We start from the raw sequence: 57671 nt of genomic DNA on the forward strand, positions 1-57671 counted from the left end.
TGTATTACGTGACCGTGGTTTTATGCGTAATGCTTTGGAACGTGCAAAAGCGGCGGGCTGCTCAACACTTGTGTTTACTGTAGATATGCCTGTGCCGGGTGCGCGTTACCGTGATGCTCATTCGGGAATGAGTGGACCAAATGCTGCAATGCGTCGTTATATGCAGTCTATGTTCCATCCACATTGGTCGTGGAATGTCGGCTTAATGGGCCGTCCGCACGACTTGGGCAATATATCTAAATATTTAGGTAAACCGACTGGTCTTGAAGACTATATTGGTTGGTTAGGCTCGAACTTCGACCCATCGATTTCATGGAAAGATCTTGAGTGGATTCGTGAGTTTTGGGATGGCCCAATGGTAATTAAGGGTATTTTAGACCCTGAAGATGCCAAAGATGCTGTGCGGTTCGGTGCAGATGGTATTGTGGTTTCGAATCACGGTGGTCGTCAGTTAGATGGTGTGATGTCGTCTGCTCGTGCATTGCCTGCAATTGCTGATGCGGTAAAAGGTGATTTGGCGATTTTGGCTGACTCAGGCATCCGCAATGGTCTAGATGTGGTGCGGATGTTGGCGCTCGGTGCCGATACCGTATTACTTGGCCGTGCATTTGTTTATGCCTTGGCAGCAGCAGGTGGGCAAGGTGTGTCGAACTTACTTGATTTGATTGATAAGGAAATGCGTGTTGCGATGACCTTAACGGGTGCTAAGTCGATTTCGGATATTAATGCGGATTGTTTAGTACAGGCGATGAAGCTCTAATATTTTCGCATTAACTTGGATGATATTGGCACGACGGAGTCTTATCGGGAAAAGTTCAATATAAGTAGCTAATTGACGTTACTTTTTAAAAAAGTAACCAAAAACCTTTGTTTCGATGACGGTACGTCCTTGCTACCGCATCGAAACGGCTGCATCCCTGCCGCCAACGCGTAGCCAATTGAGTTAAGAAATTAGCTGCTGGTGCTAAGCGTCACTTACAGCCTGCGTGGTATGAGCAAGGATTTGTTTTTGCAATGTAAATTGAAAAATGGATACAGCGAACAGGTTCTGTAAGTGACAGTGCCTTTGGTTACTTTGGGCAAAACCAAAGTAACAGAATGAGCTGCTTACATTGAAGTTTTACCTGTAAGACTCCGTCGTGTTGCTCTAAATTTAAAAAAACTATGTGGTATGGATGACCAAAAGGAAACCATCATGCAAACATTTTCTCCTCAAGCAGTGATTGAACGCTTACAAAACATTGTAGGGCGTTCGCATGTTTTGACCGATGATCAAAGCACGCGTCAGTATCGTCAAGGTCGTCGTTTTGGTGAGGGGAAAGTGCTTGCTGTGGTTGTGCCGGGCACTTTACTAGAGCAATGGCAGGTGCTCCAGGCTGCAATTGATGAAGACTGTATTGTGATTATGCAGGCAGCAAATACAGGACTCACTGGTGGTTCAACCCCGTATGGCGATGATTATGACCGTCCTGTTTTGGTCATGAGTACGCGCAGGTTAAAGGGTATCCAAGTTATTCATGACGGTAAGCAAGTGATTTGTTTACCGGGCGCGACTTTAGATAATTTAGAGCAAATTTTAAAAGGCTATGACCGTGAGCCGCATTCAGTGATTGGTTCATCTTGTATTGGGGCATCAGTACTTGGTGGTGTATGTAATAACTCTGGCGGTGCTTTGGTACGCCGTGGTCCTGCGTATACTGAACTGGCGTTATATGCTCAGGTGAATGCTGCTGGTCAATTAGAGCTGGTGAACCATTTAGGGGTGAATTTAGGCTCGACTCCCGAAGAAATTTTGACACGTTTAGAGAAGCAGAAATATCAAGCCATAGATATTTTAGATGATGGTGAAAAGCAGGCATCTGACCATCGTTATGCTCACGATGTGACGCAAGTTGATGAAGATACACCTGCTCGTTTTAATGCAGATCCGTCACGATTGTTTGAAGCCTCAGGTTCGGCAGGTAAAGTCTGTGTGTTTGCGGTACGCCTTGATACCTATGAAAAAGTAGAGAGTAATGTCTTTTATATTGGTACTAATGATGCCGATGATTTAACTGCCATTCGTCGTTATTTACTGACTTCACTACCAAGCTTGCCGATTGCGGGCGAATATATTCACCGAGATGCTTATTTAATTGGTGAGAAGTATGGAAAAGACACGTTCTTATTTATTGAGAAATTTGGTACAGCCAATGTTCCAAAAGCTTTTGCGATGAAAGATAAAGTCGATGGCTTTTTAGAAAGATTTAAAATTAAAGGCTTAACGGATCATATTTTACAGACGATTACCTTCTTTTTACCGAGTCATTTGCCTAAGCGTATGACCGAGTATCGAGATCGTTATGAGCATCATTTAGTGTTACGTGTTGAAAATAATTCAAAAGCACAGACCGAGCAGTTTTTAAAAGAATATTTTGCAGTACATCAGTCAGGTAACTATTTCGTATGTAGTGAAGAAGAAGGCCGAAAGGCGTTCTTACACCGTTTTGCGATTGCAGGGGCGGCAATTCGTTATCGTGATACCCACCGTAGTGAAGTTGAAGATATTGTGGCGCTTGATATTGCGTTACGTCGTAATGACCGCGAGTGGGTAGAGCAACTGCCAGCCGAGATGGAAAATAAAATCCTCCATAAACTCTATTATGGGCATTTCTTTTGTCATGTATTCCATCAGGACTATATTCTTAAAAAGGGTCATGACCCTTTAGAAATGGAACATCAAATGTGGAAGTTACTTGATGCGCGCCGTGCTGAATATCCAGCAGAGCATAATGTCGGGCATCTTTATGTTGCCAAGCCTGCCTTAGCGAACTTCTATCAAAAACTCGACCCAACCAATAGCTTTAATGTGGGGATTGGTCATACCTCAAAACTGAAGTATTGGGGCAAAACTAAACCTTAATATAAAGACATTAAAAAAGGCGCCGAAGCGCCTTTTTTAATAGATGTATTATGCCGCTTCTGTTGATTTAGCAAGCACTTCTGCAACTGCTTTAGCAACAGTATAAACATTGTTCATGTTTAAACCAGCAACACAAATACGACCACTACGTACTAAGTAGATTGCATATTCTTCACGCAAGATATCAACTTGCTCAGCAGTTAAACCTGTGTAACTGAACATACCTTTTTGGTTTACAAGGTAGCTAAAGTCACGGTCTGGTAATGCTTTAGTAAGTTCGTCTTTCAAGATACTACGCATTTTAATAATACGCTCACGCATCTCTTTTACTTCACCTTGCCATTGTTGGTTAAGTTCAGCGTCATTTAACACTTCATCAACTAACCACGCACCTGTTGTAGGTGGGCTAGAGTAAATACGACGTACAGTCGCTTTTAACTGACCGAATGTGCACTGAGCAGCTTCTGCATCGTCACAAACGAAAGTTAAACCGCCAACACGCTCGCCATATAAAGAGAAGATTTTAGAGAATGAGTTGCTCACAATGAAGTTTAGACCCGCTTGGTCTAAAGCACGGATTGCATACGCATCTTCTTCCATACCGTCACCGAAACCTTGGTAAGCGATGTCTAGGAATGGAATAAGGTTACGATCTTTTAATACTACAATCACTTGGTCCCATTGTGCTGGATTTAAGTCAGCACCCGTTGGGTTGTGGCAGCATGGGTGCAATAACACAATGCTTTGCTCAGGCAAAGTTTTAAGTGTAGAAAGCATACCGTCAAAATCTACACCACGTGTTTCGTTATCGAAATATGGGTAAAAATGAGTTTTGATGCCAGCGCCATTGAAAATCGCAACGTGGTTATCCCAAGTTGGTTGGCTTACCCAAACGTCTGAATTTGGGAAATAATTTTTTAAGAAGTCGGCACCAACTTTCAACGCACCTGAACCACCAAGCGTTTGGATGGTCACAGCACGGCCAGCTTTCACTGCTGGGCTGTTTGCACCAAATAAAAGTGCTTGAATTGCTTCGCGGTAAGGTTTGAAGCCTTCCATTGGCAAATAAAGTTTGGTTTTACCGTTCTTAGGCTCAATACGCTTTTGCGCCTCGATAATGGTCTCTAACTGAGGAACAATACTGTCTTCGTTATAGTAAAGACCAATACTCAAGTTTACTTTTTCAGAACGAGTATCAGCATTGAACTGTTCCATTAAAGAGAGAATTGGGTCGCCTGCGTATGGGGGGATATGTTGAAACATCAAAAAAGTCCTTTCATTCAACAATATGCATAGAGTTAAGCTTTTTCTGTCTCGAAAAATGCATTACTTCTATGTCGATGCTCAATAATGTATCAATAAAGCTACCGTGAAGCACCTGATAATTTCACTAATATCGATATTTCCAAGAAGAAACGATAAAAAAGATGTAAAAGAAATTACGGTAAATAGATACTAATTTATAACTCCTGATTTCATTTAAATAGATTGTCTACAATCTTGCTGTAATACAGGCCTTGTAGACTAAAGTTTGAAACAAAAAATTAGCTATCAAAAACTAATACCAGAAAAGCCATAAAACGATAGATAAATTTACATTAAACCTTTGTTTTATAAATACTAAAGTGTAGGTGGTGTAATGCTTTAAATATAAGGTGAAATGTCAGGTCTAACGATAAAAATTGACCTGATGCGTTCTGTAAAGTGTCAACAATCACCTTGATTTTTTTCATTCATACCGCTATAAAAGCCATAATTGATTAAAAATTGTTGACAATATGCAAGATTTGACCTTCGCAACAGAGCCATTACAAAGTCAGGGAAGAACACTGACCGAGAATGTATTTAAACAAATACAGACGGCGATTGTTTTGGGTCAAATTCCGGCAGGTAGCAAAATTTCTGAGCCTGAACTGGCGCGGACTTATGGCATTAGTCGTGGGCCTTTGCGTGAAGCAATTCATCGCCTTGAAGGTCAACGTTTGGTTGAGCGCACAGCTCATGTGGGCGCGCGCGTGGTTTCGCTTTCACTGCAACAGTTTAAAGAGCTTTACCAAATTCGTGCGTCTTTAGAAGGTTTAGCCTGCAAACTTGCTGCACAGCATATTGATAAAAAGCAAATTTTGGCGCTACGTGATGTTTTGCGTATGCATGCTGAAGATGAAAACTTTAAAGCAGGTAAAGGATATTACTTGCAAGAAGGGCAGGATGATTTTCACTACTGCATTATCAAAAGTAGTGGCAATAAAACCCTAGAAAAAATGCTATGCGATGAGCTCTATCATCTCATCCGCATGTACCGAATTCAGTTTTCAAACACACCTGATCGACCGAGCAAAGCTTGGGACGAACACATCCGTATTTTAGATGCAATTGCAGAAGGCGATGGTGAACTTGCCGAGCTGCTCATGCATCGACATATCAATGCTTCTTACAAAATTATTGAGCAAACACTGCTACAAGCACAAGGAGAACATAACAATGGCTAAACAATCCGCAGGTCAGCTATTTCGCGATGCAGTAGCCCAAGAAAAGCCATTACAAGTGGTTGGAACCATTAACGCCAATCATGCACTTTTGGCAAAACGTGCAGGTTATAAAGCGATTTACTTATCAGGTGGTGGTGTAGCCGCTGGTTCTTTAGGCTTACCTGATTTGGGAATTAGTAACCTTGATGATGTGTTGACAGACGTACGCCGTATTACCGATGTATGCGATCTTCCATTATTGGTGGATGCTGACACCGGTTTTGGTGCTTCTGCATTTAACATTGCCCGTACTACAAAAGCACTCATCAAGTTTGGTGCTGCCGCAATGCACATTGAAGACCAAGTAGGCGCAAAACGTTGTGGTCACCGTCCGAACAAAGCCATTGTGACTCAAGAAGAAATGGTTGACCGTATTAAAGCTGCGGTCGATGCGCGTGGTGATGACAGCTTCGTAATTATGGCGCGTACCGATGCATTGGCTGTAGATGGTTTACAAGCTGCAATTGACCGTGCGGGTGCTTACATTGAAGCGGGTGCAGACATGTTGTTCCCTGAAGCAATTACCGAGCTTGATATGTACAAGCAATTTGCTCAGAAGACAGGCGCACCAATTTTGGCAAATATTACCGAGTTCGGTTCTACACCACTGTTTACTACTGAAGAGTTAGCATCTGCCGATGTAAGCCTTGCGCTTTATCCGCTTTCTGCTTTCCGTGCCATGAACAAAGCAGCCGAAACTGTGTATGAAACCTTGCGTAAAGAAGGCACGCAAAAGAACGTGGTTGATATTATGCAAACGCGTAAAGAGTTATATGAACGCATTAACTACTATGCGTTTGAAGACTACCTAGACAACGCATTTGCTAAAAAGAAATAAACAAGTCCTCTTTTTATAAGAAGAGGAAGCGATGGTCTTGGCTATCGTGAGGGCGGCATGGATGCCGCTACGTTGGACTGCGATATATGGATATATCGTCAGACCAACAAGGATTTTTGCTTACTTTTCATCCGTGAAAAGTAAGGCGAACGGCAGGTTAATCCAAAAAATGGATGAGAACTCGGCAAGACGCTGTCGTGTTTTACCCAAGTAAAAATTGAACAAACAACAAATTCTGGTTGATATAAAGGATGATTCTATGAGCTCAAATGAAACAACAACAGGCTTCAAACCAAAAAAATCAGTTGCACTTAGCGGACAAGTTGCAGGCAACACAGCACTTTGTACCGTAGGACGTAGCGGTAACGATTTGCACTACCGTGGTTATGACATTCTTGATCTTGCAGTCGGTAGCCAGTTTGAAGAAGTTGCTCACTTGCTCGTACATGGCAAACTACCGAACAAAGCTGAACTCAAAGCGTATAAAGCAAAATTAAAAGCACTTCGTGGCTTACCAGCAGCACTTAAAACTGCACTTGAACAACTTCCTCCGTCTGCACACCCAATGGATGTAATGCGTACAGGTGTTTCAGTTCTTGGTTGCTTAACTCCAGAACACGAAGACCACAACGAAGCGGGCGCAAAAGATATTGCTGATAAATTAATGGCGAGCCTAGGCTCAATGCTGCTTTATTGGTACCACTTCAGCAACAACGGTCGTCGTATTGAAGTTGAAACGGATGACGACTCAATTGCAGCGCATTTCTTACACTTACTTCATGGTGAAAAACCATCTGAAGAGTGGATTGAAGCAATGCATACATCTCTCATTTTGTATGCTGAGCATGAGTTCAACGCATCTACATTTACTTCACGCGTGGTTGCAGGTACAGGCTCTGACATGTACTCGGCAATTACTGGCGGTATTGGTGCACTTCGCGGACCTAAACATGGTGGTGCAAACGAAGTTGCATTCGTAATTCAACAACGTTACGACAATGCAGACGAAGCAGAAGCAGACATCCGTAGCCGTGTTGAGAAGAAAGAAGTTGTGATCGGTTTTGGTCACCCAGTCTATACAATCTCTGATCCACGTAACGAAGTCATCAAGAAAGTTGCACATGATTTGGCACAAGCGCAAGAGAACACCAAAATGTACCTCATTGCTGAGCGCTTAGAAGCAGTGATGAAAGATGCGAAAAACATGTTCCCGAACCTCGACTGGTTCAGTGCGGTGAGCTATCACTTAATGGGTGTTCCAACTGCAATGTTCACGCCATTGTTCGTGATTGCACGTACAGCGGGTTGGTCAGCGCACGTGATTGAACAACGCCAAGACGGCAAAATCATTCGTCCAAGCGCGAACTACACAGGCCCTGAAAATCTCAAATTCAAACCATTGGCGGAGCGTGGTTAATGAACACAAAATACCGTAAACCGCTGGCAGGTACCCAGCTTGAATATTACGACGTGCGTCAAGCCGTTGAAGATATTCAGCCAGGTGCATACGAAAAACTGCCTTACACCTCAAAAGTACTCGCAGAGCAATTGGTACGTCGTGCCGATGCCGAGAACTTAACTGCCTATTTAACGCAGTTAATTGAAAGCCGTCAGGACTTGGACTTTCCTTGGTATCCTGCGCGCGTGGTGTGTCATGACATTCTAGGTCAAACAGCTTTGGTTGACCTTGCAGGCTTACGTGATGCGATTGCAGACAAAGGCGGCGACCCATCTAAAGTTAACCCAGTTGTGCCGACTCAGCTCATTGTCGACCACTCTTTAGCAGTGGAATACGGTGGTGCTGACCCAGACGCTTTTGCAAAAAACCGTGCTGTTGAAGACCGCCGTAACGAAGACCGTTTCCACTTTATTGAGTGGACTAAAACAGCATTTAAAAATGTTGATGTGATCCCTGCGGGGAACGGCATTATGCACCAGATTAATCTAGAGAAAATGTCTCCGGTTATTCAGGCGCGTGATGGCGTAGCATTCCCAGACACATGCGTAGGTACAGACTCACATACACCACATACAGACGCTTTGGGCGTAATTTCTGTGGGTGTCGGTGGGTTAGAAGCTGAAAACGTAATGTTGGGCCGTGCATCTTGGATGCGTCTGCCAGACATTATTGGTGTTGAGTTTGTAGGTCAGCGTCAGGCAGGCATTACCGCAACAGATATCGTGTTGGCTCTAACTGAGTTCTTGCGTAAAGAGCGCGTGGTTGGTGCTTACCTTGAGTTCTTTGGTGAAGGTGCTGACAGCATGTCTGTGGGCGACCGTGCAACTATTTCGAACATGACACCAGAATATGGCGCTACGGCTGCAATGTTCTACATCGACCAAAACACAATCGACTACTTACGCCTAACAGGCCGTGAAGATGCTCAAGTGGCATTGGTTGAACAGTACGCAAAAGAAATCGGCCTTTGGGCATCTGACATGACCAAAGCAGAGTACCCACGTGTACTTCGTTTTGATCTATCAAAAGTAACCCGTAACATTGCTGGGCCATCAAACCCACATGCACGTGTTTCAACTGCGGACCTAAAAGAAAAAGGTATTGCGGGTGTTGTTGAAAACCGTTCTGATGGCTTAATGCCTGATGGCGCAATCATTATTGCTGCAATTACTTCATGTACCAACACCTCTAACCCACGTAACACCGTGGCGGCAGGTTTGTTGGCACGTAAGGCAAATGAGCTTGGCTTAGTTCGTAAACCTTGGGTGAAATCATCATTTGCACCAGGTTCAAAAGCAGCTGCTCTTTACCTCGAAGAAGCGGGTGTTCTAAAAGACTTAGAGCAACTTGGTTTTGGTATTGTGGCTTACGCTTGTACGACTTGTAATGGTATGTCGGGTGCGTTAGATCCAGTCATTCAACAAGAAATTATTGACCGTGACTTGTACGCAACAGCAGTACTGTCTGGTAACCGTAACTTCGATGGTCGTATCCATCCATATGCAAAACAGGCGTTCTTGGCATCTCCACCGCTTGTCGTAGCTTATGCAATTGCAGGTACGATTCGTTTTGACATCGAAAAAGATGCTTTGGGTCATGACAAAGACGGTAGCCCGATTTACCTGAAAGACATTTGGCCATCTGACGCTGAAATTGATGCCTTAGTAAAAGAAGCTGTGAAGCCTGAACAGTTCCGTAAAGTCTACATTCCAATGTTTGACTTAGGCGTAACCGTAGAGGCTGAAAGTCCGCTTTATGACTGGCGTCCACAAAGTACTTACATCCGCCGTCCGCCATATTGGGAAGGGGCGTTGGCTGCACCACGTACTTTAGCGAACATGCGTCCGCTTGCAATTTTGGGTGACAACATCACCACCGATCATTTGTCGCCTTCAAACGCGATTTTGATGGACTCGGCTGCGGGTGAATACCTTCATAAAATGGGCTTACCAGAAGAAGACTTCAACTCATATGCAACGCACCGTGGTGACCATTTGACTGCACAACGTGCAACATTTGCTAACCCGAAACTCTATAACGAAATGGTAGTTCGTTCAGACGGTACCATTAAGCAAGGTTCAAAAGCGCGTGTAGAGCCAGAAGGCGAAGTCATGCGTATGTGGGAAGCGATTGAAACCTACATGAACCGTAAACAGCCATTAATTATTGTTGCGGGTGCTGACTACGGTCAGGGTTCGAGCCGTGACTGGGCTGCGAAAGGTGTACGCCTTGCAGGTGTTGAAGCGATTGTGGCAGAAGGTTTTGAGCGTATTCACCGTACGAACTTGGTGGGTATGGGCGTGTTGCCACTTGAGTTTAAAGCAGGTGTAAACCGCAAGACTTTAAAGCTAGATGGTACAGAGCTTTATAGCGTGATTGGTAATATTGCGCCGCGTTCGACTTTAACTTTAGTGATTGAGCGTGCCACAGCAGATGGTAAAGAAGAGATTGTTGAAGTGCCTGTGACTTGCCGTTTAGATACAGAAGAAGAAGTTTCTGTATATGAAGCGGGCGGTGTATTACAGCGTTTTGCGCAAGACTTTTTAGAAGGCCAAGTGGCTTGATACTTTAGTTAAACATTATTGATATTGTTAAAAAAAATCCCTATCTTAATGATGGGGTTTTTACTTTAGGGTAATCGGATGTTAAATGGTCAACGAGCAGCAATTTTTTTGCAAAACATGGAGCAAAGAGTTAAGCCATCTTATAAAAAGGATAATACCGATAAAGTACGTTGTTATGTAATAACTAAAGCTCAAAGCAAAGTCCAAATTTTTTTTGATGCCAAAACTAGCAAGAAATGCCTTTTTAAATTTGACCATGAAATACCTAACAGTATTCATGGAGTAACTGATATCCAAGTTATAAGCGAATATTCAACTGCTATAGAAAGAACAGCAATTACTCCTATTACTCTTCTTTACCAATGTTATTTGTATGATGAAAATACTTTGAATGAGCTATTAGAATATTTTGAAAATACGGTAACGATAATATAAAAAAAGCCCGACATCCTGTCGGGCTTTTTTCGTATTTGGTTGCTAGATATGACTCCTGTCGTATCTCACGCTCCTGGTGTATGAACCTATTATTGTTGTTTTATGTTCCGGAACATCCTGTTCCTGTATGAACTCATCATAGGAAAAAAGTGGGATGTCGCCAATCCGCAAAATCCCTAAAATCTTGTAGGTTAAAGCGTACAAAATGAAATTTTGGAAGAATTTTTAGAAGGCCAAATGGCTTGATACTTTAGTTAGACATTATTGATATTGTTTAAAAAAAGCCCTATCTTGATGATGGGGTTTTTGTTGAGAATAAGAATGGAAAGATATTTAGATTTAGATGGTGATTCAGGAGTAATCGCTTATGAAATTGGTGATACATATATAAGAGTAAAGTTTGATAAAACCTTTAAAATTTATCAGTACAGCTATTATAAAGCAGGCCAACTTCATGTCGAAAAAATGAAAATATTGGCTAAGAGTGGTAACGGATTAAACTCTTATATCATGAAAAATGTAAAAAATTTATACGATTAAGTGGGGAGAATATGGATAAAAATTTAGTTACATTATGCGATGCTTTAGATGAGCTAGCTCAAGTTGTTTTAAATTCATCAAATGAAGATCGGACGTTACAAGAAGTTTATGGTTGGCATCATCCAGCAGTAACCAGACATGATTTAGCCAATATTCCTAAAAACCTATCAATGAATATTCAAAAATTAGAAATTAAGCATATTGATTCCAAATTAGAAGAATTAATAGCACTAACACCTACACGATTAAAGATAATGCAGCAAAATACAGTTCCCTATATGTTTAATGGGCATGGAAACCAAGCTATACCTGCATATATATCAACCCTTCAATGGGTTGAAAAATTAACCCAGCCATTATTTTCCTGGGAAGTTTTGCAAGATTCTAAAGCATTACCACCCTCACTTACACGTCGATTAAGAGGGATTCAAACAGAGTTGGATAATCTGATTCCTAACAAGAACATATTGTCAGATCAGATAACTCTTATTAATGATGCAACAGAAGCAGCGGAGTCATTACCAACAGATTTGCAAAGTCTAAAGGAGGCTAGGCATAAAGTATCTGAATTGGAAAAAGAAAGCTCTTTTGATCGTAAAAAAGTAAATGAACATAAGACATCAACTGAGGCACAATTAAAAGCTATTAATGAACTGCATGGTCAAGCTCAACAACTAGTTGAAAAATGTGAAGAAGCCTACCGTATAACTACAACAAAAGGGTTAGCTGCGGCTTTCGATCAAAGAGCCAAAGACCTCAAAAATTCCATGAGATTTTGGGTTGGTGGTTTATTATTTGCATTAGCTATAGGTGCGTGGATTGGTCATGAACGTATACAGATTTTAACCACTTCACTTAGTGCTCCAACTTTGAGCTGGGGTGTGATTGGAATCCAAATAGTTTTATCTATGACTAGTGTAGTTGCTCCCTTATGGTTTGCTTGGTTGGCAACTAAACAAATTAGTCAGCGTTTTAAACTTGCTGAAGATTATGATTTTAAGGCTTCTGTTGCTAAAGCCTATGAAGGATATAAAAAAGAAGCGGTTAAAATTGATGTAGAGTTTGAAGCAAGATTATTCAATATAGCATTAACACGCTTAGAAGAAGCTCCTTTACGTTTAGTTGAGGCTAGTAATCATGGTAGTCCTAGTCATGAACTTCTAGAAACATCAGGGTTAGCTAAATTAGGAAATAGCGCTAGTAAAATTGCAGAAAATGCAGTTGAAAAAATTACTAATTCAAAAGTTTCAAACAATAATTTAGATGAAGCTTCTTAACGAGTCTTTATTGTTAAAATTCATTTAATGATATATGAAAAAAATTGAATATTTAAATATAAAAAAGCCCGACATCCTGTCGGGCTTTTTCGTATTTGGTTGCTAGATATGACTCCTGTCGTATCTCACGCTCCTAGTGCATGAACCTATTATTGTTGTTTTATGTTCCGGAACATCCTGTTCCTGTATGAACTCATCATAGGAAAAAATTGGTAAGTCGCCAATCCGCAAAATCCCTAAAAGTTTGTAAGATAAATCGTACAAATAACATTTTTTGCATTTATGCCATCATCATCGGGCGAAATGGACAATTGACAATCACTCTAACTGGGTTATATTCCTGTTTAATATCTATACGATTATAGGAACGCAATCATGGTAACAGCTGGCGAAAAACCCGGAACAGGCTTCTATTTCTGCGCTCAATGTGGCCAGAGAGTGTTTTTAGAAATTAATACAGATCGTTTACCGCCGTGCACTAAATGCTATTGCACTGAATTTAAACGTTAAGAATAAAATAATATTTGCGTTCGCATTTAACAAAAAGCCCTGTCACCCGATGGGGCTTTTTGTTAGTTTAAAATAAGACTTAAATAACAAGACCCGCGATGGGCATGAAAAAGGAAACCGTTATGGAAACTATATTAGGTTTATGTATTGGCGTGGGTTTGAGCGCTGCCTGCGGTTTTCGCGTGTTTGTGCCGCTATTGGTCATGAGCATTGCAACCATGATGGGATGGTTTGAGCCATCAAAAGGTTTTGAGTGGTTGGCTATGCCGTCGGTTTGCTTGGCTTTAGCTGTGGCAACGATGTGCGAAGTTGCGGCCTATTATATTCCATGGGTCGATAATGCCTTAGACACGGTCGCAACCCCTGCGGCTATGATTGCCGGTACGTTAGCGACGATGGCGGTTAGCAGTGGAGAAATGTCTCAGTTTGCCAGTTGGGCGGCAGCGATTATTGTGGGCGGTGGTACGGCAGGTGTGGTGCAAATGAGTACAGTTGCTGCACGCGGTGTTTCAACTGCAACCACAGGCGGCTTAGGAAATTTTGTAGTCGCTACAGGGGAGTGGATTGGTGCCATCTTGCTTTCGGTTTCAGCTTTGTTAGTTCCTGCGCTTGTTGCAGTTGTGGTGGTTATTGCTGCTATTTTGGCAATACGTTGGATACGTCATAAAAAGCATGAACAGGCACATAGTCCGTTATAGATTAGCTTCATCATCATTTTTAAATGACAATAAAAAAAGCCCGACATCCTGTCGGGCTTTCTCGTATTTGGTTGCTAGATATGACTCCTGTCGTATCTCACGCTCCTAGTGCATGAACCTATTATTGTTGTTTTGTGTTCCGGAACATCCTGTTCCTGTATGAACCCATCATAGGAAAAAAGCAGGGTATCGCCAATCCGCAAAATCCCTAAAAGCTTGTAGGTTAAAACGTACATTGAGAAATAATTTAACTTTTCAAAGCGAATATGAATAATAGCCACCTTGTTACTTCAAGAAAAAAATCAAATGCGTATTAGAAAATCTTCACGACTATTAGTGATTAATGAAAATCATCAAATTTTATTATTTCAATTTACTCATACAAATGATGCTTTAGCTGGTCAATCACATTGGGCAACCGTAGGCGGTGGGCTTGAAGAAGGGGAAACCTTCGAGCAGGCAGCTTGCCGAGAGCTTTATGAAGAGTTAGGTGTAGTAAGACAGAACGTGGGTACTCATGTTGCAACACGAAATTTTGAAATGATGCTACCGAGTGCAGAAGTTGTGATTTCTGATGAAAGACTCTTTATTGTTTTTATTAAAAATGAAGAAGTGAATACAGCAAACTGGTCAGAACATGAGAAGCTTGTGATTAGTAAAAGTCGTTGGTGGACATTTGATGAATTAAGTCAAACAGACGAGATTGTTTATCCAAATAACATTCCTAATATTCTTACAGATAGTGTGCCTGAGATTTTTAAACTCTAAAATTTTATCAATATTCAGATATAAAAAAAGCCCGACATCCTGTCGAGCTTTTTCGTATTTGGTTGCTAGATATGACTCCTGTCGTATCTCACGCTCCTAGTGCATGAACCTATTATTGTTGTTTTATGTTCCGGAACATCCTGTTCCTGTATGAACTCATCATAGGAAAAAAGTAGGGGGCAGCCAATCCGCAAAATCCCTAAAAGCTTGTAGGTTAAAACGTACAAAACAATATGAACGTATGGTTATCCTTATATAAAAGGATTTTCACTTTCCCAAGGCTTGCTGCTAAAAATAATCTGGCCATTTTCAACACAGAGGATCCACGTATAGAAGTACTCTTCTCCTAACCCTCGACATTCAAAATTTGCATTTGGAAATAGGGCGGTAATTTTTTCTATGAGTTCTAGGCAATAAACGGAATCAATACGAAGACCTGCATGACCATTAGTAAAGGCTTTTACTAAATCACCATAAACATCTTCGTGGATTGAATCCTCCGTTAATATTTCTAGAATTTTTTGCTTTTCAGTGGATAAATCAATCGTGTCAAAATCTGTATAACGGACTTGTAGTTCTGTATAAAAACTCATTTTTATTAGCTCTATGATATTAATGATAAAAAATACTACTTATTAAACATGACTTTATCGTTAAAAATGAGCTGAGTATAGAAATATCTAAACTATAAGCGTGCAAATTTCTTAAAAATATTCTTCTTTAGGCCTCTGTGCCACAATAGACTTTAATCTTTTGCGCTGATTTAAAGTAAGAAACCATTGCAACACAGAGATAAAGGAGCTAAGCCAAACGCTTAGCCCATATTACTTTTGTCACACCGTTGCATGACGCTGAAAAAAGTAGGGGCAAAGTCCTGTGGGAGAACAGGACTTTGCAAACTGACATGTTCTAGGCGTTGCATGAGCTTAGGGGAGTAAGCTTGTTCAAGTCGCTGATAAATACAGTCGCAACTGGTCTTGCTGTGTCCGCCCGACAGGCAAATTTTTTCAAAATCCTGTTGGGTGTGTAAGTTACAGCCCGAAATACCCAAGTTACCTAGAACAAAACTTAAAGCCAAAATAGGTTTATAAATTGTCATATTATTCTCATAATGATTTATATCTATGAGTAGAATAAAAATATAATTGGTTTTGAGGCTTAAAATAATTTTTAGGTAATAATTAGCCCTCCCATGTATATAGGAAAATAAAATAATTAAATTTTTAAAATAAAGATAATTTATAAATTTAAAAAATAGACAATAGAAAACCTAAATTTTAAATAAATAAAATAATTAATCTAAAGAGGGAATAAGTTTGAAAAGTGTCATGGTCAACTCCTTATAATTTATGGAGTCCTACCACCAGATTACCGCGAATTAATTTATGGTGGTAGAACGAAAGGGGGTTGACAGACTGGGATCCATGGAACCAGCACGCACGGGGCGTCCCCCATCCGTCCTACCGCAAAGAAAAGGGGACGCAAGGGTCTAACGACTTATAGATTGTACTATAATCCGCCGTGGATCAACGGTCTGTCAAAACCGACTGGCAATGTGGCCAGCAACGAAATAATAATCGGTGATTTTAATTACGTCAATTTAATATTTAAAATATTTTTGATTTAATAATAAATCTAAGTTTATTCTTAAAATAATAGAATTAATGTTTATATTTAATTAGAAAAAATAAAGAATAAAATAGTTTGAGTATGTAATTTTATTAGTAATCGAAATTTATCATTTTATAAATAAAAATATTATAGGCGTGACCGACTTTATTCTAAACTTTTAAGAACTTCTTTGGCATCTACATCGCCTGCATCGGCAGCTTGCTGGAACCATTTCTTTGCCAGTTGCAGGTTTTTCGGCGTGCCTTCACCATTTAAATACATCTGGGCCAAGTTGTACTGGGCATCACTTTCGCCATGCTCAGCCGCTTTGGTGTACCACTTCAGTGTTTGCTCATCACTTTGGGTGACGCCGTGACCTTTATTATATAGCTGAGCTAAATTATATTCTGCGGGTGGGTAGCCTTGCTCGGCAGCACGACTAAACCATTCAAACGCCTGCACATAATTTTGAGCAGTTCCTTCGCCTCTGTCGTATAACACCCCTAAGTTATATTGCGCTTTAGCATGACCCTTAGCCGCAGCCTTAGTAAAATAATCAAAAGCGCGCTTGGCATCTTTTTCGACACCCGTGCCTGTGTAATACATCATGCCTAAACTATATTTTGCGCCCACACTTCCATTTTGGTCAGCCGCAGTTAGCCATTTAAAAGCTTGCTCATAATTTTTAACAACGCCTTGTTCGCCACTTAAAAGCATCATGCCTAAATGATATTGAGCCACAGGTTGCCCTTGTTCTGCACGATATTGAATATCGGCGACACTCGGCTCAGCAAATGCTGAAGAATGAAGCGAGAAAATCACGATACATATATAAAAAGCAGACTTTTTTATTTTCATATCTCATCCTGAATTTTATTAATTTGTAAATTTATTTTTTCTTTGATATCTATTTGAATATAAAAGAAAAATATTAAATATATCTGGGTGGTTTATAGCAATTTTAAATGATCTGATTTTAATTTTTAAATACCTATTGAATAAGAAGTTAACCTAAAACAGCATATTTAGACCAGTTACATTTTGAAAATGAGTATAGATAGACAGGTTAGTCTTTTTTTAATTAAAATGCGGCCTAAATATAAGTTTGATTGATAATAAAAATGCAGATGAGTGTGTCGAGTATATTGGAGCGTTTAGGCCTTGTTTCACAAAATCGTGCTGTCCATATCCAATTCTCAAATCAGTCTTTAAATCAGCAAGTCTTCTTACAACGCATTGAAGGCGAACATACCCTCAACCAAGGCAGCGTTGCTGAATTACTGTGTCTGTCGACAAACGCGCATATTGCATTAAAACAATTTATTGGCTGTCAGGTTGCCGTCGATCAGGTCACTGACATGGGCCAGTTCTTTAGAACCACAGGCATTATTACCGAAGCGAGCCAAGGGCAAAGCGACGGCTCACTCACCATTTATAACTTAACCTTAAAAGACTCAACTGCACTCTGGCATAAGCGCCGTAATAGCCGCGTGTTTATGAATAAAAGCGTGCGAGATATTAGCGAAATTCTATTTAAGGAATGGCAGGGTAAAAGCCCGTTATTTGCTTCAAGTCTAACGCTCGACACATCTGGCTTAACTAAAGACTACGATGTGCGTCCATTTGTGATGCAGTCAAACGAAAGCGATTATGACTTTTTAACCCGTTTGTGGCGTAGCGAAGGCATTAACTGGCTGGTTGATGAATCACAGCTTTTAGTCGCTGACCCGAATGCGTCCATTCAGCCACAAGTGCTACGTTTACTTGACGATAATCAAAATTATCAGGCGCTTGAACGCCGTAGCCTACGTTACCAACGCAGCAGTGCTACAGAACAGTTCGATACGATTACCCAAGTCAGGGCAGAGCGCCGCTTACAACCAACCTCGGTTCATGTGCAACGTTGGCAAGCCGATGCCCTCCAACAAGAAGAAGGCAGTGGCAGCGTACAAGGCACACAAAAGCACAGCGAACACTATGACAATGCCAGTCTAAACCTTGAAGATGCATGGCACGTTAGCCCCGCTTGGATGCAGGACTTAAACGGTGAAGACCAAGCCACCGCCTCAGGCAATAGTCAGATTGAACAGTTCAATCAGAACATCAATGCTTACCATCATCTTAGCTCTAAGCAGTTTACCATTTCAGGGAACGTCCGTGATGCACAGGTGGGTTATTGGTTTGAACTGAATGACCACCCTGAACTTGAGCGCCATGACAGTGCTGATAAAGAATTTTTAATCTTAAGCAAACATTACTATAACCAGAATAATTTACCGAAAGAATTACAACAGCAGCTTGAGCGTCTGTTACCAAAAGACAAACTCAAGGCAGCCCAGCTCGACACACAAAACCCAGAGCAACGCCACTTTTCTGAGCTGAACGTGGTTCGACGCAATATTAAAGCTGTGCCTGAGTATAGCCCGCTAGAGCATCGCCCCGCGGCTTACCCACAGCGCGCTAGAGTGGTTGGATTAGAGGGCGAAAGCATTCATGTAGACCAGTGGGGACGCATTAAAGTCCGTTTCCTGTTTACCCGAACTGATGACCATAGCCATGATGGTGGAGCTGGAAGTAACGACAATGACACCGACTCCGCTTGGGTAGATGTACTCACACCTTGGGCGGGCGCAGGTTATGGTGCCCGTTTCTTGCCACGTGTCGGTGAGATTGTGGTGATCGACTTCTTTGACGGCAACATTGACCGTCCATTTGTGGTGGGACGCATTCACGAAGCTGAACGTCACCCCACCCAATTCGATCAGAAAGGCCAGCTACCTGATACCAAAAAACTCAGCGGCATTCGCTCCGAAGAAGTTGATGGTAAAGGCTTTAACCAGCTACGTTTTGATGACACTACGGGGCAGATCAGTGCCCAGCTACAAAGCAGCCATGCGGCAAGCCAGTTAAACTTGGGTAACTTAAGCCATCCAAAAGACAAGGCGGAAAGTGATGGTCGTGGAGAAGGTTTTGAGCTACGAACAGACCAATGGGGCGCAGTTCGAGCAGGTAGTGGTTTACTCCTTAGTACTCACAAACAGGACCAAGCTCAAGGTGTACACCTTGATGCAAATGAGGCCAAGCAACAAATAGACGGTGGCCTTAACAATGCCAAAGCACTCAGTGAAGTTGCTAAAAATCAACAAACTGACCCGTTAGAAAATTTAGAAAACCTAAAATCCTTTATTGAAAAACTTGAGCAGCAAGACAACGCAAAAGCCAAAACGTTTAAAGAGGCGATTATGCTGTTGGCGAGTCCAAATAGCATCGCGCTGAGCAGTAACGAAGACATTCACTTAAGCGCAGATGGACAGTTAAATCAAACTGCTGGAGACAGCATTAGCCTGTCTACACAAAAGAACCTGATTGCGCACGCCCAAAATAAAATTAGCCTTTTTGCGGCTCAAGAAGGGGCGAGACTCTATGCAGGCAAAGGCAAAGTTGAGATACAGGCGCAAGGCGATGGAGCCGATTTAATTGCCCGTAAAGCTGTTCAGGTGATTTCGACCGAAGACAAAATTGAGGCCACAGCAGCCAAAGAAATTGTACTCACCGCAGGCGGCTCTCAAGTCAAAATTACCAGTTCGGGCATTTTTATGACTACAGGCGGTAAGTTTGAAGTGAAGGCTGGGCAGCATAAATTTTTAGGTGGGGCAAGTGTACACAATCCACTTCCATACCTACCTGAAAAAGAAAAACAAAAATATGGGGTATGGTTTGATGTTATGGATCATCAAGGAAAAAAATTAGCTCAAGGTACAGAATATATTATTTTTGATGAAAGTAATAAAGAAGTTGAACGTGGGAAATTGGATAAAACGGGTTTAGTTAAGTTAGAGACTGAAGAACCAAATAAACAATATAAAATACATGTGGTGATAAACGATGGGCACTGAAGTACAGGCTTATGCTAATTTGGTTAAGACAACAATGGGAACGGTTAATCCTGTGCCAGCGGTTGTACCAGTTAAACTTAAAGTTTATACCCAAAGTTTTACAGCCTTTGTTGGCGGAGCTGCTGATAAATATCCTTTTATATATGGAGATGTTAAACCACCAGGTGTGGGAGATTCTTTAGGGCCTACAGAAATTGTTGGAAATTATGCAAAGAACTTTAATACGGGGAATGCAAAAAATTTAAAACAATATTATGGCTATGAAGAGGCTTATAATAATAGAAAAGTAGCTGCTCCTGCAGCCTCAAGTAAAAGAAATGCTTTTAAAGATATTCTTGATGTTTATACAAAGAATCCACAAACTCAAATTAATATTATAGGTCATAGTCTAGGTGGTTGGAATTCATCAGGTTTAGTTGCAGAACTACACAAAGCAGGGGTACCAGTCAATTTATTAATTACTATTGACCCTGTTGGAGTTTTATTATCAAAAGCGACTCCAAATATATTAGCTACTCCAGCAGTAAGAGCCCAAATTTATTTACTAGCGCCACGACCTGTTGCAGATAATTGGATAAATATTTTTTGTAAACCAAATAATAATGTTGTCACCGATCTAAAGAATACGGTGCAATGGGAGGGTTATAAACCCAAATGGAAAGGGTATCATCCTAGCCCTACTAGTTATACAACAGATGATGTAATTGCTGATGCTGGAGGGCAATGGGATAGTTATCCAAAAGAACACAGCAATACATTTCATGAAACTAAATTTAGTCATGCTTGGTTTAGCAAAATGATGCGTGAAACAATACCTAGTATATCTAAATCACCAGAGCAAATATTGCAAGCCGAATTAAAAAAGGTTCAAATAAAATGAAGTTTTTATCATGTGTATGGATATTTTTATTATTTGGTTGTACTTCTAAAAACATAGATTCTCAATCTACCGATATTAATTTTGGAAAATTTAAATATTTCCAATCTATGTATAGTGGAGAAAAAACATACCAAGGTTTTGTTACAAGCTCTTCTTCTTTAAAAGAAATTTCTGAAAAAAATGCATTTCCTATTACTAAGCTAAATTGTTTGGAAAATCAGTTTATGGTAAGAGGTGGAGTAGACTTAGATTCAGAAGAAATTAATAATCAATTATATAAATATATGGCACATGTCGAAATATGTAAAAATGATGATTGTTCAGTTGATATTAAAAAAGCAAAAATTGATACTGAATGCAGAATTGAATTAAGAAAAAATTACTCAAATGATGCTTATCAATCAAATAAAGCAAAGTTGACGAATGCTAATTTTGAATAAAATCAAGTTGTTGGTGCTAAAGTTGATCTGTAATTTATTAAGTTGAGAACTAGACATGTAATAAACCCGCCAAAGCGGGTTTATTTATTTACATGTTCGGGTAGTTTGGACCACCGCTGCCTTCAGGTGTTACCCATGTTATGTTTTGAGATGGGTCTTTAATATCACAGGTCTTACAGTGAACACAGTTCGCTGCGTTAATAGTAAAAAGGGAGTCTTTCTAATGAAATTTAATAAATTGGCTGTAATATTTTTAACTTTGAGTCTTTGTGGCTGTAGTAAGGATTATAATATTGAACCAAATAAGCTTCCGATAGCACATATTGGCCAAGAATATAATCAGACATTAAAAATTACTGGTGGAAGAGTAATACCACAGTCTTTTGAAGTGAAAGATAATTTTCCAAGTGATATGAATATTTCTGTTGAGCCAATAGATCAAAATGAAGCGGATGCTTATAATAATTTAAAAATTTCTGGAGTTCCAAAATATAAGGGAACTTTTACGATTCATATATATGCTGGTTTTTATGCTAGTGGTGATGGGAATTTGGATAAGACCTATCAATTTGTAGTTAAAGAATAAAAAGACATGTTTAGATATATTTTGTTAGTGCTAATGCTAAGTGGTTGTAGCAGAGTTGACGTTCATCCAATTAAGTTACCTGATGCCTATGTTGGAAAGTCATATACACAGTTTATTAAAATTACGGGAGGTAAAGTTTCTGAACAACATTTTGAATTAACTTCTAATATTCCAGAAAATCAGGGAGTTAAAATTACTCCCGTAGATGATATAGATGGATACAATCATATAAAAATTGATGGAATTCCAAAATATAAAGGGAAATATGAAATTGTAATTAATACATATTTCTATGGGCGAGGCGATGACAAGCTAAATAAAACCTATGAATTTGTAGTTGAAGAATAAAAGATATTTTTAATAAGAAGTAGATATGAAAAAGAACTTATTAATTACCATACTAACTTTATTTTTCATCATTCAGTCCTTATTAAATTATTACTTCTGGAATCGTACAAAAACACCAGAAATGCATGTTCTAGAAAAAACTTTGCGAATAGCATCAAATTTCGATAACTATGCACCATATACAATCATTCCAGCTGGAACAATTCTATATGATGATAGTGACTCTTTGAACAGAAGGGTTATGGTTTACTTTAATTTGCAAGGTGTGGATTTTAATTTTGAAGAACAAGATCCTGATATTTTAAAGCAACCTAGTGAAGTCAGTGCTATAAGGTCGACGGACTTGCCTGATTTACTAAAAGAAATTCCTCTGACTAAAAGAGATATTTATTTAATTATTAAACATGATGACAGTATAAAAGACTCCGTACATTCTATTTTATTTAAAAAATACAAAATTGATCCTTCAGAATATGAGAAATAATTAAATAATTCTGCACCCAAAAAGTATAAATTTAAAAAAGTAGAAGAAGCATAATTTATTACGCTTCTTCTGTCATAAGAAATAATTTTATGCAGCTTGAATTGCTTCTCCACAAAGAGAAACAGTTTCTTGTTTACGTTGATGTAAATACCAGAACTGCTCAGCAATCGTTTCTGGATGTACTGTGTAGCTTTTATCTTGTGCGCTCGGTGTTCCATCTACGAAACCATTCACAATCACTTGGCTCACGTAAACATTTGAGTCAGCGAGACTATGAGCAAGTAAGTTGGTAGTTTTATATTGAGCGGCTGCAGTAATTGCTAATGATGAATATTCTTTGGCAACTAAATCTATTCCGACCGCATCGAACGCGAAAATTCCATTTGTCGATAAAATGCTGCCATGATTTTTTTCTAAATCACGTAGGCAAGCTTGTACCGTAGCAATATAGCTCGAAACGCGAATATGAAAGCTTTTGGTGAGCTCCAGTGGAGGGGTTTCTAATATGTTGCCTTCAATATCATGGAAAGCATTCCAATGAATATTTTTAATCTCTCCTAATTGATCTTTAATGCATTTAATAAGATTTGGTATATTTTCAAGAACGGCTAAATCACATGTAAAAGCGTAAGCTTCAACACCATGTGTTTTAAGTTCTAAAATGGCCTTTTCGAGTTTTTCGGCATTTCGTGCCACTAACCCGATTTTATAGCCTTCTTTACCAAATTTATGTGCTAGGGCTTTGGAAATACCTGTTCCATAACCAAAGATTATAATATTGTTGTTCATTATAAAGTTCCAAAAACCAATTATTTGGTTAGAAATAGTTTATAATATGTTTTTATAATGTATTCAAGCGAAAAAGTTATCTATAAAAAATAATACTGAAAGAGCAAAACAAAAAATCTTAAAAGCAGTAATGAGTAAGTTTGGTTTGAATGATCCAGATGGGACAACGATTGATAAAATAACTTTTAATTTGACTTATTTATCTTCATATCATAAATTAATTGGAACGATCGTTCCTGTTAAGGCTGCTTATGAGAACAAAGGAATTTGAAATTGATAAAATTGCTGATGCAGCCATGCATGTTTTTTGGCGTCATGGATATGCAGCGACTTCAGTTCAAGACTTAGTTGAAGGTACAGGATTATCTAGAAGTAGCCTTTACAGTACTTTTGAAAGTAAGCAAGGGCTTTATCAAAAAGCATTACAACGCTATGAACTTTTAACTACACTTAATAATGTGAAGTTGTTGTCTGGTTCAGGCTCGCCAAAAGCACTGATTCGGCAATTACTGATTAATGTAGTTGAAGATGAGCTAAATGATGCAGAACACAAAGGCTGTCTGGTCGCAAATGCTTGTTTAGAGTTAGCTGGTCATGATGAAGATGTCACTCAATTTGTTGTAAGTAACCTACAGAAACTACAGTATGCTTTAGATCGTCTATTAATTAAAGCTCAACAATCTGGTGAAATTGCTTCTACTCAAAATCCGCGTGCGTTAGCAAGTTTCTTTCTAAATACTATGCAAGGTTTGCGTGTTTTAGGGAAAGGCAGCCCACTTGAACAAAGAAAGCAATCTTTAATGGATGTGGTCGAGGTTGCTTTAAACGTTTTATAAAACTCATTTAAACCTTAACTATTGTTGAGCTGAATAGTTAAGGTTTTTATTTAATTTAAACTGGAATGATCATTCCATAATGAGGATTTTTAATTCACATGGAGAATAAATGTCTTCCTATCCTAACGTTGTAAAACAAGCGTATAGCTATGCAGAGCAAGGTAAGTCCGCTGAAAAAGAATTTGAGAGTAAAGCTTTATGAACATTAAGAGTGATGAAACATCTCATCAGTTAAGTGAAGAGTTCTCTGCTCAATTACCGATTTGGAAACTGTTGGCTTTTACTGTTGCAGGTTTTCTGACCATCATGACAGAAACCATGCCAGCAGGGCTTTTGCCCCAAATCAGTCAAGGGCTAAATATTTCAGAGGCATACGCAGGGCAGCTTATTGCAGTGTATGCCTTAGGTTCGGTTTTAGCAGCAATACCTCTGATTAGTCTTACCCGTAGTTGGAATCGGAGACCCTTGTTACTCAGTGCGATTGCAGGGTTACTTTTATTTAATGTGATTACTGCCTTATCAAATGATTATATTTTGACTTTGATTGCTCGTTTCATTGCAGGTATGGCGGCGGGCGTTATATGGGGGCTTTTAGCGGGTTATGTAAGGCGCATGGTCCCAGCATCGTATCAAGGTCGTGCTTTAGCAATTGCTGGGGTTGGGCAGCCAATTGCTTTGTCTATTGGTGTTCCTTTAGGTGCGTGGTTGGGAACACTGTTTGAGTGGCGTGGCGTATTTTGGATAATGTCTTTACTGGCTTTGATTTTATTTGTCTGGATACGCTTTTGTATTCCTGATTTTGCGGGACAGTCAGCACAAAAAAGGTTGCCCATTTTAAAAGTTCTTTTAATGCCCGGCATTAGAGCTGTTTTAGCAGTCGTATTCCTTTGGATATTAGCCCATAGCATTCTTTATACTTATATTTCGCCTTTCTTAGTTTCAACAGGGCAGGCATACAAAGTCGGGACGATACTTTTTATATTCGGCATTTCTTCTATAGTGGGCATCTTGATTACGGGCGTGTTTATCGATCGTTCATTAAGAAAAATAACGCTTTTAAGCTTATTCATCTTTGCAATCGCAACAATATTGTTAGGTGCTTACAGCTCTTCAAGTTTTGTAGTTATAACTGGGGTTGTGCTGTGGGGAGTCACTTTTGGCGGTGCTCCAACATTATTACAGACTGCTTTAGCAAATACTGCGGGTCATGAAGCAGATGTAGCGCAGTCCATGTTGGTCACTATGTTTAACCTTGCTATCGCATTCGGTGGAATGGTTGGCGGCGGGCTACTTGAAAGCTTTGGTGCAGCTTTTTTTCCATGGATTATGCTAGCGTTTACTCTCATCGCGTTATGCACTGTTTACAGTGCTCGTAAGCATGGTTTTATATCTTCATAAAAGATTTTTGCCCTTCATGACTGAAGAAGTGAAGGGTGATTTAATTTTTATATTTTGATGCAATGCTATAAAAAATAGTTAATGACTTGGTAAAATAAACCGTAAAACACAAATAAAGTGGAATTTAAATTTAACTAATTATTTTGAAATGGGAATAAATTCCTTTTAATTTAATTAATGGCGTAAAAATTTCCGAAAATAATGAAAATTAGCTGTTCTTAGAAAAACAATCCCGCAGGGTACTGGCTAAACTATATCTCAAGGGTGTGATAGGGATCGAAAAGAGTAGCATGCACCAAAACGTATAACGTTAGTGTGTACTCACCCAAAAGGTCTCGATTCGGCTTAGGACGCTATAGATCAAAAGTTTATAGGCATAAGGTTCTAACTTACAAAGTTATAATTGTTGAAGTAAACCATAGATGTTTTCCCTTGACACCCTAAAAAATTCTCTATAATAAAAACGATACTTTACAAGAATATAATTTATGAATAAGCCTTATCTTTCTGCCTTGCCGCATGACAGCCAAATCTCATCTCAATTGAACAATGCTTACTTCCACGATTCGTGGAGTATTGTGCTTGGCCAACCAGACCTGAATGTATTTCAGCAGCTTATTAAACTGTTCCATCACACGCCTCAATGGATAGAATGGAGTATGAATTTACGTAATAAAATTACTTCAAAGATTGGGCTTAAAGATTTAGGAAGTTTTAAGCAAATTGATTCGCATAAAAAAGAAAATGAATATGTCGCTGGTGATCGGATTGGAATTTTTACCTTATTGCAACGTACCGAAAATGAGTTAGTGGTTGGCGATGACGATAAACATTTAAATGTGACTTTATCTATTTATAAGAATGAAAAGACTCAAGTACTGACCATAACCACAGTAGTGCATATTAAAAATTTGCTTGGACGACTCTACATGGTGCCAGTGATTCCTGCCCACCGAAAAATAGTACCAGCCACTTTACAGATATTGGGTTAGAGCACTATTTTTATTTACGATATGTTAGGCCGAAATCGTTTATATACTAATCTTATTATCATAATAATGGGCTGAATAATATGGACAATAAAAACCAGTATCGCCAATGCGCCGTTTGTGGAAAAAATTTTCCCTTAAAAGATCTGGTCTCTGGTGAAGTCATTCGAGATGTAATTGGTGAAGAAATCTTGAAAGATTATCCAGAGTGGTCTTTTTCAACCTTTATTTGTCGTGCTGATTTGGCAGACTACCGTATTAAATATGTGCAATCACTATTACGTTCAGAAAAAGGCGAGTTAACAACTTTAGAAAATGAAGTGATTGGCAGTATGCAACGGCATGAGCTGATTAGTCGAAATACAGAGACAGAGTTCGATCAGAATTGGACTTTGGGTGAAAAACTAGCAGATAAAATAGCTTCTTTTGGCGGAAGTTGGATCTTTTTAACTTGTTTTGGACTGTTTTTAGTGGCTTGGATCATTTTAAATACCGTAGTGATGGTGGTACATCCTGTTGATCCTTATCCATTTATTTTGCTTAATCTGGTATTGTCCTGTTTAGCTGCAATTCAGGCACCTGTCATTATGATGAGTCAAAATCGGCAAGAGGTAAAAGATCGGTTACGCGCTCAACATGACTATCAAATTAATTTAAAAGCTGAGCTTGAGATTCGCCACCTACATGAAAAAATGGACCATCTTTTGTCGCATCAGTGGGAAAGGCTTGCACACATTCAAGAAATTCAGCTTGATCTTTTAGCTGAAATGAATAAAAAACGATAAATATTTTCTGAGTTTCACGTGGAACATGAGTAGAGCGTTATAGATTATTTTGCGGTAGGTCTGAAATTTCTTTATGATCTGCCGCCATGCTCCATTGCTGCTTCTACGACCATGCCTTTAAACGACAATTTTGTTTACGCTCCACCACAAGATCCACTTTCAATTTTATTTGAAGATGACGATTTAATTGTGGTTGATAAACCTGCGGGGTTATTGTCGGTAATGGGTCGTTTACCTGAGCATCATGACAGCGCTTATTTACGGGTGCTAGAAAAGTTCCCTTTGGCTAAGGTGACCCATCGTTTAGATATGGCAACTTCAGGTCTACTCATGTTTGCCAAGCATCGGGATGCAGAAGTTGCGGTAAGTAAAATGTTTCAGGCCAGAACAGTCAAAAAACATTATATTGCTTTGGTGCAAGGCCAAGTCACAAAAGAGGGTAGTGTTGAAGTTCCGCTCATTACCGACTGGGAAAATCGCCCAAGACAAATTGTACATTTTGAATTAGGTAAACACGCTAAAACCTTGTTTCAACCTTTGGTTTATGATGCTCAAACAGATCAAAGTCGTGTCTTACTCGAGCCAGTAACAGGGCGTTCGCATCAGCTACGTGTGCACATGATGCATATTGGGCATCCGATTATGGGTGACAAGCTTTATCACCCTGAGCCTAAACGTTTTCATTTAAACCGAATGGCACTACACGCAGCGTATTTGGCTTTTCAACATCCATTGAAAGGCACAGATGTGATCATTGAATCGCAAATACCTTTTTAAAATTTATATACAATTAAAAATTCAATCTGATGCAATTGGGAACGCAATATATACCCAAATTGCAATAAAAGTCGGGTATTCTTGATGTCGAATAATATTAATACGGCGACAACAACAAGGATCATTTTATGACTCGTGACTACGAACACTTTCCAGATGATGAGAACGGCAATGTACTTTGGCAAATGGCTGAAGATGGGGATGATTTAACCGATTTGCATGAAATTGAATTTTCTATTGCTTTTCAAGATCAGAAAAATGCAGAGCAATGTTCGCTCTATTTACTTTACCAAGAACAAAAAGTTTCACTTTTCCAAGATGACTCTGTTGAGCCAAATGAGTGGGTGATTACTGTCTTTGTCAACATGGAACCAGAGTATTCAGATATTGTTGACTTAGAGCAATGGTTTACCAGCATCGCTGAAAAATTTCAGGGCGAATATGATGGATGGGGCTGTATGGCCTATGTCTTTGATGAAGATGATGATGAAGATGATCTGCTACAATAAGGTCTAAAATAAAGGGTAGGAGATAATCATGAACTTATCTCAAAAACAAATTGCTGTACGGTTTTTAGAGCTTGCCGCTGCTGGCGAGGTCGATGAAGCTTATAGCAATTATACTGCTCCAAACTTTAAGCATCACAACCCTTATTATGCGGGTGATGCGACCTCTTTGAAGGAAGGGATGCGTGAAAGCGCGGCTGAAACTCCAAACAAAGTCTTTGACGTTCAACATGTGATTGAAGATGGTGATTTGGTCGCTGTGCATTCTAAACTTGAAATGCAAATGAACGGATTAACCACCTTGGCAGTGGTTCATATTTGTCGTTTTGAAAATGGAAAAATTGCTGAGTTTTGGGATGTCGGTCAAGTACAGCCCGACCCACTCGTCAATGAAAATGGTATGTTCTAATAAAAAGCCCGAAATGATTCGGGCTTTTTATTTATGGATGAATTAAAACTTCCACTGTGCCGAGATTGAAGCGTTGATTGGTTCACCTGGTTGAACCCATACATCACTATAGCTTGAGACATAGTAGGTTTTATCAAATAGGTTGTTCACATTAAGTTGATAGCGTAAACGATCAGATGGGGCATAGTAGCCACTTAAGTTCACCAGAGTATAGCTTGGTAAATTAAAGCCATTATCAAGGTTATGTCCGCTACGCTCGCCGACATAGGTAAGGTTAGCCCCTACACCTACTTTTCTTGCACCTTCCTGCAGAAATTCATAATTGGTGCTTACTGAACCTTGATGTTTTGGCACATTGCTCAGACGTGCACCCTTCGCAAGGTCTTGGTCTTTTTCAATTTGAGCATCGGTATAACTATAGTTGGCATTGACGAGCCAGCGGTCATTGATTTGGCTATTTAAGTCAAACTCAATTCCTTTACTACTCACTTCGCCTGCTGCGGTTTGGAATGCATTATCGATAGGATCCGTCGTCAGTACATTCTGTTTTTTCATTTTAAACAAAGCAAGACTCAGCATACTTTGGTCATTCATTTTATATTTGGTACCGACCTCGTAGCTTTCGCCTTTTTCAGGAGCGAAGGTTTGTCCATTTCGGTCCATACCGCTATTCATGGCAAACGAGCGGCCATAGTTGGTATAAAAAGCCCATTGGTCAGAGGCTTTAAAATTTACTCCGAAACGCGGACTATTTTGATGAAGTGTCTGGCTGTTTTCAGTCTGAGTCAGGTGATTTTTAAAGTCTTGTTCGACCTGATCAAAACGATTACCGAATAACACACTCCACTGATCATTGAAAAAAATCTGATCTTGTACATTCAGTGCGAAGTAGCGCTGGCGCTCTTTGGTGTTAGTAAACGGGGCTAAGTTCGGTAAATATTTGCCATATTCTGGTTGGTAAATATCAATAGTATTTGGCATACCTGAGCTGTGGTTGCGTCGCAGTTGATATTGTTGATAGTTGAGTTGACCAAGCTCGGTTGAAAGTAAAATTTCATGGCGCGCCCAAGATGTATCAAACTTACCAAGCAATTCTGTCTGAGCCAGAACATCTTCACTTTGATAATCACGATAGCGGCGTTGGCGTTCTAAAGTATGCCCATCAGCTTGTATACGTCGTGGTTCAGTTGAAAAGCCAACCATTTGAGCATCTTTATAACTGACAGCACTATTCAGCTTCCAGTCAGGGCTAAACTCGTGACTAAGACGCAACTGGTAAAAGTAATCTTTTACTTTCATATCGCCGTCATCAGGTTCCCCCGTAAATGTTTTCGGGCCCATCACAAATTGATGATTGACTGTGCTTACCCCGCGGTCAAAGGTTCCTTTGTGCTCTGTAAATTCACTGTCAAAGTCGAGTTGCGTTTGGTCTGAGATTTTCCATGTGAGCTGTGGTGAAAAGAACCAGCGTTCACTACTGACATGATCACGGAAGCTTTGATTATCTTCATGAGCCACGGCTACACGATAGGCCAGTTCATCGTTTATAGGGGCAGTGTGTTCCAGACTAATTCGATATTGTTCTTGGGTATTGGCACGTAGATTAACTTCACTTTCGCTTTGCCACTGTGGTTTTTTACTGTTGAGGTTAAGCAAACCACCTGTTTCGCCGCGGCCATACAGGGCAGCCATTGGCCCTTTTAAAAACTCTAAAGATTCAATGTTCACTACATCTTTTGGAGCACTAATCCCTCGGTTTACACTCAAACCGTTACGGATCATAGAGGCACCTAAATTGGGATCGGTACTAAAACCACGGAAAGAGTAATTATCCCAAAAGCCGCCACCAAAACTGTTTTGATGAAAAACCCCACTCACTAAGCTTAATGCGTCATCAATCCGTTGAACGTCTTGTTGTTCCATCATTTGTTTAGAGACAAAAGCACGATTGAAAGGTACATCTAAAACATCATGTGAAAATTTAGTCGCCGAGCTATTTTGGCTCACATCTTCTTGGGTGCTTTCAGCCTGAATACGTATGGTTTCAAGTACCGTTGATGTTTCTTCTGCCCAAGTGAATGTCGATATAAATGATAGACCCAACGAAGACAACAATCCTAATTTGTGTTGCATAAATAATCAGCCATAAAAGACAAAAGAACTATAATGTAATAGTATAACGTTACATTATTTTATTGATTACCGCTATGTCTTTAGAAAAGAATATTGAACGTTTACAGTCGATTGATGCTTTGCGTGGTTTGGTGATCCTCATTATGTTGCTCGACCATGTAAGAGAAACTTTCTATTTACATAAACAGGTTACCGATCCAATGGACGTAACAGTAACAGAACCAGCTTTATTTGGCAGTCGATTATTGGCCCATATTTGCGCTCCGATTTTTGTACTTTTAACTGGTATTTCTGCTTTCTTATTTCAATCAAAAAAACAAGACTTACAGCAAACGCGTGCTTTTTTATTAAAACGTGGTTTATTTTTAATTGTGTTAGAGCTCACGCTGGTGAACTTTGCATGGACAGCAACTTTTCCACCTGAAGTGATTTATTTACAGGTGATATGGGCCATTGGTATTAGCATGGTGGTGCTAGCTTGTTGTGTAAGTTTGCCTTTGCCAGTCCTTGCTGGTGTAGGGTTAGTGATTGTTTTTGGGCACAACTTATTAGATTCAGTGCACTTCTCACCAGGCATCCTACAAAATATATGGTTCGTTTTACATGAACGTGGCTGGCTTGAAATTGTGGGCATCAAGCTTCGCACAAGCTATCCGGTTTTACCTTGGATTGGGGTGATTTTATTAGGCTACGTTTTAGGTCAGTTCTTTAGTTCAAAATACACAGCACAGCAAAGAAGCCGCGCTTTACTCACGCTTGGTTTAGCAAGTATCGGGTTATTTGTTTTATTGCGTTTTATCAATATCTATGGCGACCAGCCGTGGCAACATTTTGAGTCATTACAACTGACGTTAATGAGCTTTTTTAACCTCACCAAGTATCCACCGTCTTTACTGTTTATTTTGCTGAATATTGGAGTCGGTTTGATTGTGTTGGTTGCTTTTGAACGAATGCAGCAATACTCATTTTTAAAACCATTGGTGGTGTTTGGTTCAGTGCCTATGTTCTTTTATTTATTGCACTTATATGTTTTGAAACTGATGTATGTGTTTGCGCTAAGTGTGTGGGGAGCCAACCATGGAAATTATTTGTCGGTCAACCATGTGTGGATGTTGTGGTTAATTACGATTGCGCTGTCTTTTGCGCTTTATCCGGCGGTTAAATGGTTCTCGAAATTCAAACATCAAAATAAACATATTTCGATTTTAAAATATTTCTAATTTTCAAAATGTAAGTAAAGCGAGGCTAATTATGGCTTCGCTTTACTTGCTTACATCTAAATACAGAGTTTCTTTTACTTCTTCCATGACCACATAACTATGTGAAGATGCTGAAGCGGGAAGTTTCTTTAACAGATCTCCCAATAAGCGGCGATATGCGCTCATTTCTTTTAAGCGAGCTTTCACAAGATAGTCAAACTCACCTGAAATAAGGTGACATTCGAGGACTTCAGGAATCTCGACTAAATCTCTGGCCACTTGGTCAAATACATCGCCTGATTTGGCAGATAATTTAATTTCTAAAAAGACGAGCAGGTTACGGTCTACGTAGGCTGGGTTTAACCGTGCGTAATAACCCATGATGATGCCATCGCGTTCAAGGCGTTTAACACGCTCTGAACAAGGGGTGGTTGACAGGTTGACTCTCGAAGCCAATTCACTGATCGCAATTCGTCCTTCACGCTGCAAAATATCCAGAATCATGCGATCTATACGATCTAAGGCGCGCATAGATATTTCCTCTTTTTTTTAAATTCTCGTGAAAAAAACATAAATTTACCTAGATTATAGCTAGAAAAACAGTGAAATAAACTATTTAAGCAGAAATATACTAGTTAAATAAACTGGTGTGCGTGAGGGAATAGAAATGCGCGTAATTGTATTAGGTAGCGGCGTTATCGGAGTGGCAAGTGCCTATTATCTAGCTCAACAAGGAGCTGAGGTCACTGTTCTTGACCGTCAGGCAGGTCCTGCTGAAGAAACAAGCTTTGGTAATGCAGGTCAAATTTCGCCTGGGTATTCAACCCCTTGGGCAGCACCAGGAATTCCTTTTAAAGCTGTGAAGTGGATGTTTCAACATCACGCACCGCTTGCGATTAATTTAGATGGCAGCATGTGGCAGTTACAGTGGATGGCGCAAATGCTGAAAAACTGTAATCCGCAAAGTTATGCTGTGAACAAAGAACGTATGATGCGTGTGGCTGAATACAGCCGTGACTGTTTACGTGAACTCAGAAAAGATACTGGCATTAATTACGAAAACCGTGCGAAAGGCACTTTGCAATTATTCCGTAAAGAAGCACAAATGGAAGCGGTTCAACGCGACATTAGCGTGCTACAAGAATGCGGCGTGAGCTACGAATTATTAAATGGCAACGAACTTGGTCGTGTAGAACCAGCTTTAGCAAATACACAAGATAAACTTGTCGGCGGTTTACATTTACCAAATGACGAGACAGGTGACTGTTATTTATTTACCAATGCTTTAGCTCAAATTGCCAAAGAGTTGGGTGTTAACTTCCAGTTCAACCAGAATGTAGAAAAATTGATTGTTGAAGGCGATGAAATTAAGGGCATTCAGGTCAATGGTAAGGTCTTAACCGCAGATCGTTATGTCCTAGCGTTTGGTAGTTATTCACGTGATTTCTTGAAACCACTCGATCTACAGTTACCTGTATATCCTGTGAAAGGTTACTCGTTGACGATTCCTATTGTTGACCCTGCTTTTGCTCCGCAATCTACAGTGCTTGATGAAACTTACAAAATTGCGATTACCCGTTTTGACCAACGTATTCGCGTAGGTGGAATGGCCGAGTTAAGCGGTTTCAATTTAGGTCTGAATGAAGACCGCCGTGCAACCTTGCAAATGGTCACTCAGGACTTGTTCCCGGGTGGTGATATGGCGCAGGCGTCTTTCTGGACTGGTTTACGTCCAATGACACCAGACAGTACCCCAATTATCGGTGCGACTCGCTTCAAAAATCTGTTCTTGAACACAGGCCACGGTACTTTAGGCTGGACGATGGCATGTGGGTCAGGAAAGTTAATTAGTGACATCGTATTGAATCATAAGACTGAAATCAGTACAGATGGTCTTTCAATTCAGCGTTATTCACACGAGCACGCTGCTTAACGGACGTTAGGAAATAAATCATGCCTCGTCCTATTACCGCAGTCATCCACCGTCAAGCCTTGCAAAATAACTTGGCGGTGGTACGAAAGGCTATGCCAAACAGTAAAGTCTTCGCCGTTGTAAAAGCCAATGCTTATGGACACGGAATTGAACGTGTTTATGAAGCGTTTAAAGCAGCAGATGGCTTTGCCTTACTTGATCTTGATGAAGCAAAACGAATTCGTGCTTTAGGTTGGACAGGTCCAATTTTGTTGCTCGAAGGAATTTTCTCTCCTCAAGACTTATTTGATTGTGTGAAGTATCAGCTTAGTTTCACCATTCACAGTGAAGCGCAAATTGAGTGGGTTCAAAAGCATCCTTATCCGGCTCAATTTGATGTTTGTTTAAAAATGAACAGTGGTATGAACCGTCTTGGTTTTAAACCACAGCACTATGTTCAGGCATGGGAACGTTTAAATAACTTGGCAAATGTGTCCAAGATTACGCACATGATGCATTTTTCAGATGCAGATGGTGAGCGTTTCGGCCAGCAAGGTATTGATTATCAAATCACTGTATTTGAAGAAATTATTAAAGATTTACCGGGTGAAAGATCGGTAAGTAATAGTGCGGCAATTCTGCGCTATCAAGACCAGCTCAAATCAGATTATGCACGTAGCGGCATCATGCTCTATGGCAGCTCTCCAGACTACCCGACGCATAGTATTGCGGACTGGGGCTTACAACCAACCATGAGCTTACGCAGCGAAATTATTTCCATTCAGCATTTAGATGCGAATGAAAGCGTAGGTTATGGCTCAAACTTTGTCGCAGAGCAACCTATAACGATTGGGATTGTCGCTTGCGGCTATGCCGATGGTTATCAACGTATTTCACCGACCGGTACTCCGGTTTTAGTGGACTCGGTACGCACTCGTACAGTCGGCCGCGTCAGCATGGATATGTTGGCAGTCGATTTAACGGGCATTGCTAGTGCCAAAGTCGGCAGTGAAGTCGTGCTCTGGGGCCAATCAAGTACAGGTGTCATTTTACCTATTGATGATGTTGCGGTTGCATCCGGTACGGTGGGTTACGAGCTGATGTGTGCGATTACTGCCCGTGTTCAATTTATTAATCAAGTATAAGGAAATCAGAATGTCGAATTCAGATATACAGAAAATTAACACTAACGAAGTCATGAGCGCCGTGACTGTTTTTAACAAAGTGGTTTATCTGTCAGGTCAGGTACCTAAAAATACCGAGCAAGACGTGGCAGGGCAAACTCGTGAAATTCTTGCAACGATTGATGAACTTTTGGCGCTTGCCAATACCGATAAATCTAGCTTGCTCTCTGCGCAGCTCTATTTAAAAAATCTTTCTGACTTTTCAACCGTAAATGCGATTTGGGTTGACTGGTTAAAAGGGTGTGTTGCTCCATCGCGTGCCACAATTCAGGCCGATCTGGTCAATCCAGACTGGCTCATTGAAATTGCCGTGACGGCAGCACAAAAGTAATTCGTTTTTACTCCAAAAATGATGATGTATCTAACAGAAGGAAGATAGGTACGGTTTATCCAGTCATTTTTTGGTGAACAGATTCAGTGACCTATGGCATACGGTTCGATTTTCGCCATAGGTTGCTGATCTTAACAAAGGAATTCAAAAAGGAATTTTAATATGACAACGGCTCGTCATTCAGATACGGAAAATTCTCCTGATCATCTGCAACGAAAACTGTCTAACCGTCATTTACAACTGATTGCAATTGGCGGTGCAATTGGAACCGGCCTATTTATGGGCTCGGGTAAAACCATCTCCCTCGCAGGTCCTTCAATCCTTTTGATCTATATGATTATTGGAGGAATGTTCTTTTTCATGATGCGTGCAATGGGCGAGTTGCTCCTTGCAAATCTGCATTACAAATCTTTTGTTGATATGGCTCATGACTTGATTGGTCCTTGGGCCGGCTATTATTTGGGCTGGACCTATTGGTTGGGTTGGGTGCTGGTCGGTATTGCGGACCTTTCAGCGGTCATTAACTATTTAGGTTTTTGGCTACCCGATGGCACGAGCTTTTCTCCAATTCAACAAGCCATGATTAGCGCAGGCTGTGTATTGTTTGTGATGGGGCTTAACCTACTGACAGTACGCCTATTTGGTGAAATTGAATTCTGGTTTGCACTCATTAAGATTTTGGCGATTATTGGCCTGATTGGTGTGGGTGGCTACATGATTTTCAGCCATTTCCAAGCTCCTCAAGGGGCTGTAGCAAGCATTAGTAATGTTTGGTCGCATGGCGGTTTATTCCCGAAAGGTACAGAAGGCTTCTTGGCTGGTTTCCAGATTGCTGTCTTTGCTTTTGTCGGGGTTGAACTCATAGGTACAACGGCTGCTGAGACTAAAGATCCAGAGAAAAATTTACCGAAAGCAATTAACGCGATTCCGATACGTATTATTTTGTTCTATGTATTAGCACTCTTTATTGTGATGTCAGTAACACCTTGGGATCATATTCGTGCAGATAAAAGTCCGTTTGTTGAGTTGTTCTTAAATGCGGGTATTCCGGTTTCAGCCATCATCATGAACTTGGTGGTGCTATCTTCGGTGATGTCTTCAATGAACAGCGGTGTGTTTTCAACCAGCCGTATGCTTTTTGGTTTATCAAAAGATGGTCAGGCACCGGGTGCATTTGGTCGTTTATCAAAACGCGCAGTACCTTCAAATGGTTTGATTTTCTCTTGTATCTTTATCATGGGTGGAGCAGTGCTTCAGTACTTTGTTCCAAACACCATGGAAGCATTTACTTTAGCAAGTTCACTCTGTGTGATTCTATTCATTAGTGTCTGGAGTCTCATCATGGTGTGCTATTTGCGCTATCGTAAATTACGACCTGAATTACATGAAAAATCGACTTTCAAAATGCCAGGTGGCGTTTGGATGAGCTATGTGGTTCTGGCATTTATGATGTTTACTTTAGTCATCTTGGCACTCGAGCCAGATACTTTAAAAGCACTTTATGTCAGTCCAGTATGGTTGGTTATTTTAGGAGTCACCTATCATATGCTCTATAAACCACGTTTGAAAAAACTAGGACGTGAGCTCGTCAACGATCATTAAGTTTTAATAAAAAGCCAATCAATCATGATTGGCTTTTTATTTTCTTTCGATTTTTTATCGGAATAATATTGTTTATTTTTGAGTCAATGGTGCGATTTTGAGGGTATTGGAAAAGTACATATAGCATTATCGCATGCTACACTTCGGCTAATCTGGAGAATCCAGATATGTTAATTAAAATTGCCGTGAAGGCATTACATAAATAATGTGACTTAAAAAAAACAGGACAAACGATTTATCAATTAAGGAAAAATATACTTGAACATCTTGTCCTGAGGTATAGACTCAGCAACCCACGATATACGGTTCGTTTTTCTCCCTATAGGTTGCTGATTTAAGTTAAGCAAAATATAAAAAGGACTTCTAATATGACAATGGTTCATCATTCAGATGAGGCAAGCTCCCCTGATCATTTACAACGGAAATTAAATAATCGCCATCTACAAATGATTGCAATTGGCGGTGCAATTGGAACCGGCTTATTTATGGGCTCGGGCAAAACCATCTCCCTCGCTGGTCCTTCAATTCTTGTGATTTACATGTTAATTGGTGGCATGTTCTTTTTTCTGATGCGCGCATTGGGTGAACTACTGCTTGCCAACTTACATTACAAATCATTTGTCGATATGGCTTATGACTTGATCGGACCATGGGCTGGCTACTATATAGGCTGGACCTATTGGTTAGGCTGGGTGTTAGTGGGTATAGCCGATCTTTCTGCCGTCATTAACTATTTAAGTTTCTGGCTGCCCGAAGGCGCCAGTTTCTCACCAATGCAACAGGCCATGATTAGTGCAGGCTGTGTACTATTCATTTTAGGGCTTAACCTTCTTACGGTGAAGTTGTTTGGTGAAGTTGAATTCTGGTTCGCACTCATTAAGATTTTGGCCATTATTGGCCTGGTTGGAGTCGGTGGTTACATGATCCTCACTCATTTTCAAGCTCCACATGGAGAAGTTGTGAGTGTAAGTAATGTGTGGTCGCATGGCGGTATATTTCCAAAAGGCGTAAGCGGATTTTTGGCAGGTTTCCAGATTGCCGTGTTTGCCTTTATTGGCGTTGAACTGATTGGTACAACAGCGGCTGAAACGAAAGATCCAGAGAAAAATCTACCGAAAGCGATTAACGCGATTCCAATTCGTATTATTTTATTCTATGTATTAGCACTCTTTGTGGTGATGTCAGTGACACCATGGGATCACATTCGCGCAGATAAAAGCCCGTTTGTTGAGTTGTTTTTAAATGCAGGTATTCCAGTTTCTGCCATCATTATGAACTTGGTGGTGCTGTCTTCGGTCATGTCCTCTATGAACAGCGGTGTGTTTTCAACCAGTCGTATGCTGTTCGGTTTATCGAAAGATGGTCAGGCGCCAAGTGCATTGGGGCGTTTATCAAAACGTGCCGTACCTTCAAATGGTTTAATCTTCTCATGTATTTTCATTATGGGCGGGGCAGTGTTGCAGTACTTTGTTCCAAATACGATGGAAGCATTTACTTTGGCAAGTTCACTCTGCGTGATTCTCTTTATCAGCGTATGGCTTCTGATTATGGCGTGCTATTTACGTTACCGTAAGTTGAGTCCAGAGTTACATGCTAAATCAACCTTTAAAATGCCGGGCGGGGTGTTGATGGCGTATGTTGTCATTGCATTTTTCTTGTTCACTTTAGTGATTCTGGCATTAGAACCAGATACCTTAAAAGCGGTATATGTTAGTCCATTATGGTTAGTGGTTTTAGGCGTTAGCTATCATGTGTTTTATAAACCACGCATGAAAAAACTAGGCCAAGAAACTTTTGATTAATTATTAATAATTTCAAAAAAGCCAATCAATCATGATTGGCTTTTTTATTTAGACTCTTTAATCAACCAATAAATGTTGATATTTATCGGCTTGCTTACGTAGATAATCCCAAACTAATTTGATGCGTGGTTCATGTTGTAAATCAACAAATGTCAACATCCAGAACGTATGGGTAAAGCGAACTTGTTGCTCTAAAACGACGTCAAGTTCCGGTTTATCATCTGCCAAAAACTTGGGCAAAATTGCAAGCCCTGCACCAGCACTCACCGCAATTTGTTGAGCCAAAATACTGCTACTCCGAAAATTTGCATTGAGCTTTAAGGGCAATCGTTCTAAACAGTACAGCTCGGGGCTATAGACCAAATCATCAATATAATTCACGAAGCGATGCTGGGTTAAATCTTCTAAACCGCGAATAGGTGGGTTTTGCGCCAGATAGTTTTGGCTGCCATAAATTTTTAAACAATAGTCAGACAAGCGCGTAATGATATATGGCCCAGAAGTTGGGCGGTCAATCGACACCACAATGTCGGCCTCACGGTGCGAGAGCTTAATCATTTTCGGCACTGGAATCAGGTCGATGGTAAGCAGTGGGTACTGAATAGAGAACTCAGCCAGTAAGCGGGCTAAAAACGCAGTTCCAAAGCCTTCAGGTGTGCCAATTCGCACACGGCCTTGTAAAGGTTGATGTGGTTTTTCAATTTGTAAAAAAGCTTGTTCCATTTGTTCAACTCGAGGAACAAGTGCTATCCCTTCAAGTGTCAGTTCATAACCAGTTGCTTCACGCTTAAAGAGCGTTGTACCCAAAGCAAGTTCTAGAGCCTGAATCCGTCTTGCAACTGTACTATGTTCTACCCCAATAATACGCGCAGCATTGGTTAGAGTTTTAGTGCGAGCTAAAACCAGAAAAAAATGTAGATGATCCCAATCCACTTTCATTTTTGTTGTAATCCTTGTGCATATTTGCACAACAATCGTGCATGAATTTCCGTTGGTGGTCAAAGTTTTCTTTGCTAGTCTCAATTGAAACTGGAATAAAGAAAATACGATCAAAAAGTATTTTCTAATAATTGAACACAATAAAAATATGGCCTACGGAGAGGTTATGAACACAATCCAAAAAATCGAATTGGAAACCGCTAAATTACTCATTAACGGAAATTTTATCGAATCTGAAACACAGGAATGGCAAGACATTGTTAACCCTGCAACTCAGGAAGTGATTGGTCGTGTACCATTTGCAACAGTTAAAGAAGTTGACGCTGCCATTCAGGCTGCACAAGATGCTTTTGCTTCTTGGCGTCAAACCCCAATTCAGGCACGTATGCGCATCATGCTTAAGTTACAAGACTTAATCCGTGCCAACATGAAGGAAATTGCGCAAGTACTAACGGCTGAACAAGGCAAAACCTTGGCAGATGCTGAAGGCGATATTCAACGAGGTTTAGAAGTGGTTGAGCATGCATGTTCGATCGGTACTTTGCAAATGGGCGAATACGTTGAAGGTGTCGCACGTGGTGTAGACACTTACACATTGCAGCAACCGTTGGGTGTCTGTGCTGGCATTACGCCGTTTAATTTCCCTGCCATGATTCCACTTTGGATGTTCCCAATGGCAATCGTGTGCGGCAATACCTTTGTTTTAAAACCATCAGAACAAGATCCGTTATCAACCATGATGTTGGTCGAGCTTGCGATTCAAGCAGGCGTTCCAGCAGGTGTGCTCAACGTTGTGCATGGCGGTAAAGAAGTGGTTGACCGTCTCTGTACCCATAAAGACATTAAAGCGATTTCATTTGTAGGCTCAACTGCGGTTGGAACGCATGTTTATAACCTTGCAGGGCAACATGGCAAACGCGTACAGTCGATGATGGGTGCAAAAAACCATGTGGCTGTCATGCCAGATGCGAATAAAGAGCAAACCTTAAATGCCTTGGTCGGTGCAGCATTTGGGGCAGCAGGGCAACGCTGTATGGCATTGTCGGTTGCGGTAATGGTGGGTGAAAGTAAACAGTGGATTCAAGAGTTAGTTGAAAAAGCTAAAACTTTAAAAGTAAATGCAGGCCATGAGCCAAATACTGACATTGGTCCAGTCATTTCAAAACGTGCTAAAGCGCGCGTGCTTGATTTAATTAATAGCGGTGTTGAGCAAGGGGCAGAGTTGCTACTCGATGGCCGTGATGTTCAAGTTCAAGGCTATGAATCGGGCAACTTTGTCGGCGCGACGATTTTTAGCGGCGTAAATACCGACATGCGTATTTATAAAGAAGAAGTCTTTGGCCCTGTACTTTCCATTATTTGTGTCGATACCCTTGAGGAAGCGATTGCTCTTATCAATGCCAACCCATTTGGTAATGGTGTTGGTCTATTCACACAAAGTGGCGCGATTGCACGTACTTTCCAAAACTTAATTGATGTAGGTCAAGTTGGTATCAACATTCCAATTCCTGTGCCAGTGCCTTTCTTTAGTTTTACTGGTTCAAGAGGCTCAAAACTTGGTGATTTGGGACCATACGGCAAACAGGCTGTGCAGTTCTATACCCAAACTAAAACTATTACCAGTCGCTGGTTTGAAGATAGCCATGAAGTTGGTGCAGTAAATACAACCATTAGTTTACGTTAAGGGGATCACGGATGAATATCGCCTTTATCGGTCTAGGAAATATGGGCGGAAGAATGGCCCATAACCTACTTAAAGCCGGACTCAATGTTTATGGATATGACCTCAGTGAAGTTGCTATTCAGCACTTTGCCGAGGCAGGTGGTGTGGTCTGCGACAGCCCACAGGCAGCAGCAAAACAAGCTGATGTGGTCATTAGCATGCTGCCTGCGGCCAAGCATGTTAAAGAAGTTTACTTGGGTGAAAATGGTGTATTAGAAGTGCTAAAAGCAGGTAGCTTATGCATTGATAGCAGTACCATTGACCCACAAACCATTAAAGACATTGCCGCTGTTGCACAGAGCAAAAATATTAAAATTTGTGATGCACCAGTTTCAGGTGGAACCATTGGTGCTCAAGCAGGAACTCTCACCTTCATGGTAGGTGCCAACGAGCAAACTTTTAATGAAGTGAAACCTGTACTTAGCCACATGGGCAAAAATATTGTTCATTGTGGTGATGTCGGTGCAGGTCAAATTGCCAAAATCTGCAACAACCTGATTTTAGGTATTTCAATGGCTGCTGTTGCCGAAGGTATGGCACTCGGTGTAAAGCTGGGCATCGACCCACAAGCATTGGCAGGCGTCATTAACACCTCAAGTGGTCGTTGCTGGAGCTCGGATGTGTGTAACCCATGGCCGCATATTAATGAAAATGCGCCAGCATCTCGAGGCTATCAAGATGGCTTTGCCACTCAGCTGATGCTAAAAGATTTAGGACTTGCTGTAGAGGCCGCGGGCCAAGTCAAACAGCCAGTTGTATTAGGTGGCATGGTGCAGCAGCTTTATCAGCAAATGTGCATGCGTGGTAATGCTAATCTCGATTTTTCAAGCATTATTCAGCAATATCTGCCACAAGAGGCATAACGGTAAAGCCAAAGGATGGCTTTAAACACATTAAACCCTGTCGTGAATAACAACAAATCCGGACTGAGGGAAAAGATATGATGGATTATCAAAATGCTGCACAGGCTTTCGATTTGGAAAGTACTGCAAAACAGATGTTATCAGGTTCACTTGATGCCTTAAATGCTTGCTATGAATGCTGTGATCGACACGCAGATGGCGACAAAATTGCACTGTATTGGCAAGGAAAAGATGGACGAAAAGAGCAATATACTTTCCGTGAATTAAAGGAATGGTCGAGTCAGTTTGCCAACTTTTTAAAATCACAAGGTGTGAAAGCAGGCGACCGGATTTCAGGGTTATTGCCAAGAACACCTGAACTGATCGTGACGATTTTTGCAGCTTGGCGCATAGGTGCAGTCTATCAACCCCTATTTACTGCATTTGGTCCAAAAGCGATTGAGCACCGTATTCAGCTTGCACAAAGTAAGCTGGTGGTGACTGATGTAGGTAACCGTAGCAAGCTTGATGAAATTGAAAATTGCCCTGCAATTGTGACAGTTGCCGATGTACAAGGTACTCCGCTCAAAGCAGGTGATTTTAACTTTTGGAATGAAGTGAAGCAGCAGTCCGATCAATGTGATTTGGTTATGCGTAGCATCCAAGATCCTTTCTTGCTCATGTTTACTTCAGGCACTACTGGACCAGCGAAACCATTGGAAGTGCCATTAAAAGCATTGATTGCCTTTGGGCGATATATGCAAGATGCCATTGGTTTAACCGAAGAAGATTCGTTCTGGAATATTGCTGATCCAGGTTGGGCGTATGGCCTGTACTACGCGATTACTGGGCCGTTATTTTTAGGCCATGCTACTTTGTTTTATGAAGGTGGTTTTAGTACAGATAGCCTATGCCAAATTGTGAAAGATTATAAAATTAACAACTTGGCAGGTGCTCCGACTGCTTACCGCATGATGATGGCGGCTGATCCAGCACAAATGGCGCCGTTAAAAGGACTATTCCGTGTTGTGAGCAGTGCAGGCGAGCCGCTTAATCCAGAAGTGATTCGTTGGTTTAAACAAGTGCTTGATGCTCCGATTTATGACCACTATGGACAAACTGAAGTGGGCATGGTGGTGTGTAATCATCATGGTTTAAAACATGAAATTCATGCTGGTTCAGCAGGTTTCCCAAGTCCGGGCTACCGTGTTGCTATTGTCAATGAGCAAGGTGAGGAGCTTCCAGCGGACACACCAGGAATTTTAGCAGTCGATATTAGCCAGTCTCCAATGATGTGGTTCGGCGGCTATAAAGAAAGCCGAAAATCACCATTTGTTGGTCATTACTATTTAACTGGCGACACTGCCGAGTTACATGCTGATGGTAGCATGAGCTTTGTTGGTCGTAGTGATGATGTGATCACCACATCGGGTTATCGGATTGGGCCTTTTGATGTAGAAAGTGCTCTGCTTGAACATGATGCTGTCATTGAGGCAGCAGTGATTGGTGTGCCTGACCCAGACCGTACCGAAGTGGTTAAGGCATTTGTAATTTTAGCTGCCGATGCTCAACCTTCAGATGCACTTGCTGAACAACTCAGCCAATTTGTTAAAAGACGACTTTCTGCACATGCGTACCCACGTTTAGTTGAATTTGTGAGTGAATTACCTAAAACTCCAAGTGGTAAAATTCAGCGCTTTTTATTGCGTAATCAAGAAATTGCTAAACAACAAGCTAAAGCAGGGTAAAGGAAATAACAATGCAATTTACCGAAGAACAATTACTCATTCGTGATATGGCGAAAAGTTTCGCCCAAGAACAAATTAAGCCTCATGCCAGTGATTGGGATCGAGACGGGACTTTCCCGAGAGACACCTTAGCTCAAATGGGGCAACTCGGTTTTTTGGGTATGCTTGTTTCAGAGCAATGGGGCGGTTCAGACACGGGTAACTTAGCCTATGTACTGGCACTCGAAGAAGTTGCGGCAGCAGATGGTGCAACCTCGACCATCATGAGCGTACACAACTCGGTTGGCTGTGTACCTATTTTAAAATTTGGTACCGATGAGCAAAAAGAGCGGTTTTTAAAACCTTTGGCGCAAGGTGAAATGATCGGTGCTTTTGCCTTAACGGAACCACATACGGGGTCAGATGCGGCAGCTCTTAAAACTCGAGCGGTGAAAGATGGCGATGATTACATTTTAAATGGTGCTAAGCAATTTATTACCTCTGGTGATAATGCAGGTGTAATTATTGTGTTTGCAGTGACCGATCCAAGTGCAGGCAAAAAGGGCATTAGTGCATTTTTAGTCCCACGCGAGACACCGGGTTACGAAGTGATTCGTGTTGAAGAAAAACTAGGTCTGCATGCTTCAGATACGTGTCAGATTGCTCTGACCGATGTGCGCATACATAAAAGCTTAATGCTGGGCAAAGAAGGTGAAGGCTTAAAAATCGCACTTGCCAATTTAGAAGGTGGACGTATTGGTATTGCTGCACAAGCAGTCGGTCTAGCACGTGCGGCGCTCGAAGAAGCGACTCGCTATGCCAAAGAGCGTATTACTTTTGGAAAACCAATTTTTGAGCATCAAACTATCGCGTTTCGCCTTGCAAGTATGGCAACTGAAATTGAAGCAGCGAGACAACTGGTTCACTACGCTGCGCGTTTAAAAGAAGCAGGTCAGCCTTGTCTAAATGAAGCTTCAATGGCCAAGTTATTTGCTTCAGAAATGACTGAGCGTGTGTGCTCGAGTGCGCTACAAGTCTTTGGTGGCTATGGCTATCTCAGAGATTTCCCAATTGAGCGTATTTATCGTGATGCGCGTATTTGTCAAATTTACGAAGGCACAAGTGATATCCAACGTTTAGTGATTGCACGTAGTCTATAAAATCAGAACAAGGAATAAATAATGCAGTGGCAAAGTATTTTATTAGAAAAGCGTAATGGGATTGGGCTGATTACATTAAATCGCCCTCAAGCGCTCAATGCTTTAAACAGCGAATTAATTAGTGAAATTAATCAGGCATTAGATCAGCTCGAAAAAGACCGCGAAATTGGCTGCATGGTATTGGCAGGTTCTGAAAAAGCTTTTGCCGCAGGTGCAGACATTAAAGAAATGGCTGATTTGGTATTTCCAGATATTTATTTTGATGACTTTTTTCATCTTGCAGACCGTATTGCCCAGCGCCGTAAACCTTTAATTGCAGCAGTCAGTGGTTATGCGTTGGGCGGCGGCTGTGAATTAGCGCTCATGTGTGACTTTATCTATTGTGCTGACAATGCCAAGTTTGGCTTACCCGAAGTTACTTTAGGCGTAATTCCAGGTATTGGTGGTACACAGCGCTTAACTCATGCGATTGGTAAAGCCAAAGCAATGGAAATGTGCTTTACCGCGCGACAAATGGGCGCAGTAGAGGCAGAGCAAAGTGGGCTGGTTGCACGTGTTTTTAGTAAAGAAGAATTACTTGAACAGACCCTGCAAGCCGCAGAAAAAATTGCAGCAAGATCTTTAACTGCAAACATGATGCTCAAAGAAACCATTAACCGAGCTTATGAAGTGAATCTCACCGAAGGTTTACGCTTTGAGCGACGTATGTTCCATTCAATTTTTGCGACATCTGATCAAAAAGAAGGAATGCAGGCTTTCGTTGAAAAACGCCAGCCAAATTTTAAAAATCAATAAGAGATCAATAAAATGAATACAGAAAATCACTTAATGATTGAGCAAAACGGTAAGTTGGGCGTGATGACCTTAGACCGTGTGACTCATCTCAATGCATTGTCGCTAGATATGATTAAAAGTATTGGTGCCCAATTGGAACTGTGGCGAAATGATGCTGCTGTTCAGGCAATATTAATCAAATCAAATAGTCCAAAAGCCTTCTGTGCAGGTGGAGATGTCCGCTATCTCTACGACAGTTATAAAAATGGCACGGCTGACTATAAAGGTTATTTTAGTGCCGAATATAAAATGCTGACCACGCTGCGTGAATATGAAAAGCCAGTTATCGTTGTACTCGATGGCTATGTGTTAGGTGGTGGTTTTGGTTTAGCTCAGGCTTGTCATATTGTCGTGAGCAGTGAAAAGTCTAGATTTGCCATGCCTGAAACAGCGATTGGTTTTTTCCCAGACGTTGGCGCAACGCATTTCTTGTCTCGACTTGATGATATCGGCGTTTATATGGCAATTACGGGTGAGCAGATCAGCAGTAGCGATGCACTCTATCTCGATTTAATTGACTACCATGTGCCAAGCGAGCAGTTACAAGCATTGCAAGAAGCACTTGTTGATACGCCAAGTTTAAGTAAAGAAGGAATTGAGCAAATCATTACCCGATTTATTACTCGTCCTGCCGAAAGTGAGTTAAAGCAACTAGCCGAAGGCATCCGTAAACATTTCGGTTTTCAGCATTTAGATGAAATTGAACAAAGTCTTGAAAATGAACAAGATGAAAGCTTAAAAACTTGGACAAGCAAGATGCTCAGCATTTTGCAGCAACGTTCATTTATTGCCAAACAAACGAGTTTAAAACTGCAACATTTAGGCCGTGGGCTTTCTTTGCCGCAATGTATGCAACTTGAGCGTGATTTACAGGATATCTGGTTTGAGCATGGTGACTTTATTGAAGGTGTTCGTGCACTCATTGTCGATAAAGACAAACAACCGCAGTGGCAAGAACGTAATGCGGAGCTAGAGCAAATTTTAGAAAAATTGAGCTAAATCGCATTACAAAAACATAAAAAGCTTGAGGAGATAAAGCGAGACCTGAAAATGCTTATGGTCAGGGCTGGTCATAAGCATAAAAAAGATAAAACAAGAAAATCTAAAAAGGATATTACGATGCAAACAGTACAAGGAAACGGTTCAAATACTAAAAAGTCGTCACATCGATTAGCAGGCATCTCTAGCATGGTCGGTACTACTATTGAGTGGTATGACTTCTTTATTTATGGCGCAGCAGCAGCTCTTATCTTTAATAAATTATTTTTCCCAAATCTAGATGCCCTTACGGGTGTGCTTGCTGCATTTGCCACCTATGCCGTTGGCTTTATTGGGCGGCCATTAGGTGGTTTAGTCTTTGGTCATTTTGGTGACAAGATTGGCCGTAAGTCAATGTTGCTACTGACTCTAATGTTAATGGGGATTCCGACGGTTCTCATTGGCTTATTACCGACTTACGAGTCAATTGGTTACTGGGCTGCAATCGGTTTGGTCATCTTACGATTTATTCAAGGTATGGCAATGGGCGGTGAATGGGGTGGCGCAGTGCTTATGGCCGTTGAACATGCTCCCGAAGGCGGTAAAGGGTTTTGGGGAAGCTTGCCTCAAGCCAGTACGGGTGGTGGCTTAATGCTAGCCTCAATCGCACTAGGACTGGTGTCGTTATTACCTGAAGAAGCATTGTTCAGTTGGGGTTGGCGTTTACCATTTCTTGCCGGCATTATTTTACTGGCAGTAGGCTGGTACATTCGAGTGAAAGTACCAGAGTCACCAGACTTTGAGAAAGTAAAACAGCAGTCTGAAGAGGTAAAAGTTCCTGCTTTACAAGTTTTTAAAAATCATCCGAAGCAGCTCATCACGATTATTTTGGCGCGTGCTGCTGAGAATGCATGGTTCTATATTGCTTCAACCTTTACGTTGGCTTACACCACTGCTCAACTTGGGATTCCACGCCAGGACATTTTATTTGCCACCATTTGCGGTGCTGTGGTCATTCTCTTTATGACGCCGTTATGTGGACATTTGTCAGATAAAGTTGGTCAACGCAATATGTTTATGTTTGGCCTATGCGTATTGGCACTTTATTGCTATCCATTTTTTACCATGCTCAACACAAAAGATCCGGTATTGGTCTGGACGGCAATTGTTTTAGCGATTGGTGTGGTTTTCCCGATTATGTATGCACCACAGGCTCAGCTTTTTGCTCGTCAATTTCCGGCAGAAATTCGTTATAGCGGAATCTCAATTTCGGTACAGCTAGCTGGAGTGCTCGGTGGTGGTTTAGCGCCGCTAATTGCGACGAAACTTTTAAGTATTGGGCAGGGTAATCCTTACTTAATTATGATTTATATTGGATCTATGGCTATCGTTGCGATTATATCGACTTCATTTATGCCACGTGATTGGCAGACTAAAACTGATGAGGCTTATCATAAGAAAGCAGAAATAAATTTGAAAACCAAGATTACTGAGCATTCTTAATATTAAGTTTAATGCTTTAAATAGAAAAAAGCCCTAATCGTTTGATTAGGGCTTTTAAATTTTAACGAGGGAAACAAGATTCGAACTCATGCCCCTCATCTTTGCAATGTTACCAATTTTTTAGACTTTGATTTAACCAACTACACTTCAATTAAGCACGCAAACATAGCATATCCGTCGATAACCATTGGCGGACCTGCACGATGAGCACGAAAACCCGCAGCACGTAATAAACGCTCTACACCAAGAGGTGAGGTCGTAATGAGTTGTTTTGCGCCTTGTTCTCTTGCAAAGTTGATCGCTTCTTGCAGAATTGCAATAGAAACAGGAGATGACACTGCTTGACTAGCAGAGGAAGGTGGATTCGAGAAATCTACGGCTGAAAATCTTGATAACTCCCAAATTTCTGGCGAGCAAGGAATAGGCATTCCATTCATTAATTGAGGAAATACTTCACCGAGTAAATAGGGTTGAGTGGTGGGTAGCAATCTGGCACAGCCAATAATATTAGATTCTCTATCTTGAGCAACGACATAAGCTGTATCGATTTTATCAAATTGATCTAGTTCTTCATTATTTGGACAGTTCAACTCCCAACCCAAATGTTCAACAAATACCTTGTAGCGGTAACTTTTAAATTTGGTATATAGGACTTCTGAAAAATTGTTTTGGAATCCAGCAATAACATTCATTACAAGTGCTTCCACTTATTTTTCAGGCGACTTTACTCGACAGCTGAAAAGGTGGTAACTGTAAGAATTTACAGGTTTCTACGAGAAATTTGGACTTAATTTAGTCTTTGTATGCGTTGTATTGATTTGAGCATAAATGAACTGTTCCCAAAACAAAGTATCTATTTTTTTTTCGATTAATGTTTCAGTAACATCAAATCCAATATCTGTACCAGATATATCAACAATCATGATATTGCTTCGAGGTAGCCCAATTCGCTTTAAGCTAGCGATGCCATCTTGCTCAACAAACTCCCAGTCCCATCCGGTACTTAAAGCTGGGGTCAGTGATGTTGCCCATTCAGTAAACCCATAATATAGAATTTGAGAATCTTCAATTTGTGTTGATTCAACAGTAGATATGAGATGTTGGAGGGGGTAATTCATAAGCTGGTTTTCATTCATCCGAATAAAACCATCTGTTGAGATTGAGAAATCAGGGGGGATTGTGACCATGCTACCTGTTCAAGTGACTTGAATTACAGTTCTATAGATAAATAACATAAATTATTGCCAATTAAATACTGTTATGTTTTACAGGTCAGTCGTAATCTGGTGGTACACAGCGTTAAGCTGTTCTTTAGAAAGTAATTCAGGCAGTGGGTTTTACTTATGCAGAAATTGAGCATTCTGTAGCTTCAATATGAGAGAGTTGCTCATTTCAATATTATCAATAGGGTAAATTTATCATGTGCATTGTAGATAATGTCTATCCTCATTATTGAAACAATATTTTCCAGATCATTATAATTATTCTAAGCTTCACCAGATAATAAATGGAAAACTTATATAGAGTGTATTGTTAGTAGAAGTTATTATTTAGTTAAATTAATAGAAATATACAAACAAGGATAAATAATAGACTTCTTTTGAAAGTAAAAAATACTCATTTTTGGAATAAAATGCGTTCTTTATATTTGAGACTTTCAAGCATAATTCACATATGCAATATAACAACCTTAAAAAGCTTTCTGAAACTAGTTTATCCGAAGAATTTACCACCCTCTCAGGCTCAAAAATGTTGTTAATTGGATTATGAATTCCCTATATGCAACTAAAAAAATGATTTATGAATAAGGTCTAATGAGAGTAAATGGAAAATTGGCAAGAGGATTTACTATCAGCATCTCTGATGGTAAAAAATGAATATCAGCTATTTGAGGTCGTCAAATCTACAGCTTTAAAGCTCGGATTTGATTATTGTGCTTATGGAATGCAGGCACCATTATCTATTGCTGAACCAAAAACGATTATGTTGAATAATTATCCCGAAGCATGGCAGAAGCGTTATGTTAAACAGCGATATGTGGTGGTAGATCCAACTGTACAGCATTGTATGCTGTCACTTCAACCTCTTGTCTGGTCGAGCCAATCTGCGAACACGCAATCTCAAAAAGATTTTTGGGAGGAGGCGCGTTCTTATGGTTTAAAAGTTGGTTGGGCACAGTCAAGCCGTGACTTTATTGGTACAAGGGGGATGTTAACACTAGCAAGATCCGCTGACCAATTATCAGAAAAAGAGCAGAAAGCTCAATATACAAATATGTATTGGTTGTCTCAGACAGTGCATTCCAGCATTGCTAAAATTGTGAATGATGCGGAATTTGCTCAGTTTAATCTTTATTTAACGAACCGGGAAAAAGAGGTTCTACGTTGGACTGCGGAAGGAAAAACGTCAGCAGAGATTGCCCAGATTCTCGGGGTAACTGAAAGAACAGTAAATTTTCATCTTGGAAATTCAATGCAGAAGCTAAATGTGAATAATAAAATTTCAGCAGCTATTCGGGCTGTGATGTTGGGGATTTTATAAAGGTAGATATATAGATGATAGAGAATTTTAATATTGGATTTTAAGAAAATAAACTATTATTAGATGTGTGTTTAAAATAAAATTAATTATTTTAAAATTACTTTTTAATTTAATAAAATTTTAATCAAAATGGAGTTTTTGTATAAAAACTTATTTACTGTGGAGTCTGTATTTTTTTAAAATTTAACTAATAATGTCTTTTTAATTTTTCTATTATTTTAATATTAATAATAAATGTTTTCTTGATTAATATCCTTGCTAAAAAATAAATATTCGTATTTTTTGTATTATCTATGGGTGAAATACATCGATTCGAATTTTATATATTAGTCACGGTGCTGTACATGATTTTGAGCTATTCAAATACAATTTAAAGCAGATTTATTTTGGAACTTTATCGTTGTAAATAAAGGCTATTAGAAGATTTTGCTTGAATCTTTTATTGCCTTGAAAAGAGAAAGCACACAGTAAATTAGATCTACAATCAAGAGATCAACAAAATAAAAATACGGACTGGGTGTAAGTTGGTAGGCTAAAAACCTTTAGAAACGTTGTTAAATATTATTGGAATAGATGCAAAAAATTGAATTTGAGTTTTAATTTAATTTCCAGATTTCACAAAATTGACTGAATAAAAATAATTTATGAAAGAGATCTAGTGTCTTAATTTTCAATAAATACAGGCCAACCTGTAAACCCTTACAGGTGTAATAAAAAACACCCGCACATAAAATATAATGTGAATTTATATTTTAAACAAAAAAAGTATATTCATTTTTTATTAAAAGCCCCAGCTAGACATGTAATTTTTGAATTAGCGAGTTTTAAGGGTGAATTATAAATAATTGGAGTTAAGTTATGGCTGTAATGGATACGGATAATATCATTGCAACTTTGGAATCCCACGCAAATTTAAATGGAGGCAAGATTGCTTTTGAATATTTGGGACGCCAATCTGGTGGTATTCAATCTCTGACGTATGCAGATCTGAACGAGCGGGTTCAATATCAAGCTCAAATATTAATGAATCTTGTAGACAGTGGCGATCGTGCCGTATTGTTGTTCGAGCCTGGACTGGACTTTATCGTATCGTTCTTTGCTTGTCTGAAAGCTAAAATTATCGCAGTACCTGTCAGCTTGCCTTTTAATCGCAACGGTTTTTCTAATATTTTGAATATTATGAATGACTGTGAGCCAAAGATAGTACTCACAACCAAAAAGATTCTTGAGCTATCAGGTCTGATCACATTAAAAGCTCAAAATGAAAATTTAATATTGCATGCCGTTGATGCCGAATTGCAACGTGACTTGGTGGAAAAGGATTTTCCTCTGATTTCTGAAGAAGATATTTGCTTCCTACAATACACTTCAGGATCAACAGGTTGGCCTAAAGGTGTGATCGTTACCCATAAAAATATCATGGCAAATGAAGTCATGATTGCTGAAGCTTTTGGTACACAAGCCGATGATATCGGTCTTACATGGTTACCTGTCTATCACGATATGGGATTGATCGGCTCGGTTTTACAGACTGTGTATGTAGGTCTGACTTGCTATGTGATGTCACCGCTGGATTTTATCCGTAAACCTCTTAAATGGCTGCAATTCATCAGCGAAAAAGGGGTCACGATTAGTGGTGGGCCAAACTTTGCCTATGAATTGTGCCTACACCGCATCTCGGATGATGAAGCTGCATCGCTTGATCTGAGCCGTGTGCGTGTGCTGTTTAACGGTGCCGAGCCGATCAAGGCTAACGTCATGCAGAGTTTCATGGAGAAGTTCAATACTCAGTCGAAATTGAGACTAGATACTTTCTTGCCGTGCTATGGCTTGGCAGAAGTTACGCTCTTAGTCAGTGGTGTAACTGGTCCTCTCAATGCTATTTCAATCGATCGTGAAAAGTTGAATGCCAACTTGGTACAGACTAGTCAAGATCAGACAGCTGTGCAAGTGGTGAGCTGTGGCAAGATCTCCACACACATTGATTGTCGTATTGTCAATCCGCATACCCACCAAGAGGTAGGGGCTGATGAAGTCGGTGAAATCTGGTTAGCAGGTGAGAGTGTTACTGCGGGTTACTGGCAGAAGCCTGAGGTCAATCAGGAAACCTTTGCTGCAACCATCCTCGATAAAGCAGGTAATCCTAGTCAAGTGCATTACTTGAGAACTGGTGATATGGGCTTTATCAAAAACGGAGACCTGTATGTAACTGGTCGCCTTAAGGATGTGATTATCATCCGTGGCAAAAACTATTACCCGCAAGATATCGAGTGCTCCGTCGAAGTAGCTCATCCTGCTGTCCGTAAGGGTTGTGTTGCAGCAGTGAATTTCGGTAATTCTGACGGTGTTACGGTTGTACTTGAGATCAAGAAGAAGTCGATAGACAAGACCCTTAATTTTGAAACCATCAGAACTCAGGTTAAAGAGCAAGTGGCGGCTGATATCGGCTTGCCTGTAGAAGGTGTCTATTTACTGCATCAAGGTCGGATCAACAAGACCACCAGCGGCAAAATTAGAAGAAGAAAAATTAAAGAGCAGATCGAGCGCGGTCAACTGATCTGTTTAACCCATCCAAACCGTAGAACGGTGATGGCTCGAAACTATGTCAAGAACGGCTTGGAAATCATCCGTGATCGTGAGCAGCGGGGGCAACTGATTCGTTATAGCTCCAATCTGCTCAACTCAATGATCAAGGAACGAGAAGTGCGCGCGCTCATTTTTAATCGACTGAAAAGTGCTTTGTTTTAATCCTTACCCTTTAATCATTTGAGCAAAAACTCATGTCACTTACGTCCAATTTGCGGCAGTTTCAATCTGCTGCTCGTCTGGAGCAAATTTTAGGCTCCGTACATGATACCAATAATGATTTTTCTTGGTCCGCTGCCATCGAACGTGATGAGAAGGAGCAATATCCTCAGCGTGCCGTTGATTTTCTGAATGCTGTAGGCATGAACCGTTTTTATGTACCTTCAGAGCTCGGAGGTCGCATGGAAATTGGTGAAGAGTTGCTATATCTGCATCGCGTACTTGCACGCCGTGATCTAACAATCAATTCGACCTATAGCACGAATGCTTGGTCTGTGATCGTATGGATTGGCGGTAATCCTAATCAATGCGAAAACATCGCTAGTCGGATTTTGAGTGGTGCTGCACCAGCGCTTGCTTATAGCGAGAAAGCGCATGGAGCCGATCTGTTATCCAGTGAAGTAACTGCACAACTTAACGAGAGCAAATACGTCTTAAATGGCGAAAAGTGGTCGATCAATCGTGCGACTCTAGGTGACTCTTTAAGTCTGATTGCAAAAACATCAGATGATCGTGGACCCCGTAGCCTGAGTGCATTCTGGCTTGATAAGCGTCACATGGCTTCTAAAGGAACTTATAGCCTGAACCGCCTACCAACAGTTGGTATGCGTGGGTTAGATATTAGCGGTATTGGCTTTAACAATGCTGAAATTCACAAAGATGCCCTGATCGGTGAAGAAGGTCAGGGGTTGGAGCTTGGACTCAAGACGCTACAGGTGACGCGTGCATATTGCAGCAGCTTCTCTCTGGGTGCTGGCGATACGATGCTGCGCATTGCGACCGAGTTTGCTATCGAACGCGAGTTGTATAACAAAAAAGTCATTAACATTCCGCTAGTACGTGAGCAACTCGCTACAGCCTATGCCTATCTGTTAGCAGCTGAGGTTTTATCACTCGTTGGTGCACGCGGGCTACACGTCTGTATCAATCAGTTCAGTACATGGTCACCGATCATCAAGGTACTGGTACCTGAGTATGTAGAGTCACTGGCCAAAATTACTTCCTCAGTGCTTGGGTCGCGTTTTTTCTTAAGAAATGCATATGCTGATGGAATGTACCAGAAAGCTTTCAGAGATCATCTGATCGTTAGTGTATTTGACGGCAGTAGTACCGTCTGTCTAGACAGCCTGAGTTTTCAGCTCAAATCTGCCAATAAAGGACGTAGCAAAAAAGCCGACCATCTCGACCAAGCCGAAGCTAAAGCACGCTATCGCCAGTTGTATGACTTGCAGGTAGAAACCGACGCTATTGATTTCCGCGAGCTTGAGATTTTCAACCGAGATGGTGACTTGGTGATGGAGTCACTGGGAACGATCATCGAGATGCTCAATGATGCTGACGTTACAGTGGGACTGACTGCTGAGACCTTATCTACGCTACGTGAGCGTGCTGATCAACTTCTTATCGAGCAGCGTACGCTAGATCAAAAAATTCAAGATTATTTCTCAAGTTCAGATGCGGCTAAAGAGTTCGAAACATTACGTTTCAGCTTAGCCCGCGACTATGCCGAGCTGTTTGCTCGCATTGCTGTGCTGGGTTTCTGGGTCTTTAACCGTCGTGGCCTAAGACCTGCTTTGCAGGATGGTGCATGGCTGATCATTTTCCTAAATGCTGCTGAAGGGCAGACGTCCCCTCCAGTGACATCACTGCGTGAAAGCACATTGGCAGATCTGCTAGACCGAATTTCAAACAACCATATGTTATCTGTCATCGATTTTGCACTGGCACCGCGTGATGCCAAACCGGTTAAAGAGGATATTACCCCATGAATAAAGATAAAGCTTACTGGAGCGAAATCATTCGCACGCTAGTAGCCAAAGAAATGCGCGTAGAGCCCCAGACTCTTGATCCACAGAAAAAATTTACCAGTTACGGTCTTGATTCTATCGTCGCTTTGTCGGTGTCTGGAGATCTAGAGGATCTAACACAACTGGAACTTGAGCCGACACTACTATGGGATTACCCAACCATTAATGCGTTGGCTGAATATATCGTTTCTCAGTTGGAGCAGGGAGTTGCTTCGTGAACAACCTTGTACGACTGGAACCTGCAATTCTATCGCGCCATGCGATTTCTGCAGAACAGCTCGGCATCTGGTATATCCAGCGGCTTGAGTCAACTTGCAGTGCCTACAATATGGTGGTGGCCTTTGATGTGAAGGTTAACCAACCGTTGGGCAACAAGCCGATGGAGATTCTAGAGGCGGTAATGCATGATTATCCGCTGCTGCGTGTAAGCATGCCTGCCAATGATCAGGGTATTGAGCAACTTATCTGGGATCGTATCTATCCTAATATTATCGTGTCGGATGCTCGTCATGTCGATACATCTGATTTGACGCAATTAGTCGAGCAGGATACGAAGCAGCCCTTTGATCTGACTCAGCCACCGCTGTGGCGTATTCATTGCTATCAGCGCGGTCAAAATCACTATGTGATTGCGGTTGTGATTCATCATGCCTTAATGGACTTCTGGTCGATTGGTCTCTTGTTGCGTGATGTCTGCAAACGTTTTGGACTAGTTACAGAGTCGGATACAGTGAACGGAATCGAGTTTGCACAGTATGCAGATAAGCAGCAGAGCACTGTGACCGATGACGCTGATGAGAGTCTACTCTTCTGGAAAAATGCGTTGCAACATGCACCACACGTGCATAGCATTCCGCTTGATTATCCACGTCCTGCTGTACAGCAACATAAAGGTAGCTCACTGGTTTTCCGTGTGCCTGAGTCAGTGTCGTCTGGTCTTATGAACTTGGCGAAAGATTATGAGATCACGCTGTTTGGACTCGTACTATCTGGTTTCTATATCCTGCTACACAAACTATCGAATGAAAATGATCTCGTTATTGCCACACCAGTAGCTGGTCGACTTGAACGCTCGCTGCGCAATGCACTAGGGCAGTTTGTCAATACGATTGCTATTCACATGGACATCGATGCTGATCAGACTTTACGTCAGTTTACACAGCAAGTGCAGGAACAATTAAGACAAAGTCTCAAGCATCAAAAAGTTGCCTTTTCCAGAGTGGTTGAGGCTGTTTCACCAAAGCGTGATGGCAGTATTAATCCATTGGCGCAGGTGGGAATGTTCTGGGAACGTCTAGGCGGCATGGATGAGTTTAAAGAACTACTCTTGCCAATCCAGACCCCAGCGACTTTGGTTGGTCAAGACCTGACGTTAGGAAGTTTTCCGGTTCGCCA

Annotated in this window: 52 protein-coding genes and 2 pseudogenes (2 of these 54 cut by a window edge); 43 read left to right on the plus strand and 11 right to left on the minus strand. The window is 40.7% G+C overall.

Annotation, left to right across the window (positions count from 1 at the left end; genetic code table 11):
* A protein-coding gene (gene lldD / locus FY048_RS14445) for an FMN-dependent L-lactate dehydrogenase LldD (protein ID WP_446091595.1) crosses the window boundary here: on the plus strand, positions 1-760 show its 3' portion. It extends 386 nt beyond the left edge of the window; only the last 760 of its 1146 coding nucleotides appear in the window; its start codon lies off the left edge, out of view; the stop codon is at positions 758-760.
* A gap of 435 nt (positions 761-1195) precedes the next feature.
* Positions 1196-2902, plus strand: a complete 1707-nt coding sequence (gene dld / locus FY048_RS14450) for a D-lactate dehydrogenase (protein ID WP_446091596.1) — start codon at positions 1196-1198, stop codon at positions 2900-2902.
* Between the two features lie 48 nt (positions 2903-2950).
* Here dld and FY048_RS14455 read toward each other — a convergent pair whose 3' ends face one another.
* A complete protein-coding gene (locus tag FY048_RS14455; protein WP_446091597.1) occupies positions 2951-4165 on the minus strand; it encodes an amino acid aminotransferase in 1215 nt (404 codons plus the stop codon).
* Positions 4166-4680: 515 nt separating this feature from the next.
* On the opposite strand from FY048_RS14455, the gene FY048_RS14460 reads away from it, so the two are divergent.
* From FY048_RS14460 to FY048_RS14505, 10 genes and pseudogenes are all read left to right on the plus strand, one after another.
* A complete protein-coding gene (locus FY048_RS14460; protein WP_446091598.1) occupies positions 4681-5391 on the plus strand; it encodes a GntR family transcriptional regulator in 711 nt (236 codons plus the stop codon).
* On the plus strand, positions 5384-6268 hold the full coding sequence (gene prpB, locus FY048_RS14465; protein WP_004706036.1) for a methylisocitrate lyase: 885 nt from the start codon (positions 5384-5386) through the stop codon (positions 6266-6268). Before FY048_RS14460 ends, prpB begins: the two co-directional genes overlap by 8 nt.
* A 259-nt stretch (positions 6269-6527) precedes the next feature.
* Entirely contained in the window at positions 6528-7685 is a 1158-nt protein-coding gene (prpC, locus tag FY048_RS14470) for a bifunctional 2-methylcitrate synthase/citrate synthase (RefSeq protein ID WP_003655705.1), read from the plus strand.
* Complete coding sequence (gene acnD, locus FY048_RS14475) at positions 7685-10291, plus strand: Fe/S-dependent 2-methylisocitrate dehydratase AcnD (protein WP_446091599.1); 2607 nt, start codon at positions 7685-7687, stop codon at positions 10289-10291. Before prpC ends, acnD begins: the two co-directional genes overlap by 1 nt.
* A gap of 78 nt (positions 10292-10369) precedes the next feature.
* On the plus strand, positions 10370-10726 hold the full coding sequence (locus FY048_RS14480; RefSeq protein WP_446091600.1) for a hypothetical protein: 357 nt from the start codon (positions 10370-10372) through the stop codon (positions 10724-10726).
* Positions 10727-11047: 321 nt separating this feature from the next.
* On the plus strand, positions 11048-11266 hold the full coding sequence (locus FY048_RS14485; RefSeq protein ID WP_446091601.1) for a hypothetical protein: 219 nt from the start codon (positions 11048-11050) through the stop codon (positions 11264-11266).
* Between the two features lie 11 nt (positions 11267-11277).
* Positions 11278-12543, plus strand: coding sequence for a hypothetical protein (locus tag FY048_RS14490; RefSeq protein ID WP_446091602.1), 1266 nt, complete (start codon positions 11278-11280; stop codon positions 12541-12543).
* Between the two features lie 375 nt (positions 12544-12918).
* Complete coding sequence (locus FY048_RS14495; protein WP_004640417.1) at positions 12919-13053, plus strand: zinc ribbon-containing protein; 135 nt, start codon at positions 12919-12921, stop codon at positions 13051-13053.
* A gap of 122 nt (positions 13054-13175) precedes the next feature.
* On the plus strand, positions 13176-13751 hold the full coding sequence (locus FY048_RS14500; RefSeq protein WP_446091603.1) for a DUF4126 domain-containing protein: 576 nt from the start codon (positions 13176-13178) through the stop codon (positions 13749-13751).
* A gap of 266 nt (positions 13752-14017) precedes the next feature.
* Positions 14018-14519: pseudogene (locus tag FY048_RS14505) on the plus strand (NUDIX hydrolase).
* Positions 14520-14770: 251 nt separating this feature from the next.
* Here the strand turns inward: FY048_RS14505 and FY048_RS14510 are convergent.
* The 3 genes from FY048_RS14510 to FY048_RS14520 all read right to left on the minus strand — a co-directional run bounded on the left by FY048_RS14510 (position 14771) and on the right by FY048_RS14520 (position 16988).
* The gene (locus tag FY048_RS14510) at positions 14771-15112 is read right to left on the minus strand and encodes a hypothetical protein (protein WP_446091604.1); all 342 of its coding nucleotides are present in this window, start codon (positions 15110-15112) and stop codon (positions 14771-14773) included.
* Between the two features lie 221 nt (positions 15113-15333).
* The gene (locus FY048_RS14515) at positions 15334-15618 is read right to left on the minus strand and encodes a hypothetical protein (protein WP_446091605.1); all 285 of its coding nucleotides are present in this window, start codon (positions 15616-15618) and stop codon (positions 15334-15336) included.
* A 677-nt stretch (positions 15619-16295) separates the two neighbouring features.
* Positions 16296-16988, minus strand: a complete 693-nt coding sequence (locus FY048_RS14520) for a tetratricopeptide repeat protein (protein ID WP_446091606.1) — start codon at positions 16986-16988, stop codon at positions 16296-16298.
* A 263-nt stretch (positions 16989-17251) separates the two neighbouring features.
* Here FY048_RS14520 and FY048_RS14525 point away from each other — a divergent pair, with 263 nt between their 5' ends.
* The 3 genes from FY048_RS14525 to FY048_RS14535 are packed head-to-tail and all read left to right on the plus strand — an operon-like array spanning position 17252 to position 21346.
* Positions 17252-20026, plus strand: coding sequence for a type VI secretion system Vgr family protein (locus FY048_RS14525; protein ID WP_446091607.1), 2775 nt, complete (start codon positions 17252-17254; stop codon positions 20024-20026).
* Positions 20016-20906, plus strand: a complete 891-nt coding sequence (locus tag FY048_RS14530) for a hypothetical protein (protein WP_045436929.1) — start codon at positions 20016-20018, stop codon at positions 20904-20906. Before FY048_RS14525 ends, FY048_RS14530 begins: the two co-directional genes overlap by 11 nt.
* The gene (locus FY048_RS14535; protein ID WP_424614355.1) at positions 20903-21346 is read left to right on the plus strand and encodes a hypothetical protein; all 444 of its coding nucleotides are present in this window, start codon (positions 20903-20905) and stop codon (positions 21344-21346) included. The genes FY048_RS14530 and FY048_RS14535 overlap by 4 nt, the downstream gene beginning before the upstream one ends.
* Before the next feature lie 88 nt (positions 21347-21434).
* Here the strand turns inward: FY048_RS14535 and FY048_RS14540 are convergent.
* Positions 21435-21554 (minus strand): annotated as a pseudogene (locus FY048_RS14540) (4Fe-4S dicluster domain-containing protein); the annotation flags it as partial.
* A gap of 15 nt (positions 21555-21569) precedes the next feature.
* Here FY048_RS14540 and FY048_RS14545 point away from each other — a divergent pair.
* From FY048_RS14545 to FY048_RS14555, 3 genes are read left to right on the plus strand one after another with little or no spacing between them, the layout of a single operon-like run.
* The gene (locus tag FY048_RS14545) at positions 21570-21932 is read left to right on the plus strand and encodes a hypothetical protein (protein ID WP_045436933.1); all 363 of its coding nucleotides are present in this window, start codon (positions 21570-21572) and stop codon (positions 21930-21932) included.
* 6 nt (positions 21933-21938) lie between these two features.
* Positions 21939-22280 (plus strand): hypothetical protein, encoded by a 342-nt coding sequence (locus FY048_RS14550; protein WP_045436936.1) that lies wholly within the window; start codon positions 21939-21941, stop codon positions 22278-22280.
* A gap of 25 nt (positions 22281-22305) precedes the next feature.
* A complete protein-coding gene (locus tag FY048_RS14555) occupies positions 22306-22764 on the plus strand; it encodes a hypothetical protein (protein ID WP_446091608.1) in 459 nt (152 codons plus the stop codon).
* A gap of 87 nt (positions 22765-22851) precedes the next feature.
* Here FY048_RS14555 and FY048_RS14560 read toward each other — a convergent pair whose 3' ends face one another.
* Positions 22852-23553 carry an SDR family NAD(P)-dependent oxidoreductase gene (locus tag FY048_RS14560; RefSeq protein WP_446091609.1) on the minus strand — a complete coding sequence of 234 codons (702 nt, stop codon included), beginning with the start codon at positions 23551-23553 and terminating at the stop codon, positions 22852-22854.
* Between the two features lie 251 nt (positions 23554-23804).
* Here FY048_RS14560 and FY048_RS14565 point away from each other — a divergent pair, with 251 nt between their 5' ends.
* The 7 genes from FY048_RS14565 to FY048_RS14595 all read left to right on the plus strand — a co-directional run bounded on the left by FY048_RS14565 (position 23805) and on the right by FY048_RS14595 (position 29253).
* Entirely contained in the window at positions 23805-24389 is a 585-nt protein-coding gene (locus FY048_RS14565; protein WP_446091610.1) for a TetR/AcrR family transcriptional regulator, read from the plus strand.
* A gap of 198 nt (positions 24390-24587) precedes the next feature.
* Positions 24588-25787 (plus strand): MFS transporter, encoded by a 1200-nt coding sequence (locus tag FY048_RS14570; RefSeq protein WP_446091611.1) that lies wholly within the window; start codon positions 24588-24590, stop codon positions 25785-25787.
* A 488-nt stretch (positions 25788-26275) separates the two neighbouring features.
* Positions 26276-26779, plus strand: a complete 504-nt coding sequence (locus tag FY048_RS14575) for a DUF2867 domain-containing protein (protein WP_446091612.1) — start codon at positions 26276-26278, stop codon at positions 26777-26779.
* A gap of 80 nt (positions 26780-26859) precedes the next feature.
* On the plus strand, positions 26860-27561 hold the full coding sequence (locus FY048_RS14580; RefSeq protein ID WP_446091613.1) for a DUF1003 domain-containing protein: 702 nt from the start codon (positions 26860-26862) through the stop codon (positions 27559-27561).
* Between the two features lie 111 nt (positions 27562-27672).
* Positions 27673-28338, plus strand: coding sequence for an RluA family pseudouridine synthase (locus FY048_RS14585; protein ID WP_446091614.1), 666 nt, complete (start codon positions 27673-27675; stop codon positions 28336-28338).
* 128 nt (positions 28339-28466) lie between these two features.
* Entirely contained in the window at positions 28467-28847 is a 381-nt protein-coding gene (locus FY048_RS14590) for a ribonuclease E inhibitor RraB (protein ID WP_446091615.1), read from the plus strand.
* Between the two features lie 28 nt (positions 28848-28875).
* Positions 28876-29253, plus strand: a complete 378-nt coding sequence (locus FY048_RS14595; RefSeq protein ID WP_446091616.1) for a nuclear transport factor 2 family protein — start codon at positions 28876-28878, stop codon at positions 29251-29253.
* Positions 29254-29295: 42 nt separating this feature from the next.
* Here FY048_RS14595 and FY048_RS14600 read toward each other — a convergent pair whose 3' ends face one another.
* Positions 29296-31386 (minus strand): TonB-dependent siderophore receptor, encoded by a 2091-nt coding sequence (locus FY048_RS14600; protein WP_446091617.1) that lies wholly within the window; start codon positions 31384-31386, stop codon positions 29296-29298.
* Between the two features lie 74 nt (positions 31387-31460).
* On the opposite strand from FY048_RS14600, the gene FY048_RS14605 reads away from it, so the two are divergent.
* Entirely contained in the window at positions 31461-32606 is a 1146-nt protein-coding gene (locus FY048_RS14605) for a DUF1624 domain-containing protein (protein WP_446091618.1), read from the plus strand.
* A 42-nt stretch (positions 32607-32648) separates the two neighbouring features.
* Here FY048_RS14605 and FY048_RS14610 read toward each other — a convergent pair whose 3' ends face one another.
* Positions 32649-33116: an Lrp/AsnC ligand binding domain-containing protein gene (locus tag FY048_RS14610; protein WP_446091619.1), complete on the minus strand. Its 468-nt coding sequence runs from the start codon at positions 33114-33116 to the stop codon at positions 32649-32651.
* Positions 33117-33252: 136 nt separating this feature from the next.
* Here FY048_RS14610 and FY048_RS14615 point away from each other — a divergent pair, with 136 nt between their 5' ends.
* The 5 genes from FY048_RS14615 to FY048_RS14635 all read left to right on the plus strand — a co-directional run bounded on the left by FY048_RS14615 (position 33253) and on the right by FY048_RS14635 (position 39416).
* Positions 33253-34518, plus strand: coding sequence for a D-amino acid dehydrogenase (locus FY048_RS14615; RefSeq protein ID WP_446091620.1), 1266 nt, complete (start codon positions 33253-33255; stop codon positions 34516-34518).
* A 20-nt stretch (positions 34519-34538) separates the two neighbouring features.
* A complete protein-coding gene (gene alr, locus FY048_RS14620) occupies positions 34539-35642 on the plus strand; it encodes an alanine racemase (protein ID WP_446091621.1) in 1104 nt (367 codons plus the stop codon).
* A gap of 10 nt (positions 35643-35652) precedes the next feature.
* On the plus strand, positions 35653-36012 hold the full coding sequence (locus tag FY048_RS14625; RefSeq protein WP_446091622.1) for a RidA family protein: 360 nt from the start codon (positions 35653-35655) through the stop codon (positions 36010-36012).
* Between the two features lie 162 nt (positions 36013-36174).
* Positions 36175-37614: an amino acid permease gene (locus FY048_RS14630; protein ID WP_446091623.1), complete on the plus strand. Its 1440-nt coding sequence runs from the start codon at positions 36175-36177 to the stop codon at positions 37612-37614.
* Positions 37615-37982: 368 nt separating this feature from the next.
* Complete coding sequence (locus FY048_RS14635; protein ID WP_004640465.1) at positions 37983-39416, plus strand: amino acid permease; 1434 nt, start codon at positions 37983-37985, stop codon at positions 39414-39416.
* A 57-nt stretch (positions 39417-39473) separates the two neighbouring features.
* On the opposite strand, the gene FY048_RS14640 is transcribed toward FY048_RS14635, so the two are convergent.
* Positions 39474-40355 carry a LysR family transcriptional regulator gene (locus tag FY048_RS14640; RefSeq protein ID WP_446091624.1) on the minus strand — a complete coding sequence of 294 codons (882 nt, stop codon included), beginning with the start codon at positions 40353-40355 and terminating at the stop codon, positions 39474-39476.
* 166 nt (positions 40356-40521) lie between these two features.
* On the opposite strand from FY048_RS14640, the gene FY048_RS14645 reads away from it, so the two are divergent.
* The 7 genes from FY048_RS14645 (at position 40522) to FY048_RS14675 (ending at position 49122) form a co-directional block, all read left to right on the plus strand.
* Entirely contained in the window at positions 40522-42039 is a 1518-nt protein-coding gene (locus FY048_RS14645; RefSeq protein WP_016139619.1) for a CoA-acylating methylmalonate-semialdehyde dehydrogenase, read from the plus strand.
* Between the two features lie 11 nt (positions 42040-42050).
* On the plus strand, positions 42051-42941 hold the full coding sequence (gene mmsB, locus FY048_RS14650; protein ID WP_446091625.1) for a 3-hydroxyisobutyrate dehydrogenase: 891 nt from the start codon (positions 42051-42053) through the stop codon (positions 42939-42941).
* Between the two features lie 77 nt (positions 42942-43018).
* The gene (locus FY048_RS14655; protein WP_446091626.1) at positions 43019-44668 is read left to right on the plus strand and encodes an AMP-binding protein; all 1650 of its coding nucleotides are present in this window, start codon (positions 43019-43021) and stop codon (positions 44666-44668) included.
* Between the two features lie 11 nt (positions 44669-44679).
* Positions 44680-45807, plus strand: coding sequence for an acyl-CoA dehydrogenase family protein (locus FY048_RS14660; protein ID WP_446091627.1), 1128 nt, complete (start codon positions 44680-44682; stop codon positions 45805-45807).
* A 21-nt stretch (positions 45808-45828) separates the two neighbouring features.
* Positions 45829-46602, plus strand: a complete 774-nt coding sequence (locus FY048_RS14665; RefSeq protein WP_348950938.1) for an enoyl-CoA hydratase — start codon at positions 45829-45831, stop codon at positions 46600-46602.
* Positions 46603-46614: 12 nt separating this feature from the next.
* On the plus strand, positions 46615-47640 hold the full coding sequence (locus FY048_RS14670; RefSeq protein ID WP_446091628.1) for an enoyl-CoA hydratase/isomerase family protein: 1026 nt from the start codon (positions 46615-46617) through the stop codon (positions 47638-47640).
* A 120-nt stretch (positions 47641-47760) separates the two neighbouring features.
* Positions 47761-49122, plus strand: coding sequence for an MFS transporter (locus FY048_RS14675; protein WP_446091629.1), 1362 nt, complete (start codon positions 47761-47763; stop codon positions 49120-49122).
* 140 nt (positions 49123-49262) lie between these two features.
* Here the strand turns inward: FY048_RS14675 and abaI are convergent, their stop codons facing one another.
* Positions 49263-49829: an acyl-homoserine-lactone synthase AbaI gene (abaI, locus tag FY048_RS14680; protein ID WP_446091630.1), complete on the minus strand. Its 567-nt coding sequence runs from the start codon at positions 49827-49829 to the stop codon at positions 49263-49265.
* Between the two features lie 63 nt (positions 49830-49892).
* A complete protein-coding gene (locus tag FY048_RS14685) occupies positions 49893-50309 on the minus strand; it encodes a DUF4902 domain-containing protein (protein WP_446091631.1) in 417 nt (138 codons plus the stop codon).
* A 637-nt stretch (positions 50310-50946) separates the two neighbouring features.
* Between FY048_RS14685 and abaR the strand changes: the two genes are divergently transcribed.
* The 5 genes from abaR to FY048_RS14710 form a co-directional block, all read left to right on the plus strand.
* Positions 50947-51663 (plus strand): LuxR family transcriptional regulator AbaR, encoded by a 717-nt coding sequence (gene abaR, locus FY048_RS14690; protein WP_347019093.1) that lies wholly within the window; start codon positions 50947-50949, stop codon positions 51661-51663.
* A gap of 858 nt (positions 51664-52521) precedes the next feature.
* A complete protein-coding gene (locus FY048_RS14695) occupies positions 52522-54411 on the plus strand; it encodes a fatty acyl-AMP ligase (RefSeq protein ID WP_446091632.1) in 1890 nt (629 codons plus the stop codon).
* A 50-nt stretch (positions 54412-54461) separates the two neighbouring features.
* Positions 54462-56237, plus strand: a complete 1776-nt coding sequence (locus FY048_RS14700; protein ID WP_446091663.1) for an acyl-CoA dehydrogenase — start codon at positions 54462-54464, stop codon at positions 56235-56237.
* Positions 56234-56494, plus strand: coding sequence for an acyl carrier protein (locus FY048_RS14705; protein ID WP_003655615.1), 261 nt, complete (start codon positions 56234-56236; stop codon positions 56492-56494). The genes FY048_RS14700 and FY048_RS14705 overlap by 4 nt, the downstream gene beginning before the upstream one ends.
* A protein-coding gene (locus tag FY048_RS14710; protein ID WP_446091633.1) for a non-ribosomal peptide synthetase crosses the window boundary here: on the plus strand, positions 56491-57671 show its beginning. The gene runs 2779 nt beyond the window's last position; only the first 1181 of its 3960 coding nucleotides appear in the window; its start codon is at positions 56491-56493; the stop codon falls past the right edge of the window. Before FY048_RS14705 ends, FY048_RS14710 begins: the two co-directional genes overlap by 4 nt.

The sequence above is a fragment of the Acinetobacter sp. 1124_18A genome (assembly GCF_052824995.1).

Excerpts from the sequence above, each read along its gene's own strand:
- FY048_RS14615 (WP_446091620.1), top strand. The coding sequence starts at position 33,253 with ATGCGCGTAATTGTATTAGGTAGCGGCGTTATCGGAGTGGCAAGTGCC.
- FY048_RS14570 (WP_446091611.1), top strand. The coding sequence starts at position 24,588 with ATGAACATTAAGAGTGATGAAACATCTCATCAGTTAAGTGAAGAGTTC.
- FY048_RS14695 (WP_446091632.1), top strand. The coding sequence starts at position 52,522 with ATGGCTGTAATGGATACGGATAATATCATTGCAACTTTGGAATCCCAC.
- FY048_RS14585 (WP_446091614.1), top strand. The coding sequence starts at position 27,673 with ATGCCTTTAAACGACAATTTTGTTTACGCTCCACCACAAGATCCACTT.
- FY048_RS14655 (WP_446091626.1), top strand. The coding sequence starts at position 43,019 with ATGATGGATTATCAAAATGCTGCACAGGCTTTCGATTTGGAAAGTACT.
- FY048_RS14605 (WP_446091618.1), top strand. The coding sequence starts at position 31,461 with ATGTCTTTAGAAAAGAATATTGAACGTTTACAGTCGATTGATGCTTTG.
- FY048_RS14485 (WP_446091601.1), top strand. The coding sequence starts at position 11,048 with ATGGAAAGATATTTAGATTTAGATGGTGATTCAGGAGTAATCGCTTAT.
- acnD (WP_446091599.1), top strand. The coding sequence starts at position 7,685 with ATGAACACAAAATACCGTAAACCGCTGGCAGGTACCCAGCTTGAATAT.
- FY048_RS14630 (WP_446091623.1), top strand. The coding sequence starts at position 36,175 with ATGACAACGGCTCGTCATTCAGATACGGAAAATTCTCCTGATCATCTG.
- FY048_RS14670 (WP_446091628.1), top strand. The coding sequence starts at position 46,615 with ATGAATACAGAAAATCACTTAATGATTGAGCAAAACGGTAAGTTGGGC.
- FY048_RS14705 (WP_003655615.1), top strand. The coding sequence starts at position 56,234 with ATGAATAAAGATAAAGCTTACTGGAGCGAAATCATTCGCACGCTAGTA.
- prpC (WP_003655705.1), top strand. The coding sequence starts at position 6,528 with ATGAGCTCAAATGAAACAACAACAGGCTTCAAACCAAAAAAATCAGTT.
- abaR (WP_347019093.1), top strand. The coding sequence starts at position 50,947 with ATGGAAAATTGGCAAGAGGATTTACTATCAGCATCTCTGATGGTAAAA.
- FY048_RS14495 (WP_004640417.1), top strand. The coding sequence starts at position 12,919 with ATGGTAACAGCTGGCGAAAAACCCGGAACAGGCTTCTATTTCTGCGCT.
- FY048_RS14560 (WP_446091609.1), bottom strand. The coding sequence starts at position 23,553 with ATGAACAACAATATTATAATCTTTGGTTATGGAACAGGTATTTCCAAA.
- FY048_RS14530 (WP_045436929.1), top strand. The coding sequence starts at position 20,016 with ATGGGCACTGAAGTACAGGCTTATGCTAATTTGGTTAAGACAACAATG.
- FY048_RS14555 (WP_446091608.1), top strand. The coding sequence starts at position 22,306 with ATGAAAAAGAACTTATTAATTACCATACTAACTTTATTTTTCATCATT.
- FY048_RS14510 (WP_446091604.1), bottom strand. The coding sequence starts at position 15,112 with ATGAGTTTTTATACAGAACTACAAGTCCGTTATACAGATTTTGACACG.
- dld (WP_446091596.1), top strand. The coding sequence starts at position 1,196 with ATGCAAACATTTTCTCCTCAAGCAGTGATTGAACGCTTACAAAACATT.
- FY048_RS14590 (WP_446091615.1), top strand. The coding sequence starts at position 28,467 with ATGACTCGTGACTACGAACACTTTCCAGATGATGAGAACGGCAATGTA.
- FY048_RS14635 (WP_004640465.1), top strand. The coding sequence starts at position 37,983 with ATGACAATGGTTCATCATTCAGATGAGGCAAGCTCCCCTGATCATTTA.
- alr (WP_446091621.1), top strand. The coding sequence starts at position 34,539 with ATGCCTCGTCCTATTACCGCAGTCATCCACCGTCAAGCCTTGCAAAAT.
- FY048_RS14640 (WP_446091624.1), bottom strand. The coding sequence starts at position 40,355 with ATGAAAGTGGATTGGGATCATCTACATTTTTTTCTGGTTTTAGCTCGC.
- mmsB (WP_446091625.1), top strand. The coding sequence starts at position 42,051 with ATGAATATCGCCTTTATCGGTCTAGGAAATATGGGCGGAAGAATGGCC.
- FY048_RS14665 (WP_348950938.1), top strand. The coding sequence starts at position 45,829 with ATGCAGTGGCAAAGTATTTTATTAGAAAAGCGTAATGGGATTGGGCTG.
- FY048_RS14515 (WP_446091605.1), bottom strand. The coding sequence starts at position 15,618 with ATGACAATTTATAAACCTATTTTGGCTTTAAGTTTTGTTCTAGGTAAC.
- FY048_RS14675 (WP_446091629.1), top strand. The coding sequence starts at position 47,761 with ATGCAAACAGTACAAGGAAACGGTTCAAATACTAAAAAGTCGTCACAT.
- FY048_RS14550 (WP_045436936.1), top strand. The coding sequence starts at position 21,939 with ATGTTTAGATATATTTTGTTAGTGCTAATGCTAAGTGGTTGTAGCAGA.
- FY048_RS14600 (WP_446091617.1), bottom strand. The coding sequence starts at position 31,386 with ATGCAACACAAATTAGGATTGTTGTCTTCGTTGGGTCTATCATTTATA.
- FY048_RS14610 (WP_446091619.1), bottom strand. The coding sequence starts at position 33,116 with ATGCGCGCCTTAGATCGTATAGATCGCATGATTCTGGATATTTTGCAG.
- FY048_RS14625 (WP_446091622.1), top strand. The coding sequence starts at position 35,653 with ATGTCGAATTCAGATATACAGAAAATTAACACTAACGAAGTCATGAGC.
- FY048_RS14580 (WP_446091613.1), top strand. The coding sequence starts at position 26,860 with ATGGACAATAAAAACCAGTATCGCCAATGCGCCGTTTGTGGAAAAAAT.
- FY048_RS14660 (WP_446091627.1), top strand. The coding sequence starts at position 44,680 with ATGCAATTTACCGAAGAACAATTACTCATTCGTGATATGGCGAAAAGT.
- FY048_RS14545 (WP_045436933.1), top strand. The coding sequence starts at position 21,570 with ATGAAATTTAATAAATTGGCTGTAATATTTTTAACTTTGAGTCTTTGT.
- FY048_RS14460 (WP_446091598.1), top strand. The coding sequence starts at position 4,681 with ATGCAAGATTTGACCTTCGCAACAGAGCCATTACAAAGTCAGGGAAGA.
- FY048_RS14645 (WP_016139619.1), top strand. The coding sequence starts at position 40,522 with ATGAACACAATCCAAAAAATCGAATTGGAAACCGCTAAATTACTCATT.
- prpB (WP_004706036.1), top strand. The coding sequence starts at position 5,384 with ATGGCTAAACAATCCGCAGGTCAGCTATTTCGCGATGCAGTAGCCCAA.
- FY048_RS14595 (WP_446091616.1), top strand. The coding sequence starts at position 28,876 with ATGAACTTATCTCAAAAACAAATTGCTGTACGGTTTTTAGAGCTTGCC.
- FY048_RS14575 (WP_446091612.1), top strand. The coding sequence starts at position 26,276 with ATGAATAAGCCTTATCTTTCTGCCTTGCCGCATGACAGCCAAATCTCA.
- FY048_RS14685 (WP_446091631.1), bottom strand. The coding sequence starts at position 50,309 with ATGGTCACAATCCCCCCTGATTTCTCAATCTCAACAGATGGTTTTATT.
- FY048_RS14455 (WP_446091597.1), bottom strand. The coding sequence starts at position 4,165 with ATGTTTCAACATATCCCCCCATACGCAGGCGACCCAATTCTCTCTTTA.
- FY048_RS14525 (WP_446091607.1), top strand. The coding sequence starts at position 17,252 with ATGCAGATGAGTGTGTCGAGTATATTGGAGCGTTTAGGCCTTGTTTCA.
- FY048_RS14500 (WP_446091603.1), top strand. The coding sequence starts at position 13,176 with ATGGAAACTATATTAGGTTTATGTATTGGCGTGGGTTTGAGCGCTGCC.
- FY048_RS14490 (WP_446091602.1), top strand. The coding sequence starts at position 11,278 with ATGGATAAAAATTTAGTTACATTATGCGATGCTTTAGATGAGCTAGCT.
- FY048_RS14520 (WP_446091606.1), bottom strand. The coding sequence starts at position 16,988 with ATGAAAATAAAAAAGTCTGCTTTTTATATATGTATCGTGATTTTCTCG.
- FY048_RS14565 (WP_446091610.1), top strand. The coding sequence starts at position 23,805 with ATGAGAACAAAGGAATTTGAAATTGATAAAATTGCTGATGCAGCCATG.
- FY048_RS14535 (WP_424614355.1), top strand. The coding sequence starts at position 20,903 with ATGAAGTTTTTATCATGTGTATGGATATTTTTATTATTTGGTTGTACT.
- FY048_RS14480 (WP_446091600.1), top strand. The coding sequence starts at position 10,370 with ATGTTAAATGGTCAACGAGCAGCAATTTTTTTGCAAAACATGGAGCAA.